This window comes from Vagococcus jeotgali (assembly GCF_035918315.1).
Classification (GTDB): Bacteria; Bacillota; Bacilli; order Lactobacillales; family Vagococcaceae; genus Vagococcus; species Vagococcus jeotgali.
This window is the reverse complement of the sequence record NZ_CP142146.1, coordinates 1,038,087-1,095,757: the sequence shown is the minus strand read 5'-3', so window position 1 is coordinate 1,095,757 and position 57,671 is coordinate 1,038,087. Positions and strand designations below refer to the sequence as shown.

Here is a 57,671-nt window from a genome sequence, read left to right as displayed (position 1 = left end):
TAACATTTTTACGAGGTGGGTCTTCTAGGCCAACTAATCCTACAAATTTAAGGTGGCAAGATTCAATATCAATAGGGATGTTCTCAATATTATCTACATCCATTGAACCTACAGCAATGACTCTTAAACCTTGTTTTGATAATAATTCAATATCTTTGAGAACTTTTGATTTTCCTTCTTTAGACAGATTTGAAATACCTAAAACACTCTCAGGAGACCCTTTGATAGATATAGTAATATTGTCTTGTTTTTTCCAAACATGTCCCATCATTTTTAATTCATCAGTAAAAGGATATTCAGTGATTAACTCCCCGCTAAACAGTTGTTTTTTAGTCATATTATGATGTTCACAATAATTTAGCATCGCGATTACCATAGGATCATATGGATCAGTTTCACAGGCTAATCCCATTAATTCGGTTAATTCACTATCATTGGTTGTTGAAGAAATTAGTTGGATGACAGTCATTTCATTTTTTGTAACTGTGCCTGTTTTATCAACGCAAAGAACAGAAACAGCTCCCATGGTTTCAACAGCAGTTAATTTTCCAATCAAAGATTTTTTCTTAGCTAATCGCCATGCCCCCATTGATAAAAATACAGTTAATACAACTGGAAATTCTTCTGGTATCATAGCCATAGCAAGGGAGACACCTGATAAAATACTTTGAATCATTCTATTCTTTAAGTTCTAAATGTGATTCGTTTAAGAAAGTAAAGACGCTGACCATAATGAATAATATCGTTGCAATAACAGCGCTGATTTTTACAATTTTGTTAGTTTGTATTTCAAGCGGGGTAGGAGTGTCTATAGCTTTAGCAAGGTGAGATCCAATTTTACCGTACTCTGTTTCAAGTACTATTTTATCTACTAAAATAGTCCCACTTCCAGTCGTTACAAGCGTACCTGTATAACAATAATCATTACGCCAGTAATCATCAGTATCTAGCTCATTATTAACTTGTTTAAAAACAGCTAGAGTTTCTCCGGTTAGTGAAGATTCATCAATTCGTAAGTCATTTGCTTTAATGATAAACCCATCAGCAGGAACTTTACAGCCCTCTTCAACATACATCATATCACCTGGAACTAACTCTTCACTTAATATAGTTTTGGATATGATTATCTCTTAGTACTTTTACTTTGGGGGTTGATAAATCTTTCAGTGCATTTAGAGTTTGATCTGTTTTCCATTCTTGAATGACCTCTATTGTGATGATAACTAAAACAAAAATTAGCATAATGCTACCATCAATTGGTTCACCTAAAATAAAATAGACTACTGAAGCAATAATAAGAAGTAGAAACATGGGTTCTATTAAAATTTGTATAATCTTCAGTATAAATGATTCCTTTTTTTCAGCTGTTAATCTGTTTTTTCCAAACTGCTCTTGTTTTTTTATGCTTCATCTATTGTTAAGCCTTTATGATTAGATTTTTTCTGATTGTTCATTTTTCTTCCTCCTAAATTAAATCAACGTAACTAATGGAAGATTTAATGAAGCAAGAAAATCTGTTTTCAATAAAACTGATTTTTCGTTCAGTGAGTGAGACACATGTCATTTTCATACTCCTTAACTTGACTTGGAGTATCTAATTTATCTTGTAAAATAAGTATTAGTCAAAAAAAATAAGTTTTTTATAGTATAAAAATTACTAGAAAACAGACCAAAAAATAAATTTAAGTACCTCTAATTTTTTGTAATCGGACTCATTACGTCATAAATAAGATATTATGTTTTATTTTATAATATGATGAGAAAAACCAATTTTATGGTAAAAAAATAAGCCCAAATGGACTTATTTTATATGAATTATCTAGCTCTACTTTTACGCATCGCTTTTTTACGATTGTCTTCTGCGATTAATTCTTTTTCTTCGATTGGGTCGATGACTGTTTTTTTAACACCTAGAACAGCACCAGCAAGAGCAGAAATTGTTACAGCTGTTCCTACTAAAAAACCTTTAGTAAATTTGTTCATCAGTTTCACTTCCTCATATTTAATTATAATCCCATTATGACTGATTTATTAATAAAAATCTAGTAATAACTAAGTTAAAAAGTGTTAAAATTTCTGAAAAGTGTTAGAATTAGCTGTATAAGGAAGTGGATAAATGACTGATATTATAGCTCATAGAGGAAGCAAAGGCACAAGACCTGAAAATACACTTTTGGCTTTTAAGGAAGCTAGTGAGTGTGGGGTTGATGGGATTGAACTTGATGTTCAGTTAACAAAAGACAAACAGGTAGTTGTCATTCATGATGAGAAGGTAGACCGAACGACTGATGGAGTTGGCTATGTTGAACAAATGATGTTACACGAAATAAAATCTCTTGATGCAGGAAGTTGGTTTTCTCCTGACTATAAAAATGAGAGAATACCTTTGTTTAAAGAGGTGTTGACATTACTAAAAGAGTTGGATTTTAATGGCTTTTTGAATATTGAGTTTAAGACAGATAAAATTCAATATGAAGGAATAGAAAAATTAGTTATAAAAGAGCTAGAAGATACTAAGTTTGAAAATAAAGTTATTTTTTCATCCTTTTCAAAAAAGACAATTGCTAACTTAGAAGCACTACATTTAAATGGTGCTAAAGCTTTTATTTCCCATGGTTGGCTTAGCGACCAGAGATATCTGTCTAGAGAAAAAGAAATAACAGGATATCATCCAAAGCTTAGCTGGATTAAACGACGTGAAAAATGGTTGTGTGAGTTAAATCAAGAAGTACGTCCTTGGACGGTTAATAAAGAAGAAGATATGAGATGGTGTTTGAATCACCATCTTTCTGGTTTTTTCACAGATTTTCCAAGAAAAGCAATCGAGGTAAAACGTATATGGAAAAGCAACAAGTTGTCGTCATTGTAGGTCCTACAGCTGTTGGGAAAACAGCACTAGGTGTAAAATTAGCTCAAGATTTTAATGGTGAAGTTATTAGTGGTGATTCTCTTCAAGTCTATAGAGGTCTAGATATAGGGACTGCTAAAGTTACCAAAGAAGAAACCATGGGTGTGACACATCATTTGATTGATATCATTGAGCCAACAGAAGATTATTCTGTTTACGAATTCAAACAAGAAGCAACTAAAATTATTGATAGATTAAGCAAAGAGGGAAAGTTACCCATTATCGTTGGTGGAACTGGCTTGTATATCCAAGCTCTTTTGTATGATTTTAATTTAGGTTCAAATACTATAACTGATGAAGAATTATTAGTTAGAAACAAATGGGAAATGATAGCTAAAAATTTGTCGAAACAAGAGTTATGGGAAAAATTAGATAAGGTGGACCCTGCAGCTAGCAAAGTGATTCATCCTAACAATCAAAGACGGGTACTAAGGGCGTTAGAAGTTATTGAATTAACTGGTGTCAGTATCACCAATCAGCAAAAAGTTGATTTTTTAGATCTTGATCAAAGTATTTATGATGTGATGTTGATTGGATTAAACACTGACCGAGATGTATTGTATCAACGAATTAATCAACGTGTAGATATGATGATTGAGGCAGGTTTGATAGAAGAGGCGAAGTTCGTTTACGATTTAGGAGAAACACAAAGTAGTAAAGGAATTGGCTATAAGGAATTTTTCCCTTATTTTAAAGGAAATATAAATCTGGAAGAAGCTAGTCAACAGGTTAAGCAAAATTCTAGGCGATATGCTAAAAGACAGTTAACATGGTTTAATAACCGGATGACTGTTAGCTGGTGGAATTTTGTTGAATATCCTAAGTCAATATCTAGGTTAGAAGAAAAATTAAAAGCATGGTATAAAGGATAAAGAGAGAGGTTTTTATATGGAAAAAGTGATTTTAGTTGGAGCAGAAACAGAGACGAACTATCAATTTTTTGATGAATCGATGAAAGAATTAGGTAATTTAACAGAAACTGCTAATGGTGAAGTGGTTGGCATGCTAACTCAAAAGCGCCAAACAGTTGATAGAAAAACAATTTTAGGGAAAGGGAAACTTGAAGAATTAAAAGCTCTTGTTGCTTCAAAAGAAGCCAATACTGTTATTTTTAACCATAAATTAACAGCACGTCAAACAACAGTTATTGAGGAAGTTATTGATGCCAAAGTGATAGATCGTGTTCAACTAATTTTAGATATCTTTGCTGCAAGAGCAACATCTAAAGAAGGACAACTACAAGTAGAACTGGCTCAATTAAGTTATATGTTACCACGCTTAAGTGGACAAGGTGTAGATTTATCACGTCTTGGCGCTGGTATTGGCTCTAAAGGTCCAGGGGAGACAAAACTTGAAACAGACCGTCGTCATATTAGATCTAAAATGACAGCAATCAAGCACGAATTAAAAGATTTAGAAAAACATAGAGAAGTTAGTCGCCAAAAACGTAAAGAAGCTGATATTTTACAAATTGGTTTAATTGGTTATACTAATGCTGGAAAATCGACCATTTTAAATTTACTAACAGATGCTAAAACTTATTCAGAAGATAAATTGTTTGCCACACTTGATCCATTGACTAAAAAATGGGAATTACCAACAGGAATGCAAACAACTTTGACAGATACAGTTGGGTTTATTCAAGATTTACCAACCCAGTTAATCGAAGCTTTTAAATCAACACTTGAAGAAAGTAAAAATATGGATATTTTATTACATGTGGTAGATGCTACTAGTGAAAATCGTGATCAACAAGAAAAAACCGTTATGAAATTAGTGAAAGACTTAGAGATGGAAGATATTCCAATGCTGACAGTCTATAATAAAGCTGATTTACTAACAGAACCTTTTGTCCCAACTCTATTTCCTAATTGCCTGATATCTGCCAATAAAGCTTCTGATAAGGAAGTACTAACCCGTGATATAGTGACATTTTTAGAGGAAACTTTAACAAAATATAATCTATACTATAGTCCAAGGGATATGCAGTATTTTAATCAATTGAAAGAACATACTTTACTTTTAAGTTATGATTATAATGAGGAGACAAATCAATATCATATGGTTGGTTATGCTAAAAATATTCAAAAATGGGATAAGGGAGAGCCAGAAGTCTTGGCTAATAAAGACTAGACCATTTTAAATAAAAATTAAATTTAATTAAAAGTTACAATCCATGTTAGATAATCTAACATGGATTGTTGACTTTTTTTTTTGACGTGATAAGCTAAATTCATCCTTTGAGAAGGGAGAGTATTATGAGAAACAGAGCATTAAAAAGAGAACAAGCAGTTTTTCCAATAGGCTCTGTCATGACGTTAACTGAATTGTCAGCAAGACAGATAAGATATTATGAGGAACAAAAATTAATACATCCTAAAAGAAATGATGGCAATAATCGGCTGTTTTCTTTACATGATATCGACCTACTTTTAGACATCAAAGAATTTTTAGATGACGGGTATACCATTAAAGAAATAAAATCATTTTTTGAAAAGCAAAAACGAGAAGAAGAGATGCTCTCAGAGGAGAAAATACGAATTGCCTTGTATGGTGATTTAATGAAACAAAGTGGCATGACAGATACTCAACAATTTCATTAATAATTAACAATATAAATTTAATATGTAAGGGACGGGAAAAGATGAAAAAGTATTCAACAAAGGAACAAATTAAGCAAGTTGCTGAGCAAGAAAATGTTAGGTTTTTAAGACTAATGTTTACAGATATTTTAGGACGTTTAAAAAATGTTGAGGTACCGATCAGTCAAATAGATAAAGTATTAGATAATAAAATGATGTTTGATGGTTCATCTATTGAAGGGTTTGTCCGTATTGAAGAAAGCGATATGTACCTATACCCAGATGTCTCAACTTGGATGGTATTCCCGTGGGAGAGTGAAAAAGGAAAAGTTGCAAGACTAATTTGTGATGTGTACGGAACTGATGGTAAACCTTTTAAGGGAGATCCTAGAAGTAATTTAAAACGCGTGATGAAAGAGATGGAAGAATTAGGTTTCACTGAATTTAACATTGGGCCAGAACCAGAATTTTTCCTATTTAAGTTAGATGAAGATGGACAACCAACGAATAAATTAAATGATCAAGGTGGTTATTTTGATTATGCACCGATTGACTTAGGAGAGAACTGTCGTCGTGATATCGTGCTAGAATTAGAGAGCTTAGGATTTGAAGTTGAAGCAAGTCATCATGAGTGCGCTCCTGGTCAGCATGAAATTGATTTTAAATATGCTGATGCGATTGAAGCTTGCGATAATATTCAAACCTTTGAATTAGTCGTTCGTACTATTGCTAGAAAACATGGGTTACACGCAACATTTATGCCAAAACCGTTGTATGGTATTGCTGGTAGTGGAATGCATATCAATATGTCTTTGTTTAATTCTGATGGTAATGCTTTTTATGATCCAAATGGTGAAGGAGAATTAAGTCAAACAGCTTATCATTTCCTAGGTGGGCTTTTAGAGCATGCTAGAGGGTATACTGCTGTTTGTAATCCAATTGTTAATTCATATAAACGTTTGGTTCCAGGATATGAGGCACCGGTCTATGTGGCATGGAGTGGGAAAAATAGATCACCTTTAGTTCGTGTTCCAAGTTCAAGAGGGATGTCTACTCGTTTAGAGTTACGTTCTGTTGACCCGACAGCTAATCCTTATCTTGCTATGGCGGTACTTCTTGAGTCAGGGCTTGATGGGGTAAAGCGTCAGTTAACGCCACCAAAAGCTGTGGATCGTAATATTTATGTGATGACAGAAGAAGAGCGCGCAGAGGCTCAAATCACAGATCTACCATCAACCCTACATAATGCAGTAAAAGCTATGAGAAAAGATAAAGTTGTAGAAGAAGCACTTGGTTCTCATATTTATAATAATTTTATTGAATCAAAACGTATGGAATGGGATGCTTACCGTCAGCAAGTATCTGAGTGGGAACGTCAGCAATATTTAGAGATGTATTAATTAAAAAAACACTTGCTATCATATCAATGTTTAGCAAGTGTTTTTTTAATTTATTAATGAGTAGTAGATATTTTGGAATAATGAAGAATATGAGATAAAAAGTTATTTAATATCCTATTTGACATCAAAGGTTAGAGAGCCAAATGTTTCTCCAGAGATATTCTGAGCTGTCAGTTCAACTGGAGTCTCTTCATTAATCAATTTATATGCAGTAGCTCCTTTAATGGTTTCACCAGGTTTAATGGTTTCTTTTTGAGTTTCATCAAAACTGTCATCATTCAAAGGTGCGATACTTAAATTTTTGTCTTTTCCTTGTGTTGCTATAAAACTAGACATCCAGGCCTTCATAGGTGTTAAATTATCACTTTCATCTTCATCTTTAGAAGCTGTTGTTTCATACCAAAAAGCAATAATCGCTTCTTTACCGTACTCATTACCTTCTTCTCCTGCTGGGATAACTTTATGATCTGTAATTTTTATGTTATAAGCATTTGTTTTTAACTCTTTAGAATCATTTGTATTGAAAGTGGTTTTTTTTATGTCTTTGACAGCCTTTTTATCGTCATTATTAGATTCTTTACTCGTTGTTTCTTGTTTTGTATTTGTATCTGTCCCTTCTTGATTTGAAGCTCCACAAGCTCCAAGTGTCAATAAAGTTAAACTCAGAATACTAACTAATTTGATATGTTTCATACATAATCCTCCAATTATCTCTTGCGAGAAAGTAATTTATATATAAAATAATATCATACAAACTTCCATTTTTACTAAATATCAGTTCGAAAATTAAGGAAATTTTATTGTCACCTATATTACTTATCTTTACTAGATTGATATTTTAAAGTTGAAAGTTTCCCTCTTTCTTATTTTATGATATTATGAAGTGTAGAAAAGATAAGGGAGATATGCCAAATGATATCAGTTGGAGATTTAAGAGCAGGAATGACATTTGAAAAAGATGGTAAACTAATTAAAGTTTTAGATGCTAGTCATCATAAGCCAGGTAAAGGTAATACAGTTATGCGTATGAAATTAAAAGATCTACGCTCAGGTGCAACTACTGAAACAACTATGAGACCTGATGAAAAAGTAAAAAAAGCACATATTGATACAAAAGATGTTCAATATCTATATATTCAAGATGATGTAGCTACTTTTATGGATTTAACGACGTATGAACAATATGAAATTCCAGTTGAAGTTATTAAAGAAGAATTAAAATTCTTATTGGATAATATGGAAGTATCAATTCAATTTTACGAATCAGAAGTTGTAGGTGTTTCTTTACCAACAACAGTTATTTTGACAGTTGCTGAAACTCAACCTTCAATTAAAGGAGCTACTGTGTCAGGCTCTGGTAAACCAGCAGTGATGGAGACAGGTTTAGTTGTAAGTGTTCCTGACTTTATTGAAACAGGAGAAAAACTAGAAATCAACACGTCAAATGGTGACTATGTTCGCCGTGCAAAATAATTATGAAAGCACTCTTAAAGAGTGCTTTTTTTATTGGTTTCCTATGGCTAAAATGTAGGTCGTGTTTGACATAGCTTGATTTTATAGCTATAATTTTAGCAATCATATAATCTTTGATAAAGACAGTTATTAAAGTAAATAGTAGTAGGCAAAGTAAGACTTGACAGGTCGTTAAAGGGTTAGTTAATTAAATATTACTTTGTGATAGAGTTTAAGTTTTTAACGACGATAGTGTGAGAGAAGTTTTTTCTCATAAATCGTCGTTTTTTTATGGAAAGGTGATAGGATAAATAAATGGAAACACAAAAAATAGGTGGTAGAACACAACTTTATGGTATTTTTGCTCATCCGATTAAGCATAGCTTGTCACCATTTTTACATAATCAATCATTTTTAGACAATGATATTGATGCTAGGTATTTAGCTTTTGATGTAGAGCCAAATGAGTTTGATGCTGCTATGAAGAGTATTCAAGCTTTAAATATAGGTGGTCTTAATCTTTCAATGCCGTATAAAGAAAAAGCCTTAAGTTATATGGATGAGTTATCGCCAGAAGCTGAGTTTATAGGAGCAATTAATACTATTTTGAACCGAGATGATGTGTTAATTGGATACAACACAGATGGTATTGGATTTGTTAGGAGTTTAGAAGCAGAGAATATACAGCTTGCTAATCAACGAGTGGTTTTACTAGGTGCAGGTGGTGCCTCTAAAGCAGTTGCTTACCAGCTGTGTCAAAATCATGTTAAAGAGATTATCATTTTTAAAAGAAAAAATAGAACTTTTCAAGAAGTATGTAACTATTTTAAAGGTATGTCAGAAAAATGTCATATTCCTATTCGTGTTTTTCCTTATGAAGATCATTTAAATCTGAATCATAAAATAAAAAACAGTGATATTATTGTGAATTGTACAAATATTGGAATGGGACATTTAGAAGAAGCGATGCCGATTAATGACTTGTCCATTTTAGAGAAAAACCAAGTAGTAGTTGATTTGATTTATCAACCACAAGAAACTCTTTTTCTAAAGGGAGCTAAAAAAAGAGGCTGTCACACAATAAACGGTTTAGGTATACTTTTGTATCAAGCAGCTGAGGCTTTTAACATATGGACTGGTAGTGATATGTCAGTAAGTAATATTGAAGAGACAGTGAAGAGAAAACTATACAAAGAGGGGTCAACATCATGATCATAATAATGGAAGAACAAGCAGAAAGCTCAGAAATAAAGGCAGTTCAGGACAGAATCAAATCAGAAGGTTTTCCTTATCATGTTATTAGAGGGGACGAGCAGATTATCATTAGTATAATTGGAGACACGCGTTTAATTAAAGATGTTCCTTTTGAAAGGTATGAATCAGTGTCTCACGTTGTGCATACTCAAAATTCTTATAAATTGACCAGTCGTGATTTTAAAGCTGACGATTCTATTGTCAATGTGTCTGGATTAAAAATTGGTGGTAATGAACCTTTTATTACTATGGCAGGTCCATGCTCTATTGAGAGTCAAGAACAAATTATGGAGTGTGCTAGAATTGCTAAAGAAGGTGGCGCTAAAGTGCTACGTGGCGGAGCCTTTAAGCCAAGAACCTCACCATATGCCTTTCAAGGTTTAGGAGAAGAGGGCTTAATTTATATTAGAAAAGCTGCAGATCACTACGGGTTAAAAGTTATTACTGAGGTAATGGATGAGGCTAATTTACCTCTGGTTGCAAGATATACAGATATTTTACAAATTGGGGCTAGAAATATGCAAAATTTCAAATTACTGCAAGCCGTTGGTAAAACAGGCATGCCTGTTGCCTTAAAGCGTGGTATTGCTGGAACGATTGATGAGTGGTTAAATGCGGCTGAGTATATTGTTGCTGAGGGTAATTTTAATATAATCTTCGTTGAGCGTGGTATACGCACCTATGAAACTGCGACTCGAAATACTTTTGATTTAAGTGCTGTTCCTGTCATTCAAAAATTAAGTCATTTTCCAATTATTGTTGACCCTTCTCATGGTGTTGGTGAGTGGGATTATGTGGCACCGATGGCTTTGGCAGGTGTGGCTTCAGGAGCTTCAGGGATGATTGTTGAAATTCATCCAGAACCTCAAAAAGCGTGGTCAGATGGTCAACAATCATTAAATGAAAAGCGTTATTTAAATATGATGGCTCAGGTCGACGTGTTAAGTGATACGATGAAAACTATTAAGCCCATTCAAAATGATATATAGGAGTTAAATTTATGAATATTTCAGTAGACTTATCTCATCATCAATATGATTTACTTATTGAAAAAGATTGTTTATCTTCAATTGGCGAAAGAGTGCTAAGTATCTGGGGAGATAGAAAAGTTGTCGTCATAACAGATGAATTAGTGGATTCCTTGTACGGTAGAGAAGTTAAAGAAAGTTTAGAGAAATCAGGATTTGATGTTTATATTTTTTCCGTTGTACCAGGAGAGAATAGCAAATCTTTAGATCAGGCAAGTGCCATATACGAATATTTAGCCCAAATTAATATGTCCAGGTCTGATGGTATCATCGCACTTGGTGGTGGTGTTGTAGGTGATTTAGCTGGCTTTGTAGCATCAACTTATATGCGGGGTATATCTTTTATTCAAATACCAACGACACTCCTAGCCCAGGTAGATAGTAGCATCGGTGGTAAAACAGCAGTAAACACGACTTTTGCTAAAAATTTAATAGGAACTTTTTACCAGCCAGATGCTGTATTTATTGATCCGTTGACTTTAAATACTTTAGATAGCAGGCGTATTCAAGAAGGCTTGGCTGAAATAATTAAAAGCGCTGCTATTAAAAGCAAAAGGCTTTGGGACAAGTTAGGCAAGCTAGAGAGTTTAGATGATTGTATTCTTGTTGCTGATGAGTTGATTTATGAGTGCTGTCAAATAAAAAAATCGGCTGTTATAGCAGATGAATTTGACCACGGAGAGCGTTTGCTGTTAAATTTTGGACATACAATTGCTCATGGGATTGAACAAATTAAAGGTTATGGTGTTGTGACACATGGTGAGGCTGTATCAATTGGTATGGTAACAATAACAAGACAAAATGAACTATTGCATAACATGGGTCATAAAACGAGTACGGCTTTGGCAGAACTACTTACAAAGTTTGGTTTACCAATACAATTACCAACCATTAATTCAAAGAGATTGTATGATGTTATTTTACATGATAAAAAAGTCACAGGTGATCGTATAAAAATAGTGTTATTACATGAAATTGGTATGGCTTATGTGAAGGAAATACCACTAAGCAAATTTAAAGATTATTTATAAAAAGGAGAATGCAACATGCGCTATATGACATCAGGTGAATCTCACGGGCCGCAACTCACAGCTATTATTGAAGGTTTACCAGCGGGGATGCCAATTTCTATTGAAGAGATAAATCACGAACTTAAAAGACGTCAGGGTGGATATGGCCGAGGCGGGCGTATGTTAATCGAAACAGATACTATAGAAATCACTTCAGGAATTAGGCATGGTCAAACACTTGGATCTCCAGTAACTTTAGTCGTTAATAATGATGATTTTAAAAATTGGGAGAGTGTCATGGGTGTTGAAGATGTTCCCGATAAAATGAAAAAAATGAGACGAGTGTCAAAACCAAGACCAGGTCATGCTGATTTAGTCGGTGGCATTAAATATGGACACCGAGATTTACGTAATGTTTTGGAACGTTCATCTGCTAGAGAAACAACTATGCGTGTGGCAATAGGTGCTATATGTAAACAACTTTTATCACACATAGACATAGATGTAGTAGGTCATGTTTTAGAAATAGGTGGAGTCAAAGGTTATGTCCCAGAAAATATGAGTATTCAAGAAATCAAAAGGTTAGCCGAATCCTCAGAAGTGAGGTGTGTTGATTTAACAACTGAAAAAGCTATGAAGGAAAAAATTGATGAGACTAAAAAAGCTGGTAACACAATCGGTGGGGTTGTAGAAGTTATTGTCGGTGGTGTTCCCATAGGTTTAGGAAGTTATAATCAGTGGGATAGCAAATTAGATGGTAAAATAGCCCAAGCTATCGTCAGTATTAATGCTTTTAAAGGTGTTGAGTTTGGTATGGGTTTTGAAGTTGCTAGACAACTTGGCAGTGAAGTTATGGATGAAATTATTTGGGACAAGTCAACAGGATATACAAGAAAAAGTAATCATCTAGGTGGATTTGAAGGTGGGATGACTAACGGTATGCCTCTTGTTATTCGCGGAGTGATGAAGCCTATCCCTACTTTATACAAACCCTTAGAATCAGTTGATATTGATACAAAGGAAATTTATAAAGCAAGCGTAGAGCGCTCAGACAGCTCAGCTGTACCAGCTGCTTGTGTTATCGCTGAAGCTATGGTTGCAATTGAAGTTGCTAAAGCTATTTTAGATAAATTTGACCATGATTCATTTGAAAGATTAGTTGTTGAGATAAAAAACTATCGTGAGTACACAAGACAATTCTAAAGAAGGAGGTAAGCATGGAATTATTAAAAGCAACAAATCCGCTAGTAGGAGTTATTGAGGTACCTGGGGATAAATCAATTTCTCATAGAAGTATTATGTTGGGTAGCCTGGCTCAAGGTGAAACTAGGATACATAACTTTCTAAGGGCTGATGATTGTCTAAGTACTCTGTCTATCTTCAAACAACTAGGCGTCAACATCTATGATGATGGTGATGTGGTTGTAGTTGAAGGTGTTGGGTTAAGGGGGTTAGTTTCTTCAGAGCTACCTCTTGATGTTGGAAATTCAGGAACGACAATTCGTCTAATTATGGGGATTCTTGTTGGACAAGGCTACAATTATATCTTAACTGGTGATAACTCGATTCAAAAAAGACCAATGCAAAGAGTCATGACTCCGCTTGAAGAAATGGGTGCAACTCTTTTTGGGTATGATAATTCTGAATTTGCCCCTATTATAATAAAAGGTGTAAATAATTTAACTCCAATAGACTACCATATGCCAGTAGCTAGTGCTCAAGTAAAGTCTGCTATAATTTTTGCTGCCCTTTTCACTAATGGTGTTACTACCATTAGTGAAAAAAAACCAACAAGAAATCATACTGAAGTGATGCTAACACAATTTGGTGGTAAAATTTCTTATTTAAACCACCAAATTTTAATACCAGGTAATCAGGCGTTAAAAGGTACAACAATCCATGTGCCAGGGGATTTTTCATCAGCAGCATTTTTCATCACAGCAGCACTTTTAGTTCCTGATAGTGATTTAATTATCAAACATGTAGGAGTGAATAAGACAAGAACAGGTTTGATTGATGTTATAAAAAAAATGGGTGGCAATATTGAAGTATTAGATTATCAAGCTGAGGATGAGTCAGCTACTATAAGAGTCAAATCTAGTACTTTAAAAGGTATCGAGGTTTCAGGGGATATTATTCCAAGTCTTATTGATGAGCTACCTTTAGTTGCTTTACTAGGAAGTTTAGCTACTGGTGAAACGGTGATTAAAGATGCTAAAGAATTACGTGTAAAAGAAACAGATAGAATAGATTGTGTAGCTAGAGAATTAAATTTACTTGGAGCAAATATAAAAACAAGAGAAGATGGTATGGTGATTCAAGGTGTTGAATCTTTGCATGGCGGGAATGTAACTAGTCATGGTGATCATCGTATAGGCATGATGCTACAAATAACAGCGTTGACTATGCCAATCAGTGAAACAGTGATATTAAAAGAAAGTCAAGCTGTTTCTGTGTCTTTTCCGAATTTTTTTAAAGATTTAAAAGAATTGATGGAGGGTTAAATGGAGAGAATTATTTTAGTGGGGTTTATGGGTGTTGGTAAGACGACTATTGGAAAAAAACTATCAAAACAATTAAAAATTCCTTTTATTGATTCAGATAAATATATTGAACAAGTACTCAATGATAGTGTAGTTCATATATTTGAAGAACATGGCGAAGATTTTTTTAGAAAAAAAGAGTATGAAGTACTACAAACACAAACTAAACATCCTATTATTATGTCAACTGGAGGTGGAATTGTGACTTATGAGGATTCCTTTCATTGGCTAAAAGAGCACGACACTGTGATTTATTTAAAAGGTTCTATTGATTTGTTATATCACCGTATTCAAAATAGTAGAGGAAGAAAACGTCCTTTAGCAGAAAAGAAAACAATTAACGAATTAAATGATTTATATATGAGTCGTCAGCATCTTTATAAAGAAGTTGCTGATATTACAATTTTTGTTGATAATAAACCGATGTTTGTTATTGTAAAAGATATTATAAGAGAATTAAATAAATTTAATAAAAAGAAAAATCGTCAGCAACATAAAAGATAAAAAAGGAAGCGATAATTTGTCTAGAATGTCAAGGATGGATCGGCATAAACAAGTGGTAGAACCACAAGTAAATCAAGAAAATAACTCTCAACCTAAACCCAAAAAACAACCTTCTTTTTTTAAAAAAAGAGATAAAAAAAGAAAGCAAGGAAGAGGTGGTTGCTTAAAGATTGTTGGGGTATTTGTTCTAGCTATTATTTTGTTAAGCGCTGTAGGGTATGGAATTGGTTTTTTTAAAGCTAAACAAGATAAAAATAATTTTTCCATAGAGGTCAATGAGTTCAATGGGCAAAAAGCACATGATGGTTCAACTAATATTTTACTCTTAGGAAGTGATTCAAGAGGTGAGGATCAGGGTAGATCTGACTCAATTATGATTGCTCATTATTCTAAACGTGATAAGCAACCAAAGATTGTCTCTATTATGCGTGATACTTTTGTTGGTATTCCGACTCAAGATGGTTTGGAGTATAATAAAATTAATGCAGCTTATTCTTATGGCGGTCCAGAATTAGTCAGAAAAACCATTCAACAAAATTTCGATATACCTATTCAATATTATGCCATTGTTAATTTTGATTCCTTTCCTAAAATAATTGACACGATATCACCAAGAGGTTTAAAAATTAATGCCGAAAAGGATTTAGAAGTTGAAGGATTAAACATAGCTAAAGGTCCTAACCGACTTAGTGGATTAGAAACACTACAATATGCCAGATTTAGAAAAGATGAAGAAGGGGACTTTGGGAGAGTTAGACGCCAGCAACAGGTGATGACAGCTTTAACAAAACAAGCTCTAAATCCACTTAATTCGTGGCGAATTCCTGAGACTCTTGGCGCAATTGATGGTTATATAGAATCAAACGTACCTTTTTCCTTTTATACAAAAACAGGTTTAAGTTATACTTTTAGTTTCCATAAGCCTTTAAGTATTTTAACTATTCCAGTTGAAGGATCATGGCAGGATGCTTATTATGATCATGCAGGAAGTGTGTTAGAGATTGATGAAGCCGCTAATAAACAAGCGATTCAACAGTTTTTTAGTAAATAATGTGTTAATCTTTCTTTACTTTATACTATGAGATATTTATAATATTATCTAGGGTGTTTGAGTGGAAGTTAACAGAATTGAGGACTTACAAAAATGAAGATTGCAATTGTAACAGATAGTACAGCTTTTTTAAGAGACGATTTTAAACAATATGAGAACTTATTTATAATACCTGTTCCTTTGATTATTGATGATAAGGTTTATCAAGAAGGAATTGATATTACAACAGATGGTTTTTATGACACATTAAAACAAGCTGAAGAATTTCCAAAAACAAGTCAACCAGTTATTGGAGAAGTTCTTGAGTTATATAATAAACTTGCTGAAGAAGGATATGATGCTGTTATAAGTATTCATTTATCTTCTGGTATATCAGGATTTGTTACTAACCTAAACTCTTTATCTAATCAAATAGACACCATCCAAATATTTCCCTTTGACTCGCTTATTACAAGTGGACCTATGGGGAAAATGGTAGAAGTTGCTTTGGAGATGAGTCAAAATCCTGATGTCACTCCTGAAGAAATTTTAGCTAGGTTAGATGTGATGCGTGAAAAGGTAGAAGGCTACATTGTTGTAGATGATTTAAATCATCTTGTTAGAGGTGGTCGTTTAAGGAATGGGCAAGCAATTATTGGTACTTTATTAAAAATTAAACCGATTCTTAAGTTTCAAGATGGTGATATTATTTTGAGTGAAAAAATCCGTTCACAAAAAAAGGCTTTATCTAGATTAGAAGATATTGTCTTAACAGAAATCCCTAGTCAACCTAAAGATAGTACGTTTTACGTGATTCACTGTAACAATGAAGAAACGGCTAAAAAGGTACGAGATGATTTATTAAAAAAAGATCCAACTATTGACGTTCACCTTTGTGAGTTTGGCCCAGTTATAGGGACGCATTTAGGAGACAAATCGATAGGTATCGGAGTTATCCCAAAAGGATTATAGATGACAATTATCGTGTGTTTAGATAGTAAGTGGGAGGGTGACATAAAAGAGTCACCCTCCTTATTTTTTTATATATAAACTAATAAAAGGATGTGTTGTTATGCCAAAAGTTTTAAATAGAGGTCAATTAGCTATTATTGGGATGATATGTATGATATTCCAGCATGTTTATTCCATGTGGTTATTCCAAGGTGCTCCGCAGTGGTTAAATATGGTTGGCCATTTAAGTTTACCGATTTTTTTATTTTTAGGATCAGAAGTGTACTTTCATAGTCAAAATCGTTTAGGTTTATTAAAAGGCGTGATAATTAGTTATTGGGTGATGTCAGTCATTAATTATGCTTTGCCTAAGTTACTTATTAATCCCACTGTTTTAATGTTTAATAACCTATTTGGGACATTTTTGTTATCTGGTTTATTGATGTTAATCTTTGATAGTTTTCAATCAGAAAATAAAAAAGCACCTATGAAAGGTTTTACTATTCTTGCTGGTTTAACTGTTTATTCATTTGTTTTGAATTTACTTATTATGAGCGAGTCTACAAGAAAGTTTGGTTTATTCTTGTATTATGCTTTTCCAAGTTTTCAAACTGTTGAAGGTGGCGTATATGCTGTTATTTTAGGTGTGTTATTTTATGTGTTTAGAAAAAATCTGCCAATGATAGCTATTGTCTTAGGTGTTATATCTTTAGTCACGATTCAGTTTGATTTGAGTCAACTAATTAATGGTAGTACAAGTTGGATGATGTTTTTGGCGATTATTCCAATTGGGTTATATAATGATGAACCAGGGAAAAACTTACTGTCATTCTTCTATATTTTTTATCCTGCCCATATTGTTATTCTCTATATTTTAGCTACCATTTTTTAATTAAATTTAGTCAAGTTCTAGAGCTAGTATTAAGTTAAAGAAAGAAGGAGTCAAAATGATTGAGAGTATTCATAGACCGAGTCGAATTATCGTTGATTTAGATGCTATAAGTTACAATTTAGCTCAAGAAGTTGCTCGTTTAGATAAGGATCAACATTTATTTGCAGTCGTAAAAGCTAATGCATATGGTCATGGAGCAATTGAAGTAGCTAAATTAGCAGAGTCTTCAAATATTGTAGATGGCTTGTGTGTGTCTAATCTAGATGAAGCTATTGAGTTGAGAGATGCAGGGATTTGTTTGCCTATTTTAGTACTGAGTTATGTTAATCCAAATTTCATTCCACTTGCTAACGAATATAATATTATGTTAACAGCATCCTCTCTAAGTTGGTTAGAAGAAGCAAGTGATGTGTTGTCTAAAGCAAAAACGAATAAGCCATGTGTGATTCATTTGAAAATTGATTCAGGTATGGGAAGAATCGGATTACGAGAAGAAACAGAGTGGCTAAAAGCAAAGTCACTATTAACAACCCAACCTTATTTTGAATTAAATGGTTTATTTACACACTTCGCTACAGCAGATAGTCAAGATGAGTCTTATGTGTTGTTACAACAATCTAGATTTGATAAAGCTCTGCAAGTATTTTCTGATATGAACATTCCATACATTCATACATCAAATTCGGCAACAGCCTTATGGCACGGTGCTTGGAAGAGTAATTTAATTCGTTTTGGTGATGCTATGTATGGTTTGAATCCATCAGGTAAGGAATTGGAATTACCTTATGAATTAAAACCAGCCTTATCGCTCGAATCTAAAATTATTCATGTGAAAAAGGTTAAAAAAGGAGAAAAAATTGGTTATGGTGCAACTTATGAAGCTAGAGGTGATGAGTGGATAGCAACGCTACCAATTGGGTATGCAGATGGTCTTTTGCGTCGTTTTCAAGGTTATGAAGTCATTGTTGATGGGCAATTAGCTGAAATTGTCGGCCGGGTATGTATGGATCAGTGTATGATTAGGTTACCACATAAATTACCGATAGGGACACCTGTTACCATTTTTGGGGAAAATCAAAAACGAAACAATAGCATCGAGGATGCTGCTGAATACGTTGGGACGATTAATTATGAAATTATTTGTGGGTTGTCTGATCGTTTACCAAGAATTTATAGACAAGTGGAAGGAAATTAATAAATGATTGCAGCTTATTTAAATATTTTAGTTGTTTTTGCTATTATTTTAGTTGGTTATGTACTGACCCAAGTAAAGTGGTTTGATAATAAAACAGCAGATCTGTTCTCTAAACTCGTTTTAAATGTGACGTTGCCGTTAAGTATGTTTTTAAATATGACTGAAAAATTTAATCGTCATGACTTCTTAGAACTTTTTTCAGGTATTTTGCTACCCTTTGTCTCTATCATCGTCACGTTTTTCATTAGTTTAGCTTATTCAAGAATCACTAAAGTAGAGCGAACAAGACGAGGCTCTTTTCAAACAATGTTTACAGCAGCCAATACTATTTTTATGGGATTACCTGTTAATATGGCAATATTTGGAGAAAAAGCGATACCTTTTGCCCTACTTTACTATATTTGTAACACAACTTTTTTCTTTACGATAGGAATTATGATGATTAGTAGTGATAACCCAGAAAATCATTTAAATCCAGCTTCTTTTAGTTTTAAAAAATTAGCTAAACAGTTATTATCACCAGCTATTATGGGGTTTATTGTAGGGATTATGTGGATGTTAACAGATATACCTGTACCAAAACCAATAAATGATTTTGCTTCATACATAGGTGGTATGACAACAGCACTGTCTTTATTTGTTATTGGGATTATTATTTATCAAACAGGTTTTAAAAAGCTACAAATGGATAAAGATGTCGCAGGTGTCTTAATTGGTCGCTATATTATTTCACCTCTTGTTGTTTTTGGTTTATCATTTATTATACCTGTGCCAAGTTTAATGTTAAAAGTATTTATCCTACAGTCAGCCATGCCAGTACAAAATGCGATGCCGATTTTAGCAAGAGGTTACGGAGCCGATAGTAAATTTGCAACGTCAGCGTTAACATACTCTATTTTAGGGTACTTTATCTTTATCTTCATTATTTTATCAATATTTTTTTAAATAAAACTATGCTATAATGCATGAGAATGCATAAGTTTGCAAAGGAAGGTGAGTAACATGACAAAATTTAGTCAATTTGGCTTAAAAGATTTTTTATTAGAAGCTCTAAATGAAAAAGGGTTTGTACAACCTACTGAAGTACAAGAAAAATTAATTCCTGTTATTATGAAGGGGAAAAGTGTGGTTGGTCAATCTCAAACAGGATCTGGTAAAACACATACATTCCTATTACCATTGATGAATAAAATTGATGCAAGTAAAGATGAGGTCCAAGTCATTATTACAGCACCAAGTCGTGAATTGGCAGAACAAATTTATAAAGCAGCAACTGAACTAGCTGAGGCGTCTCCTGTAGAATTACGTGTTGCTAATTATGTTGGTGGGACTGACAAAAAAAGACAAGTGGAAAAATTAAAAAACCAACAACCACATATGGTTATTGGGACACCTGGTCGCATACTTGATTTGATTGAAAGTCATTCATTAAAAACACATACAGCATTTGCTTTTGTTATTGATGAAGCAGATATGACTCTTGATATGGGATTTTTAGAAGATGTTGATAAAATTGCAGCAACACTACCAAGTCACCTACAAATGTTAGTTTTTAGTGCAACCATTCCAGAAAAATTAAAACCATTTTTGAAAAAATATATGGAAAATCCTGTTGTGGAACACATTCAACCAAAGTCAATTATCTCTGATACGATTGATAACTGGTTAATTTCAACAAAAGGTCAAGATGTTGATAATGTCGTTTATGAACTACTGACAATCGGGCATCCTTTTTTAGCCATGGTGTTTGCTAATACAAAACAACGTGTTGATGAAATTACTGACTACTTAAAATCTAAAGGATTAAAAGTTGCTAAAATTCACGGAGACATTCCACCTAGAGAACGTAAACGTGTGATGAAAAACATCCAAAATCTTGATTATCAATTTGTTGTCGCGACAGATTTAGCTGCTCGTGGTATTGATATTGAAGGAGTTTCACATGTCATTAATGCTGAGATTCCAAGTGATTTAGAATTCTTTATTCACCGAGTGGGAAGAACTGGACGTAATGGATTACCTGGTATTGCCATTACATTATATCAACCTCAAGATGAGGTTTTGATAAATGAGCTTGAAAAATTAGGCATTGAATTTGAATCAAAAGCCATTCGTAAAGGTGAAATTGTTGATCATTATGACCGTAAACGCCGTGAACAACGTACACGTACACAGAAAAAATTAGATCCAAGCATGATTGGTATGGTCAAAAAACAGAAGAAAAAAGTTAAGCCTGGATATAAGAAAAAAATACAATATGCCTTGGCTGATGATCAAAAACAAAAACGTAAATTAGAGCAAAGACAATCTAATAGAACAAAACGTAAAGCAAGAAAACAAGATTTCTAGTCTGATTTGATTGAATCTAAAATATTATAATAAGTTTGAGGTCGGCTAATGGAGTCGACCTCGATTTTTATATACTATCCTTTCTAGGTTATATAAAAATTAAAAGTGAGGGGACGAGAGTTTTTATGAATACAAAAATAATGTGGTTATATGTTTTACTAGTAGTAGCTCTAGTTGGATTTATTGTCTCTGATAATGAATTTCAATACGGATTATCTTTTATTTTCTTTGGTATTATTAATTTTTTAATCTCTTTATCTGATGATAAAACACGAAGTAAATCTGATGGTTTAACAAAAAAAGAAAAGAGATGGTCAAAATGGTTAAATCGTCTCAGTCAGGGCTTTTCCGTCATATGTGTTCTAGTTGGTATATTTTTTCTAATTGGTAGTTGGTAAGTTCTTTTTTTAACGTAAACCAAATATGTCCACTATCAATATACGGATGTCCAAATACCTGATAGTCCAGTTTTTCAAAAAAAGGAATGGTTTGTTTTTGACAGGAAATGATCGACGTGTGACAATTAGCAAGCTTTCCTCGTATCTCAAGTTCCATTAATAATTTGGAACCAAGTCCTTTATATCGCCAATTTTTATGAACACATAAGCAACCTGGGAAAAGAAGATGGTCTTTATGATAAAAACGAGCAGTCGCTATTGGATTTTGATTATAGTAGGCAACTAAATAATTGGTAGTATCTGTATCGAAGCTATCAAATTCTTTTGTTGGAGAGATTTTTTGCTCTTGAACAAAGATTAAAGTGCGCATATAACATGATGCTGCTCTTATCCAAGGAGTGTTTCCGTATTCTTTTTGTATCATGGTAGATCATCCTTTCCTTTGTATTTAATTAAAGTGTATCACAAATTAACAAGTAAAAAGGAGAGGTTTTTTGACAATCTTATTATATATCATCATTTTTTTCTTATTCTTAATAATAATTAGTACATTATTATTATTTAAAGTAGCTTTTATACCAGGGAAAAAAGTTTTTTTAAATAATATAGATAACTCAAAAGAGTTAGAAAAGGCTTGGGAGTTTAGTTATGGTAAAGAAGAAGAACTAAAGATAAAAAGCCATGATCAGTTAACTCTAGTAGGAAGGCTCATCAAACACAAAAAGGAAAACAAAGAACTGGCTATTGTTATTCACGGTTACATGGGAGAGGCCTTTGATATGGCTCGTTATGCTAAATTATTTTATGATAAAGGATTAGATGTTCTTCTACCAGATAATAGGGCACATGGTGAGAGTGAGGGCGATTATATTAGTTTTGGTTGGTCTGATCGTCTTGATTATTTATTATGGGTTGAACTGATGATTGAGTTATACGGAGAAGATATTAATATTGTTCTTTTTGGCGTTAGTATGGGAGCTGCGACTGCGATGATGCTCAGTGGAGAGGATTTACCTAAACAAGTGCGATGTATCATTGAAGATTGTGGGTATGATTCTGTTGAAAATCAGTTATCCTATCAACTAAAAAGAATGTTTAAGCTACCAAAGTACCCATTAATACCAGTTGCCTCTTGGTATACTAAGCATAAAATAGGATTTAAATTTTCAGAAGCAGATTGCGTGAGACAACTAAAAAAAAATCAATTACCGACTTTATTTATTCATGGTGATAAGGATCGGTTTGTTCCTTTTGATATGGTTTATAATGTTTATGAAGCTACTCAAGGAGACAAAGAACTTGTTGTATTTGAAGGAAGTCGCCATGCAACGTCTTTAAGTGATGCTCCCAAAAAATATGACAAAGCTATTTCAGTATTTTTAGACAAGTACTTTGTTATGAAGGATTGACATTAATCTTATAATTCTTTATAATTTTATATGCACTTAAGGACAAATTTTAACATAATCAATTGCCAGAGATTTCTTCATTAGCTGAGAGAGGAAAATATGTGAAAATGCTACCTTATTTTATTGATATCAAACTATCACGCTTTTTCGGCGTTACAGAAAATTTAAGAGGTAATGAGACTTTATAGGCATCATTGCAATCAAGGTGGTACCGCGTGTAGACGTCCTTGACTGCAAGGTGCCTTTTTATTTTTAGGAGGAAATTATAAATGAAAGAACTAAGTAGTAGCCAAGTTAGACAAATGTTTTTAGATTTTTATGAGTCAAAGGGACATTCAATTGAACCAAGTGCATCCCTAGTACCAATTGATGATCCAACTCTTTTGTGGATTAACTCAGGTGTAGCCACATTAAAAAAATATTTTGATGGATCTGTTGTGCCTGAAAATCCCAAAATAACAAACGCCCAAAAAAGTATCAGAACAAATGACATTGAAAATGTAGGGAAAACAGCCAGACATCATACTATGTTCGAAATGTTAGGTAACTTTTCAATTGGAGATTATTTTAAAAAAGATGCTATTCACTGGGCTTGGGAATTATTAACTTCCAAAGAATGGTTTGCCTTAGATAAAAATCGTTTATATGTCACAGTTCACCCAGATGATAGTGAAGCAAGACGTATTTGGCATGAAGAAATCGGATTACCTCAAGAATCAATTATTAGTCTAGAAGAAAATTTTTGGGATATAGGAGCTGGACCATGTGGACCAAACTCTGAAATTTTTTATGATAGAGGTCAAGAGTACAATGATGTCGCTGAAGATGATCCAGAAAATTTTCCAGGTGGAGAAAATGAGAGATATCTTGAGATTTGGAATTTAGTCTTTTCAGAGTTTAATCACACAGAAAACAATGAATACTTACCACTACCGCATAAAAATATTGATACAGGCATGGGACTTGAGCGTATGGTATCAATTTTTCAAGATGCGCCAACTAATTTTGAAACAGATCTTTTCATGCCGATTATTGAAGCAACTCAAAAAATGAGTGATGGGATTGTTTATGGTAAAGATGCTGATTTAGATACATCATTTAAAGTCATTGCAGATCACGTTCGTGCTGTGTCATTTGCTATTGGTGATGGGGCCTTACCTTCAAATGAGGGACGTGGCTATGTATTACGCCGCTTGATTCGCCGTGCTGTACGTCATGGTAAAAAATTAGGAATTGATAAAGCCTTTTTAGTTGATTTAGTACCAGTTGTAGGGCAAATTATGGAGAGTTATTATCCTGAGGTTGTTGAAAAACAAGATTTCATTCAAAAAATTATGAAATCAGAAGAAGAGCGTTTTCATGAAACAATCAATGATGGTTTAGCGATTATTTCTAATTTAATAGCTGATATAAAAACTAAAGGTGAGACGATTTTACCTGGTAAAGATATCTTTAAATTATATGACACATATGGGTTTCCAGTTGAATTAACAGAAGAATTAGCCATGGAAGAAGGGTTAAGTGTTGATCATAAAGGCTTTGAAACCGAAATGACAGCTCAAAGAGAGCGTGCTCGTGCGGCTCGTTCAAAAGAAGAATCTATGAGTGTTCAATCATCACTTCTAACAGATATCAAAGTTGTTAGTGAGTTTATAGGTTACACAGAAGAATCAGTTGATGCTAGATTAATGGTGATTATCCAAGAAGATGAACTAAGAGAACAAGTATCATCTGGGGAAGCTCAATTAATTTTTGGTCAAACACCATTTTATGCTGAGATGGGAGGGCAGTTATCTGATAAAGGTAACATCTTCAATACAGCTGGTGATCTAGTAGCAACAGTATTGAAAGTTAAAAAAGCACCTAATGGTCAATCACTACACCAAGTGGAAGTATACGGAGAACTTGTTGAGGGAGAATCTTATCAATTGGTTATTGATAGCAAAGTGAGAAATAAAATCATAAAAAACCATACCGCTACTCATTTGCTACATAAAGCTCTAAAAGAAGTTCTTGGTCAACATGCTAACCAAGCTGGATCTTTAGTAGCACCAGGCTACTTGCGTTTTGATTTTACTCATTTTGAACAAGCTACACCTGATGAGTTAAAAGAGATGGAAAAGAAAGTTAATGAAAAAATTTGGGCAAGTATTCCAGTAGTCACTGTTGAAACAGATATTGATTCTGCAAAAGATATGGGTGCTATGGCTTTATTTGGAGAAAAATATGGTGATGATGTTCGTGTTGTAAGTGTGGGAGATTATTCTATTGAATTATGTGGTGGTGTTCATGTAACGAATACTTCTGATATTGGTATTTTTAAAATTGTATCAGAATCAGGTATTGGCGCAGGTGTTAGACGTATTGAAGCTGTGACAAGTAAGGAAGCCTATGAATTACTTAATAAAGAAGAAGGTTACTTACGTGATATTAGTGCAATGGTTAAAGCACCGCAACTTAAAGATAGTGTGACTCGTGTGGAGCAGTTACAAGAACAACTAAAAGCTATGCAAAAAGAAAACGAGCAATTATCTGCTAAGTTAGCTAACGCTGAGGCAGATGATGTCTTTAAAAATATTCAAACAGTTGAAGGGATTACTTTTATTGCCTCACAAGTAGCTGTTAAAGATATGAATCAGTTACGTCAATTAGCTGATCAGTGGAAGCAAAAAGAATTATCAGACATTTTAGTATTAGGGCTTGTTCAAGGTGACAAGGTAAATCTTTTAGTGAGTATGACTAAACAGATGAATGACAAAGGATTAAAAGCAGGTGATTTAATTAAGTCAATTGCACCACTAGTTGGCGGCGGCGGTGGTGGTCGTCCTGATATGGCACAAGCAGGTGGTAAAAAACCTGAAGGCATGCAAGAAGCACTTGATGCTGTGAAGTTATGGATTGAGGAACAAAATAAATAAAAATCATAAAAAGCTTTATCTATCTTGTACGCACGAGGTAGATAAAGCTTTTGATGTTATTGTATTTAGTTATAATAGCTATGATCTTCTAAACCTAGCTCGGTTAAAATAATCGATGCTGTTTCTTCGATAGATAATTGGGCAACATTGACCACAAGACAACCTAATTTATCATATAAATCAGTTGCAAAGGCTAACTCTTTTTTAATCTTGTTAATATTTGAATAAGCAGTTTCTGGATTTAGACCATAAGCTTTCATTCTTTCTTGTCTAATAGAATTTAATATTTTGGGGTCATTAGTTAGACCAACGATTTTTCTAGAGTCAACTTCCCATAATTGTTGAGGAATGTGTGCTTCAGGAATTAAAGGTAGATTGGCAACCTTTAAATTTTTATTAGCTAGAAATAAACTAAGAGGTGTCTTAGAGGTACGTGACACACCTAGAAGCAAGATATCAGCTTCTAAAAAACCATTAGGGTCTTTACCATCATCATATTTTACAGCAAACTCCATAGCGCTAATTCTCTCAAAATAATTTTTGTTTAAAAAGTGCATAGCACCAGGTAAACGTTTTGGTTCAAGATCAGTTCTATTTGTTATTTCGTTTAGTAAACTAGATAACAAATCTATTGTATAAACATGGTTCAATAAACCAAATTCATTAGTAATATCAACGAGTTCCTTCGATACTAATGTATTAATGACAATGGCATTACGTTCTTTTGCTTCCTCTAGAGCAAGTAGTAGTTCCTCTTCGCTTGAAATAAAGGTATGTTTTACAATTTGTACTTTTACTTGTTCTCCTTCATACTGGGCGATAGCTGCTTGAGCTAGCTTGGAAGCTGTTTCACCAGCAGAGTCAGAGATCACAAAAATACATAAACGATTTTGGGTCATATTATCCATCCTTAACTTTTTTTTACTTTGGCTTTATTATATCATATAATAGTCTTCAATTAGTGAGCTTAACAAGGCGGTGAATAACTTGAGTGAAAAATTAAATCAAGCTATGGCTATTTTAAAGGAAAATGGTCTAAAGTTAACGAAGCGAAGAAAAGAAATTTTATCATTTTTGATTGAAGAGAATAGGTATTTATCTGCTCTTGATGTGTTTGAATTTATGAGTGAGCGTTATCAAGGTATGAGCTATGACACTGTTTACCGAAATTTAAGAGATTTTTCAGATTTAAACTTATTGGAAGAAACAGAATTTCATGGCGAGAAAAAATACAGATTTTCTTGTAATGTGAACCAAGATCACCATCATCATTTTATTTGTACAGTTTGCGGGGCAACAAAAGAAATTAATATGTGTCCGATGGATATGTTTAAAGAACAACTACCAGGGTGTGTTATTGAAGGTCATCGGTTTGAAATTTTCGGTAAATGCGAAAATTGTTAAAAAAAACTCCAGAATAGTTGACTGTAAAATGTCAATTAGATATAATGTATGGTGAACAGTTTTTTGTTTTATATATTTGATGAAAAACGGTTACCAAAGTTTGGAGGGAGGGATTCAAATGTCAAAAACTGTTGTTCGTAAAAACGAATCATTAGATGACGCTCTACGTCGCTTCAAACGTTCCGTTTCAAAAACTGGTACTTTACAAGAGTACCGCAAGCGCGAATTCTACGAAAAGCCAAGTGTTAAGCGTAAGAAAAAATCTGAAGCTGCAAGAAAACGTAAAAAATTCTAGTTTGAATGAATGGATCTGATATTATGACACTATTAAACCGGTTAAATGATGATATCAAAATAGCGATGAAAGCAAAGGATAAAGAAACTTTGTCAGTTCTTAGAATGATGAAAGCCTCTATCCAAAATGAAGAAATCAAAAAAGGCGATTCTTTATCAGCTGATGAAGAATTAACAGTGCTCTCTAGAGAGATGAAACAGCGTAAGGATTCTTTAAATGAATTTGATCAAGCAGGTCGAGTAGATTTGGTTGAAAAGTTAAATGGTGAAATTGTGATTGTATCTAAATACATGCCACAACAATTATCAGAAGAAGAATTACGTGACATCATTCAAAAGGCCATTGATGAGTCCAATGCTACTTCTATGAAAGACTTCGGTAAGGTCATGGGAATAGTTATGCCTCAAACAAAAGGTAAAGCAGATGGCCAACAGGTTAATGCTTTAGTCAAAGAGTTAATATCTTAATTCATGTAAGCAGTGATTATAATCACTGCTTATTTTTTTTATTTTAAATATGTGTTATTATTTAATCATGTTATATAATGAAGGAGCTGTACATATTTGACAAACGAAACAGAAGATACATTAGTATTTACTTTAGATAAAGAAGTAGAGAGTAGTTTACTCTTTGGGGCACAAGACAAACATTTGGCTCTATTAGAAGATTATTTAGGTGTATCCATTGCGACTCGTGGTGAGGTAGTCCATTTAACTGGAGATAAAGAAAAGACAAGACAAGTGAAAGCTATTATCGAATATTTGCAACAATTACAACTAAGAGGACATCAATTAACAAGTAGTGATGTCGTTACAGCCATTCAACTTGCTAAAAAAAATCAATTAGATTCATTTTTTAGTTTGTATGAAAATGCGATTATCAAAGATTCAAAAGGTAATGCGATTAGACCTAAAAATGCCGGGCAAAAAGATTATGTGTCAGCTATAAAGAGAAATGATATTGTGTTTGGTATTGGACCAGCTGGGACTGGAAAAACATTTTTAGCAGTGGTCATGGCTGTTAGTGCGCTCAAAAAAGGTGAGGTTGAAAAAATTATTTTAACTAGGCCAGCAGTCGAAGCAGGGGAGAATCTTGGGTTTTTACCTGGGGACTTACAAGAAAAAGTTAATCCTTATTTAAGACCAGTCTATGACGCTTTGTACCAAGTATTAGGTATGGAGCATACATCAAGATTAATGGATAGAGGGGTTATTGAAATTGCACCGCTTGCTTATATGCGTGGTAGAACTTTAGAAAATGCCTTTGTTATTTTAGATGAAGCACAAAATACAACAAATGCTCAAATGAAAATGTTCTTAACACGTTTAGGAAGTCAATCTAAGATGATTGTTAACGGGGATAAAACACAAATTGATTTACCAAAAGGTGTTCAAAGTGGGTTAATTCAAGCTGAGCAAATTTTAAAGAGTATTAAAAAAATATCTTTTGTTGAGTTTTCAGCAGATGATGTAGTAAGACATCCAGTAGTAGCAGATATTATCAAAGCATATGCGGCTCAGTAGCATGTCAGATAGAGGTGAGTCATAACATGAATAAAAAAATAAAACAAATCCCTCAATAATTTGGGAAATATTATATTCCTACGATTGTCATTGTCATGTCAATTTTATTATTTGTTATTATGTTTAGTAGTGTCAGACAAAAACAGGTGACGTTTAAGGTTGGGCAATTAGCAGAAGAGACAATTAGAGCTAATAAAACGATTGAAAATAAGACTGAAACAAAAGAAAAGCAAAAATTAGCTATGGAAAGTGTAACACCAGAGTACACTTTTAATCGTGATATTGAGAAAAAACAAGTCAGTTTAGTCGAAACTATTTTTTCATTAGTAAAAGAAGTCAATGATGAGGCTGCCAATATTAGTAAAGAAGCTAAAAGTACTAATAAAGACAAAGATAAGGATAAAACACCTGTTGAATTAACAGTGGAAGAAAAATTACCAATGTTAAAATCAAAGTTTGAAAAATTTAATGAAACAGACATTAGCTTTTTTCAATCTTTTCCTGATACATTTTATGAACAATTATTAGGTATTTCAAATAATAATCTGAATCTTATGGAAAAAGTAGCCCTACCTAAATTACAGAGTGTCTTATCAAAACACATTAGAAATTCCAATTTACAAATGGAGAAGCAATCTCTAAAGGACTCGCTTCAATATGATGATCTTGATCCAAAAGAGCAACAACTTGTAAATATGATTTTTGATCGTGCTATCGTGGTAAATGAAGTAGCTAATGAAAAAGCGACAGAAGCAATGCGTGAGAGTGCTAAAAATAATGTGTTACCTGTCATGATTTATCAAGGTGAAATCATTGTTCGTGAAGGTGAACAAATTGATACGAAGTCTATGGAAAAGATTAAACTACTTGGTTTAACTAATCAAGCGACATCCAAGTCACCAATGATTTCAATGATTTTAGCAATACTTTTACAACTTGTGATTATGTATTTTATTTTAAAACGAACAGATCCAACTACTCATGGAAGAAGTGTTTTATTATATGCTGTATTCTTGTTAATTAGTATTTTATTTATGAAGTTTTTATATTTCTTCCAAAAAGATAGTTTTAGTAATGTGTTATTTTTATTTCCAGCAGCATTTTCACCACTTGTATTGTATATGTTTTCTGATAAACGTTGGGGACAGTTAATGACGATGTTCCAAGCAGTTTTTTCAATTTTTATCTATTACAATTTAGCTGGAACGACTTCTTTACTAGTGATTTCACTATTTTATACTTTCTCAGCCTTTCTAGCTATGTTCTTGTCTAAAAATAGAATAGGTGAGCAGTTAAAATCAGCGTTCTTTTTACTTATTGTGCTACCAGTTTTATTTATGTCAATATTAGTAATCTATCAAGGGTTTACTATTGGAGATAGTAAGGCACTAACAACAATTTTTATTGCAACAGGGAGCGGTATTTTTTCTTTCATCCTCTCCATTGGTTTGTATCCATATATTGAATTGATTTTAAGTGATGAGAGTGTGATTGTTTTAAATGAGCTGAGTAATCCAAACCAGCCATTACTAAAACAGTTGTTAGAAGAAGCACCAGGTACTTATCATCATAGTATGATGGTTGCAAGTCTTAGTGCTAATGCTGTCGCTGAAATTGGTGGGAATTCTCTGTTGACACGTGTAGCAAGTTATTACCATGATATTGGGAAAATCAAACATGCTAATTTCTTTGTAGAGAACTTACCAGAAGGGGCTGAAAACCCTCACAACTTTTTATTGCCGTCTGATAGTAAAGAAATAATTTTTAGTCACGTCACAGAAGGTGTTAAAATACTAGAAGAGGCAGATATGCCTCAATTTGTCATTGATGTTTGTAAACAACACCATGGTACAACTTTAATGAAATACTTTTTCATTAAAGAGCAAGAAAGAAATCCAGATACTGACGAAGAAGCTTTTAGATACCCTGGTCCAAAGCCTCAATCAAGAGAAGCTGGTGTTATTAATTTAGCCGATAGTGCTGAGGCAGCAGTTAGGGCAATGGATCACCCGACCAATGATAAGATTAAGGCTTTCGTTCATAATCTAATTCAAACAAGATTAGAAGATGGGCAACTAAATCAAAGTGGGTTAACACTTGATGAGATTGCCATTATCGAAAAATCACTGATTAATGGGTTATGTTCGACTTTCCACTCAAGGATTAAATATCCCAAAATGAAATCTGAAGCGGAAAAAATGAAACAAGAACAGGAAGGAAGAAGGGTTTAGCGATGGATTTATTAGTAACAGATGAAACAAATCAATTAACTGAGTCTCAAAAAGAGCTGATCGTCAGTGTGATTGAATTTGCTGCTCAAGATGTTAACATCAATTTACCTGAAGATACTGAGATGTCAGTAACAGTTGTTGATGATAACGAAATTCGTGTGATTAACAGAGAACATCGTGATAAAGACAGGGCAACAGATGTTATCAGTTTTGCTCTTGAAGAAGATTCAGTAGATGGTTTTGATTTTGATTTAGAAGAACTTGGAATGCCTAGAAATATTGGAGATATATTTATTTCAATTGATAAAGTAACATCACAGGCAAAGGAGTATAATCACTCCTTTGACAGAGAATTAGCTTTCTTAACGTTACATGGTTTTCTACATCTAAATGGTTATGATCATATGACTGAAACTGATGAAATTGAGATGTTTGATTTACAAAGAAAGATATTAAGTGATTATGGACTTAAAAGATAAACAAACATTTAAAAATAAACACTTTCATCAAGCGCTTATTCATGCCTTGATAGGTATCAAGGTTAGCTTTAAAGAAGAGCGTAATTTACGAATTCAACTGCTTATGACAGTTTTGGTTGTGATACTAGGCTTTTTAATGGGACTAAAAGTAACGGAGTGGCTATGGTTATGTCTATCAATCTTTTTAGTGGTGATTGTAGAAATGATAAACACAGCGATTGAAAATACCGTAGATTTAATTACTGGCAATCAATATCATGTTTTAGCAAAAAAAGCTAAAGATATTGCGGCAGGTTCGGTTTTACTTAGTACATGCTTTGCTGTTATTGTTGGTTTAATTATATTTTTACCAAAGTTTTTACAACTACTAGGAAGTTTTTAATGGAGGATATTTAATATGACAAATGAAAATCATAAATCAGGGTTTGTAGCAATTGTAGGACGTCCAAATGTTGGAAAATCGACGTTATTAAATCGTATTGTGAGGCAAAAAATTGCTATTATGAGTGACAAAGCTCAAACAACACGTAATAAAATTCAAGGGATTTATACAACTGAGGATGCTCAAATTGTATTTATTGATACACCAGGTATTCATAAACCTAAAACAAAATTAGGTGATTTCATGGTGGAAACAGCTTATAGTGCTTTACGCGAAGTTGATTCTATTTTATTTATGGTTAGTGCTGATCAACCAAGAGGTAAGGGCGATGACTTTATTATTGAACATTTAAAAGAGGCAAAAGCACCTGTGTCACTTGTGATTAATAAAATTGATACAGTTAGAAAAGATGATTTATTACCAATCATTGATGATTATAAAGAGCAGTTTGATTTTAAAGAAATTTTTCCAATTTCTGCAACAGAAGGTAGTAATGTTGAGCGCTTTTTAGAAACATTAACAGAAGATATGCCAGAAGGGCCTCAATTCTTCCCAGCCGATCAAGTCACAGATCACCCAGAATATTTCATTGTGGCTGAATTAATTCGTGAAAAAGTATTAGAGTTAACTGAACAAGAAGTTCCTCACTCTGTAGCTGTTGTGACTGAGAGTATGAAACGTGAAGATGGTGATAAAATCCATATTCAAGCAACGATTATTGTAGAGCGCGATAGTCAAAAAGGCATCATCATCGGTAAAGGCGGTAAAATGTTGAAAAATATCGGAACAAAGGCACGTAAAGATATTGAAAACATGTTAGGTGATAAAGTATTCTTAGAATTATGGGTCAAAGTTCAAAAAAATTGGCGAGATAAACGAACTGATTTATTAAACTATGGTTATAAGAAATCAGATTATTAAATTATTAGTATAGTTCAAAAGAGGCTGACCTAGATTAGGTTTTGCCTCTTTTGTTCTAGAGAGGAGTTTGTATGAGAGAACCCCAAGAATTTGAAGGGCTTGTTTTATTTTCTAAAAATTTTAAAGAAAAAGATAAACTAGTTAAAATATTTACAGAACAATACGGTAAAAAAATGTTTTTTGTTAGGCACGCAAATAAAAAAAACAGTCAGATCATATCAAGTATTCAGCCCTTCACTCAATCTATTTATATTGGTCAGATAAAAGAAGATGGCTTATCTTTTTTAACAGCAAGTAAAGATGTGACCCCTTTTTTTAATATTCAAAAAGATATTTTCTTATCTGCTTATGCGACATATATTTTAAATTTGACTGATGCTTCGGTTGAAGATGGGATATATGACCCTTTATTGTATGGATTCACTAAACAGATGTTAGCTTATATAAATGAGGGGTATGATGCAGAAATTATGACTAATATTTTTGAAGTTCAAATTCTAAAACGATTTGGTTTATCATATAATTGGCTACGCTGTCCTATTTGCCAGGAATCAAAAGGAGCATTTGATTTTTCAGAAGTCTATAATGGGGTGTTGTGTGAAAAACATTGGTACAAAGATGAAAATAGATGTCATTTCCACCCAAGAGCAGTTCACTTTTTACGATTGTTTAGTCAAATTAAAACAGAAAAGATTCAGAGTATTGACCTGACTCCTGAAACCAAACAACAAATTCGTGAGGCTCTAGATTATATCTTTGATAATTATGTAGGTATCAATTTAAAAAGTAAAAAGTTCATTGATGATATGACCAAGTGGCAGCATGTCTTAAAAGATAGTGAAAACAAAAATTGACAAATGAAACGTTAAGATTTAAAATGAAGTCAATAAACATACGTTGAAGGAACTAAGTAAGTTGTCAGTTTATTTTAAAGCGAGTTTGGGAGAGTGTGAGCCAAATAAATAAAGATAATTGAAGGCATTCTGGAGTATATCTAATGAAGCTGCCGTAATTTACGGAAGTAGGGTGGAACCGCGAAACTATTCGTCCCTATGTTTGATTTTGTCAAGCATAGGGATTTTTCTATGCAAAAAAGGAGGAAATAGAATGAGTCACAAATTAACCATTCAAGAAATGATTGTCGCATTACAAAAATACTGGTCAGAACAAGGTTGTATGTTAATGCAGTCATATGATACAGAAAAAGGTGCTGGAACGATGAGCCCTTATACTTTTTTAAGAGCCATTGGACCTGAGCCGTGGAATGCAGCTTACGTGGAACCATCAAGACGTCCTGCTGATGGTCGCTACGGGGATAATCCAAATAGATTATATCAACATCACCAATTTCAAGTTGTCATGAAACCATCTCCAGAAAACATTCAAGAACTATATCTAGATAGTTTAAAAGTCTTAGGAATTGATCCTTTAAAGCATGATATTAGATTTGTTGAAGACAACTGGGAAAACCCATCAATGGGTTGTGCTGGTCTTGGCTGGGAAGTTTGGCTAAACGGCATGGAAATCACACAGTTTACTTATTTCCAACAAGTAGGTGGATTGGAGTGTAAACCAGTAACTTCTGAAATTACTTATGGTTTAGAGCGTTTAGCTTCATATATTCAAGAAGTAGAGAGTGTCTATGATTTAGAGTGGACTAATGGGGTTAAATACGGAGAAATTTTTGTTCAACCTGAGTATGAACACTCAGTCTACTCTTTTGAGCAAAGTGATCAAGACTTATTATTGTCATTATTTGATAGTTATGAAAAAGAAGCCAAACGTGCTATTGATTTAGGCTTAATTCATCCAGCTTATGATTATGTATTAAAATGTAGTCATATGTTCAACCTACTTGATGCAAGAGGTGCTGTTTCCGTGACAGAGAGGGCTGGTTATTTAGCAAGAATTAGAAATATGGCGAGAAGTTTAGCTAAAGGTTTTGTGGAAGAACGTGAAAAATTAGGCTTCCCATTACTAAAGTCTCATAGTGTGGAGGATGATAGTCATGAGTAAACAATTTTTAATTGAAGTAGGTTTAGAAGAAATACCAGCAAAATTAGTGACACCAACATCTAATCAATTTGCTGAAAAAGTAGCTGTTTATTTAACAGAAAATAGAATAAGCTTTGATGATATTGAGGTATTTTCAACGCCAAGAAGACTAGCTCTTAGAATTAATGGATTAGCAGATAAACAAGATGATATTGAGGAAAAAGCTAAAGGCCCAGCTAAAAAAATTGCTCAAGATGCAGATGGTAACTGGTCAAAAGCAGCTATTGGTTTTGCTCGTGGGCAAGGGGCTAATGTTGAAGATATATTTTTTGAAGAAGTCAAAGGTGTGGAGTACATTTTTGTTAATAAATTTATCGAAGGTAAAGAAGTTGAAACTATTCTTCCAGGTATTGCTGATATTGTTACTCAGTTAACTTTTCCAATTAGTATGACTTGGGGTGAGGGAGAGTATCGTTTTATTCGTCCAGTACATTGGCTAGTGGCTATTCTTGATAGCACTGTCTTACCAATGACTTTATTTGGTATTGAAAGTGGACGAAATTCAAGAGGCCACAGATTCTTAGGCTCTGATCTGACGATTAGTTCCTCAGCTACTTATGAAGCAGAATTAGCAGAACAATTTGTAATAGTTGAACCTACAAAGCGTAAAGAAATAATTAAAGAACAGATTGAAGAAATTGAAAAAATAAATAATTGGGTGATTCCAATTGATGAGGATCTATTAGAAGAGGTTAATAATTTAGTAGAGTATCCAACAGCTTTTGTGGGCGATTTTAAAGAAAATTATTTAACACTACCTTCTGAAGTTCTTATTACATCAATGAAAGAGCATCAGCGTTATTTTGAGGTGTTAGATTCAAATAATCAATTAATTAACTACTTTATTGGGGTTCGTAATGGGAATGCTGATTATATTGAAAATGTTATTAAAGGTAATGAAAAAGTTCTTCAAGCCCGTTTAGAAGATGCAGAATTTTTCTACGGAGAAGATTTAAAACTATCTATTGCTGATTATGTAGAGAAATTAAAACATGTCACTTTCCATGAAAAAATTGGCACAATGTATGAAAAAATGCAACGCGTTCATCTAATTGCTCAAGCAATCGGAAAACAAGTTGGTCTAACTCCAGAAGAATTAATTCAATTAGAGCGAGCTAGTCAAATTTACAAGTTTGATTTAGTGACATTAATGGTTGATGAATTTCCTGAATTACAAGGTATTATTGGAGAGAAATATGCTATTGAAAAGGATGAAAACCCGGTAGTTGCTCAGGCTATTCGAGAACATTATTTACCAATTTCAAGTGACGGGGTACTACCTGAGAGTAAAGTTGGGGCAGTTTTAGCTATTGCTGACAAATCTGATACATTATTATCCTTCTTCTCAGCAGGATTAGCACCAAAAGGATCAAATGACCCATATGCTTTAAGACGTCAAGCTTATGGTATTATACGAATTGTTGAAGATAAGGGTTGGGATTTTAAAATCAAGCAGCTTCAAAATGATATTCAGGATATGATTAATGCTGATATTGAGCGTTTTGGTTTATCAATGGATGATGAGCCAACATTGTTAGCTGAATTTATTAAAGGCCGTATGAAACAATGGTTCTCTGGTAAAAATTTACGTCATGATATTATCGAGGCTGTTCTTGAGAGTGACCAAGAAAACTTAAGTGAGATGTTTGAGGTTGCAAATATTTTAGAAAAACAAGCAGAAGAAAAAGATTTCAAATCAACAATTGAATCATTGACACGCGTTATTAATTTATCTGCTAAATTGTTAGATACAAATATGACTGAAGTTAATCCAGATTTATTTGAAAATGATTCAGAAAGACGCTTATATGATGCTATGAATTTAATCTATAAACGTGCTGGTGATTTAACATTGAACCAAACATTTGATGAACTTAAAGCTCTTAATCCATTAATTGAAGATTACTTTGATAACACAATGGTTATGGTAGATGATGAAGCTATAAGAATGAATCGCTTGAATTTATTAAAACAAATATCAGATATGGCATTATCATTTGCTAGTTTAGATCGTTTAATCGTTAAGTAAAAAGATAAAGATGACTGATTAAGTTCAGTTATCTTTTTTTATTTGTCAAAACACTTTATTAAGATAAACAGTGATATTTTCATTAAAAAGTATCATTCGAAAGTGATAATGTCCTAAGTAGGTCGAAAGACAAAATGTCCCAAAATGATAAAATAACTTTATGAAAAGGATAAATCTAACAATGAATGAAACCAAAAAGTATCAAGTTATTAAAGCTGTCGCTGAAAATAAAAAACAAAAAAAGAGAGCTAGTGTTGAACTTAATTTATCTATACGACAAATTAACCGTTTAGTGAAATCATACAGGGAAAATGGTAAATCAGCATTTGTCCATAAAAATCGAGGGAGAAAAAATAAGCACTCTGTGCCTGAAAAAGTAAAACAACAAATAATCACTAGTTATCAATCGTTTAGTATTAAACCAAATATTAGGCATTTTACTGAAATACTGAAAAACGACCATCATATCTGTTATACAGATACTACAATTAGAAGCATCCTGTACAAAGCAAAAATACTTTCACCAAAGGCTCAAAAAAAGACAAAAAGAAGACTCAAACAATTAATAAAGCAAGAAGGTCAACAAACCAAACAATCAGAGAACCTATTGGTTCCAAGAGCTGAAGACTACCTAGAACTCCCTGAAAAGACCCATCCTAGTCGACCTAGAAAAAAATACAAAGGAGAATTAATTCAATTAGATGCTAGTTCATATAATTGGTTTGGAAATCAAATAACTCATCTTCATTTAGCTATTGACGACGCATCAGGTAATATTGTTGGCGCTTATTTTGACCAACAGGAAACGCTCAATGGTTATTACCATGTTCTTCATCAAATTCTGACAAAACAAGGGATTCCTGCCACTTTTCTAACAGATAAACGAACCGTCTTTGAGTACAACAGAAAATCAACAAAAGCTGTAGAAGAAGATACGTTCACGCAGTTTGGGTTTGCTTGTCATCAATTAGGTATTGACATAAAAACATCCTCTATTCCTCAAGCGAAAGGTCGTGTAGAACGTTTAAATGGGACAGTGCAATCAAGATTGCCTGTTGATCTTGAGATAGCAAATATACATTCTATAGAGGAGGCTAATCAATTTCTATCTGTATGGATTCGAAAGTTTAATCGACAATTTGGTCACAAAACTGCAGAAAGTGTTTATGAAACTTCTCCTACAACAGCTGAAATTAATTTATTACTAGCTACTGTCTCTCATCGTATAGTCGATAATGGCCATCATATTAAGTATCAAAATAAATTTTATCTTCCAATGGAAGGTAGTAGCGACAAATATTTTACAAGAAAAACAAAAGCATTAATTATAAAAGCTTTTAACGGGGAGATTTATGTTAATATAGCAGAAAAAATTTATCCTACTAGACGATTAAAAACCCACGAGACCTATTCAAAAGAGTTTGATGGGGTTTCTTCAGATATAAAAAAAGAAAGACGCAAGTACATTCCACCACAGTCACATCCGTGGAAACTTGAGTCTTTCAAAAGGTATCTTCAAAGTATTGACCGTACTATCGAAGAATATGAGGCTGAAAAAACAGCCTGAAACAAAAAGTACCTTATTTTACCAATAATGGTCACATTAGTGCAAGTTTTACGCAGTAAAGATTGCGCTAATGTGAGCCCTCATTTTGGGACATTTTTATGTTCGATTGACAATAAACAGTGATATTTTCATTAAAAAGTGATAAAATTACAGTTAATAACACCATAATTTTAAAAGGGGTGAGTCGTATGAATTTTTTTAAAAGGGCATTACTTAGTATCAAGCGACGTAAAGGAAAATCAATTATTTTATTTTTAATTGTTTTTATTTTAGGTAATTTAATGGCAGGAGCAATTGCGATTGAGCAAGGTACTAAAGGTGTTGAAAAAACAATCAAAAATCAACTTGGAGCGACAGCAACAGTTGGCTATGATGATGAAAAATTAGAAGAGGCAATCAATAGTGGCGTAGAGTTTACTATGGAGGAGCCTAGCGTAGAAGTTTACCAAAAAATTGGGGAGCTTCCTCAAGTAAAAATTTCAGACTACTCTATTAATGATTTTGCTCAAACGATAAAAATAAAAAATGTCAATGTACCTGATGGCTCTTATATGCGTGGTGATGGTAGCTCTAATTATTTTGATTTAAGAGGAGCAAGTAGAGTTGACACCTTAGATGAGCAATTGAAAAAAATAACTATTAGTGATGGCAGAACCTTTAGTGAGGAAGAAATCAAAAAAGGATCAGCGGTTGGCTTGATTTCTGATCAAGTAGCTAAAGAAAATAATCTTCATGTCGGGGATAAAATGGTTTTGGATAGGGTTGTTGAAGATTATAGTAGCGTAAGTGATGACATTAAAAAAGAATCTAAAGATTATCCAATTGAGATTATTGGTGTTTATAAAGTTAATGAAGTAGGTAAAAAATCAGAGAAACAAAATGATGAACAACAAATGAATAATACCATTGATTTATACGACAGGTTAAATGTGATTTATTTGCCAAATAATTATATTGAAAAGACAAATGTTGAAATGCTAGAATTTAGTTATGATACATTTCCTGGTATGTATATGGATGAGGAAGGTAAACAATTAGAAAAAGATGAGGTTATGAAGGACTTTTCTTATAAAAATATCATGGCTACTTATATTTTAAATGATCCAAAAGATGTAGAAGATTTTAAACTTTTAGGAGATCAAATCTTAAAGGAAAATAAATTAGACTACTCCAAAATCGTTGCTAGCTCAGATCAATTTGATTCAGTTGCAGGTCCCATTCAAGGTATGTCAAAAATTGCTAAGGTTGTTTTGATTGTATCTATTATTGTTTCCATCTTCATCATTAGTTTAGTGACCATTCTATTCTTACGTGATAGAAAACATGAGTTGGGGATCTATTTAGCATTAGGAGAAAAACGAGAAAAAATAATTGGACAAATTGTCATAGAGGTCTTAATTGTCTCGCTTGTAGCTATGACTTTATCTGTTTTTAGTGGTAATTATCTTGCTAAAGGATTTTCTGATTCATTGATTAGAACACAGCAAACTGTTGATGACGGTATGATGATGGATAGCGTGATATCTATGGGTGGCATGCTAAATGAGGAAAATGTGACAGAAGAAGACGTGATCGAGGCTTATGAAATTCATTTAACACCATCATACATTGCTATTTTTTATTTAGTTGGTTTGATTGTTATTTTATTATCAACAATTGTACCGCTGATTTATATTATGCGACTCAATCCGAAGACAATAATGATGTAGGGAGGTTATCACATGGCAATTTTAAAAGCAGAACATTTAGATTATTTTTATCAAGATGGTGATAGAAGGCGATATATTCTAAAAAAAGCATCAGTAAAATTTGAAAAAGGAAAATTTTATAGTATTGTTGGTCAATCTGGATCAGGAAAAACAACTTTTCTTTCTCTTTTAGGAGGCTTAGATGCTCCTAAAGAAGGGTCAGTTCTATTTGAAGGAACAAATATTAAACAGATTGGTTATGACGCTTATAGACGTAATGATATCAGTATTATTTTTCAACATTATAATTTAATTCCTTATTTAACAGCAGTAGAAAATGTGATGGTACCTATGTCTATTACAAATAATGAGATACCAAGTGATCAAGAAGATGTTGCACTGAATTTATTAGATTATATAGGTATTACAAATGATAAAGCAAATAGATTAGTTAACCAACTCTCAGGTGGTGAGCAGCAGCGGATTGCGATTGCTAGAGCTTTGGCTACTAATGTGGATGTTATTTTAGCCGACGAACCTACTGGTAATTTAGATGAAGATATGGAACAAGAGATTATTGATATTTTCAAATTATTAGCTCACGAACATAATAAATGTGTTATTGTAGTGACTCATTCTCAGGAAATCGCAGAGCAATCTGATATCTCTTTTCTATTGAAAAAAGGAGTTTTAAGTCATTATGAGTGATTTTTTATCTAATTTTGATAAAAAAAATTATCAAAAAACGTTAGAAGAAAAAAAAGAGTTGAAAAATAAAATAGAACCTGAACCAAAAAATCATCTAGAAACGAGTGAGGTAGTGACTGATGATTTAAAGACATCAAACGAAAAAAACACAGCTGTGGCTCCTACTATGATTCGTAAGCGTAGAAAAAGAAAAAAGTCTTCTCCTAAGCTTGAAGAAGAAATCACTGAATACACTCACTCTAAAGAGGCAGATACTATCATTTCAACTAAGATCTATCAAAATCCTCCTACTCAAGTGGAAGAAGAAACTACTGATGATGACGTAGTGATTGATTCAACTTATAAGAATAAACAATTGAAGAAAAGATTGCTTTATGGAGGTATTGTCTTTATTATTTTGATTATCTTCTATCTTGTTTATTTTCAAATGACTAGAGTTGTTGTACCAAACTTTACGAATGAAAGCATTGTGGAGGTTAAAAGCTGGTCTTCAGAAAATAAAATGAAGACAGAGAGTAAATCTGAATTTTCTTTAGAAGTTGATCCTAATAATGTCATTAGTCAATCAGTACCTGCAGGTAAAAAACTTAAAAAAGGGTCAGTTATCTCTTTTATTGTCAGTGAAGGTGCTGATCCTACCCAAGTACTTCCATTACCCGATTTTAAAAAGATGAGTGAGGAAGAGGCTAGGCAGTGGATTGAAAAAGAACAAGCCGATAATGCTAGCATTATCACTGAATATAATGACAAGATTGAAAAGGGTCAATATATAAAAACAGAATTTACCAATAAAGAAGTGACTGCCGATAACTATAAGCGCCAGGACATTATGAATGTTTATTACTCAAAAGGTAAAGAAGTATTTGAGAAAAACATTAGTGTTCCTGATTTTATAAAAAAACCAAAATCAGATGTAGAAGAATGGGCGAAACAAAATGACATGAAAATAACGTACAAAGACATTGATTCTGATAAAATCGAAATAGGCTCAGTTGTTTCTCAGTCAATTAAAAAAGGTGAGAAGGTTAGTAAGCAAACAAAGATGGAAGTTGGCATCTCCATTGGAAAAGCTAGTATTGTTCCAAATTTTGCTAATTACTCTCCAAGTGAGGCCCCAAATGTAGATAGTAATCTTCAGGTCACTGTTAAAGAGGTTTTTTCAAATGATGTCAGTTATGGTAACTTAATTAGTCAAAGTGTTTCAGCAGATACTAAGTTAGTTGGGGAGACAAAAGAGATGATTACGGTGACGTATTCTATTGGAAAACCATATATTAAGTCTTACTTTGGTCAACAAGAAGGTGACTTGCCAAAATTGATTTATGATGATTTTAATTCAAAGAGTGCTTGTATTACTTATGAAGTGTATTATGTTACCTCAGATAGCGAAAAAGGTGAGGTAGTTGATATGAACGTTTATAATCAATATATCCCAATAGATACTCATCTAATTTTTAGTATTAGTGATGGGAGTAAAGCACCAAAACCAGGTCCAAGCCCAGAGGCACCTGATGAGGATACAGATATATCTAACTAGAAAAAACATTGATTTTTTATATGTTATTTATATAAAAAGTTAATGTTTTTTTATAATGGTTTTCAAATCACGGTTGCGTCAAGAATTATGTGTAAATGGAAAATCCATTCCATTTTTTTAAGTTAAAACATTGATTCTAATGTATCTTGTATTTCCTTAAATCCTTTATGTACTCTGCCTAAAAATTTTTGGTTATATTCATTGAACTGAGAAACAAGGAATCTCTCCAGAGATTCTTCATTAGGAAATTGTTCTTTTCTCTTTGTATATTTTTTTAACTGTTTATTAAATCCCTCAATCAAGTTAGTTGAGTAGATAGTTCTTCTGATTGATGGTGGGAAGTTATAGAAAGTTAATATAGCAGGATTCAAGAGTAATTTAACTACTCGTGGATACTGCTTTTTCCATTTATCTATCATAAAACTTATTTGATTCATAGCTTCTTCTTTTGAAGCTGCTTGATAAACCAATTTGAAATCATTACAGACTTCTTGTCGATCACTAACACGAACCTTATGAGCAATATTTCTAGAGATATGGACACAACATTGTTGAAATTGAGCATTTGGATAGACACTATGGATACTATCGTGAATACCACTTAAACCATCAGTTACAACTAATAAAACCTCTTCTAAACCACGATCTTTTAAATCTTGAAGTATCTCTTTCCAAACATAAGCAGATTCGGTTGGAGCAATAGTAAATCCTAGAACCTCTTTGGTTCCATCCAATCGAATGCCTATCACAATATAAACGGCTTCTTTTGATACGGTTTGTCTCTTTAAAGGAATATGAGTAGCATCCATAAAAATGACTGAGTATTTAGCTTCTAAAGTTCTTTCTTTAAAAGCCAAAACATCTTCAGATACGATTTTACTCATGTTTGAAATAGTTTGTGGTGTGTAATAATGACCATACATTTTTTCAATTAGATCAGAGATTTCAGACATAGTGATCCCTTTTTTAAATAGCTGAATAATAGTAGTTTCTAAGGAATCATTGGTTCTTTTATAGGCTGGTAATGTTTGTTGGGAAAATTCTCCATTTCTATCTCTAGGAATCACCAAATTTAATTCTCCATATTCTGTTTTAAATGAACGTGAGTAATTCCCATTGCGGGAATTACCTGAATTAAATCCAGCTCTATCATACTTTTCGTAGTCAAGAAACGCTGTTAATTCAGCCTGTAATAATGAGTTGATAGCGAGTTCTAAATGACGACGAAATAAATCATCTAAATCACCTTTATTAATTAGTGTTTCCATTATTTCTGTAGTAAAATGAGTCATGAGAAAGTCCTCCTATAAAATTTCTGTGTCGTAACTTTAATTTTACAGAATGGACTTTCTCTTTTTCTACCCTAAATTTCTATTTACACAAAATATTTTACCCTATCCAAATCACTAATTAATCAGTATAATGTTTCTATTACATAAGAAAAGAGAGAATAAGCGTGAGCAAAAAGAAAACTGGTTTAACTCAAGAAGAAATACAAGCAAGAATTGATGCACAGCAAGTTAATGACTACGTATCAGATAGTTCTAAAAGCACAAAAGATATTATTAAAGATAATGTATTTACATTATTTAATTTACTAAATGTCATTATTGCTATTTGTTTAGCCTTGGTTGGTGCGTATTCTAACATGTTTTTTATGGCAATCATCATATTAAATGTCAGTATTGGAACATTTCAAGAAATTAGAGCTAAGAATTTAGTAGCGAAACTATCTATTATGAATGAAGAAGAAGTTCATGTTTATAGAGAGAGTGCACTTGTCCTAGTACCTACTAACCAATTAGTTTTAGGTGATATTGTCAAACTCTCAGCTGGAGAGCAAGTTCCATCGGATATGATAGTATTAGAAGGCCATGTTGAGGTCAATGAATCTTTACTAACAGGTGAGTCTGATTTGATAAAAAAATCTGAAGATAGCGACTTGATGTCAGGTAGTTATGTCACAAGTGGACAATGTATAGCTGAAGTTGTTCATGTTGGTAAAGATAATTATGCTATGAAAATTGCTGAAGAAGCCAAAATTCACAAACCAATCATGTCAGAACTTGTGACGTCAATTAGAAAAGTTGCTAAATTTACTAGTTACATCATTGTACCAATTGGTTTAATTTTATTTTTAGAAGCCTTTTTTTTAAGAGAAGCAGGACTTAAAACATCTGTTGTTTCTTCTGCTGGTGCCTTACTTGGTATGCTACCCAAAGGAATGGTTTTGCTCATTAGTATCGCACTTGCCACTGCTGTAGCTAAATTAGCTAGTAAGAAAGTACTAGTTCAAGATATGTATTCTGTTGAAACGCTTGCCCATGTTGATGTGCTATGTTTAGACAAAACAGGGACTATCACCCAAGGAAATATGGTTATCACTGATGTTATTGAACTTGATTCGAGCTCAGGAGTCTCTGTCTTACCACTAATGGAAACATATGTCTATCATTCAACAGATAATAATTTAACTATGCAAGCTATCAGGCATCACTACGGAGCAAAAAAACATTATGAAATGACTGAAGTTTTATCATTTTCTTCAGATAGAAAATGGGGAGCTATGCGACTTGAAGGTGTAGGTACTGTAGTAATTGGGGCACCAGAAAGATTAGTTTCAGAAGAAGACATACCAACTTCTGTACTAGCTGCTCAAGAAGAAGGTAGCCGTGTTTTACTAATTGGTTTAAACCGAGACTATTGTGATATGGAAGAAGCAGCAACACAGATAACACCGATTGCTATATTAGTGATTGAGGATGCGATTAGAGAAAATGCCAATGAAACATTAGCTTATTTAGATCAAGAAGGTGTAGAGTTAAAAGTGATTTCTGGTGATAATCCAGTCACTGTATCAAATGTAGCTAGAAGAGCTGGGCTTAAGCATTATGAGCGTTTTATTGATTTATCGACTATCCATACTGAAGAAGGTACTAAAAAAGTGGTAGATGATTATTCTGTATTTGGCCGAGTTAGTCCTCAGCAAAAAAAATGGTTAGTTCAAGCCTTACGTGAGAAGAAACACGTTGTTGCTATGACAGGAGACGGGGTAAATGATATTCCTGCAATGAAAGAAGCTGATTGTAGTATTGCTATGGCTGAAGGCGATAACGCCACAAGACAGATGGCTAATCTTGTTTTACTTAATTCAGACTTTACCACACTTCCTGATGTCTTATTTGAAGGTCGACGTGTCGTCAATAATGTAACCAAAGTTGCAAGTATCTTCTTTATTAAAACAATTTATTCCCTAGTACTATCACTCATTTGTATTATCACGGCTTTTGGTTTTCCATTTATTCCGATTCAAATAACTTTGCTAGATTTGGCTATTGAAGGTTACCCAACGTTCTTTTTATCTTTTGAATCAGATAAAAGAAAAGTTACGACGAAATTTTTACCAACAGCTTTAAGACGAGCCTTACCAAATGCTATTTTAGTCATTTTAAATGTGGTGACAGTCCATATTATCTCTCAAAAAATAGGCTTAAATGCTGTGGATACAACAACTTTAATGTATTATATGTTAATAGCGGTAAGTAGTATGGCAGTCATAAAGACATGTTTGCCTTTTAATCCAATGAGAGTCTTTTTAGCTGTGACCACAACAGTTGGTACTTTTGTAGCAGCTATGTTATTTAAGTCTTTATTAGAAATTAGTTGGTTAACAAGCACAACACTGCCTATTTTTGTTGTTTTAGTCTTAATTAGTATTGTATTAAAACTTGTTTTAGATAAATTAATTACAGGGAGAATAGGTTCATTTAATTAATTCAATTATTTGCAAAAATCATAGGTTATGCTATAATTTATAGTGAGTAGTTATGTAGTCGCACTGTTTTCAGTGCGACTTTTCTGACTAATGAAAGAAGTAGGGAGCTAGTTAAATGTCACAATTAATTCCTCAACATGTCATCGATCAAGTTAGACAGGAGACTAATATTGTTGATGTGATTAGTGAGTACGTTCAGTTAAAAAAATCTGGGAAAAATTATCTAGGACTATGCCCTTTTCACAATGAAAAGACCCCCTCATTTACTGTAGCAGAAGAAAAACAGATTTTTCATTGTTTTGGTTGCGGTAAGGGAGGAAACGTGTTTACCTTTATTCAAGAAATTGATGGGTTATCTTTTCCAGAGGCCGTAGATAAATTGGCACGTCCCTTAAATCTCAATTTAGAGCTAAATAGTCAGCAAATGTTCGGGCAAAGAAAAACTGAAAATAGTGAAGATCAACAACTAATCAATATTCATGAAAAGACAAAAGAATTCTATCAGCATTTACTATTGAACACACAAATTGGTGAAAAAGCTTTAGCTTATTTAGAATCTAGAGGTTTAAGTATTGATATCATCGAAGAATTTGAACTAGGTTTCGCTCCTCAAAATAGAGAAATCTTGAAGCAAGTTATGACTAAGGAAAATATTGATTCGAATCTTTTGAAAGAAACAGGCCTTTTTGTAGAAACTGATTCTGGTAGTATGTTAGATAGATTTTATCAAAGGATTATGTTTCCTATAAAAAATAGAAAAGGCCAAACGATTGGTTTCTCCGGGAGATGGTTAGATTTAGAAGGTTTTGATAATGATAAACAGCCTAAATATTTGAATTCTCCTGAGACAGCCCTCTTTAATAAACGTGATGTCATATATAATTATCATAGAGCAAGACCCTTTGTACGCAAAACGAAAGAGGTATATCTATTTGAAGGTTTTATGGATGTTATTGCTTCAGCCATTAGCGGAATAAGTAATGGGGTTGCGACCATGGGAACTAGTTTAACGACTGATCAAGTTAGTCGTCTTGAGAGAATTAGTGATACTATTATTGTGGCCTATGATGGTGATAACGCTGGTGTGGAGGCAACAGATAGAGCTGTGACATTACTAGCAGAGCATAGCAGTCTAGAAGTGGAAGTTATTTCTTTTCCTCAACAACTAGATCCAGATGATTACCGGATGATGTATGGGCCAGAGAAATTAAAACAACTACTAGAAAATACTAAACAAACAGTTTTTCAATTTAAAAAAGAGCATTTAAAGCGAAGTTATAATTTAGCTAATGAGTTAGACAAAGTGACTTATTTAGAGGTACTTTTAAAAGAGCTAGCTAATATTCCTTCTATTATCGAAAAAGATATGGCCTTAACTCATCTATCAGAAGAATTTGATATTTCAAAAGATTCGTTGCAACAGCAACTAACTGGGATGAGAAAAGCTAGAAGGCAAGAAAATTTTTCTAATCATTCTTTAGAGCATATGGAGCCAGTAGTGCCTCAGTATCAAGAGATTAAAAAAATATCTCAAGCTGAGCAAGCTGAAAAGTTACTCATTTATCGCTTGTTAAATGAAAGGTCTACTTACTTATTTTTATCTAAATTAGAAGATTTTTCATTTATTCATGATGAATACCAAGAAATGTATCAGCATATGTCAGATTATTATGAAAATTATGGTAATATCGTATTGGCAGACTTTATTAATTACCTTAAAGAAGACTATTTAAAGTCATTATTAATATCATTAACAGTTCAATCATTTAGTCAGGAAAGTTCCGAGCAAGAATTAAATGATTGTCTGATAATTATAAACAAGGAACGTGTTTTACAACAAATCAACACGTTAAAAAGGCAACAAAAAGAAGCCCAAACTCGTGGTGATAGTTCAACAGAACTAACCATTACGATGAACATTATTAAATTGCAGCAGCAATTTAATAATGTGTAATACTAAGGAGGAATTTATATGACAGAAAAAGTTAAGAATGATGCATATGAAAAAGAGGTCAAAATATTCATAAAAGAAAATAAGAATAATGGATCTGTTTTTTATGATGATTTAACGAATAAATTAGCTACTCCTTATGAGTTAGATGCTGATGCTATGGATGAATTAATCGAGCGTGTAGAAGATGCTGGGATTAGTGTGGTAGATGAAAAAGGTGAGCCTAGCGAACATAGTTTACGAGTTGCTAAGAAAAACCAAGATAAAAAATCAAAAAAGAATGAAAAAGAAGAAGAAGATTTAATTGCACCACCTGGGGTTAAGATTAATGATCCTGTTAGAATGTATCTAAAAGAAATTGGTCGAGTATCACTATTGACGGCTGATGAAGAAGTTGCTCTAGCACTTAGAATTAAAGAAGGTGATCCTGAAGCTAAGCAAGAACTTGCTGAAGCTAACCTGCGTTTAGTAGTGAGTATTGCCAAACGTTACGTTGGTCGTGGGATGCAGTTTTTAGATTTAATTCAAGAAGGTAATATGGGATTAATGAAAGCTGTTGAGAAATTTGATCATGAAAAAGGTTTTAAGTTTTCAACGTATGCTACATGGTGGATTCGTCAAGCAATCACTCGAGCTATTGCTGATCAAGCTAGAACAATTCGTATTCCAGTACATATGGTTGAAACAATCAATAAATTAATCCGTATCCAACGTCAATTACTACAAGATTTAGGAAGAGAACCAACACCTGAAGAAATTGGTGCTGAGATGGATCTTCCACCAGAAAAAGTACGTGAAATTTTAAAAATTGCTCAAGAGCCAGTTTCTCTAGAAACACCAATCGGGGAAGAGGATGATTCGCACCTTGGTGATTTTATTGAAGATCAAGATGCTACAAGTCCTGCTGAACATGCAGCTTATGAGTTATTAAAAGAGCAATTAGAGAGTGTTCTAGACACATTGACTGATCGTGAGGAAAATGTCTTAAGACTGCGCTTTGGTCTTGATGATGGTCGTACTAGAACTTTAGAAGAGGTTGGTAAAGTATTTGGTGTTACTCGTGAGAGAATTCGTCAAATTGAAGCAAAAGCTTTAAGAAAATTACGCCATCCATCTCGCTCTAAACAATTAAAAGACTTTTTAGAATAAACATTTAATATAGGAATGATCTTTGGAGTGTAGATGGCTCTGAAGATCATTTTTATTTTACTTAGAAAGCCCAATAAAAAAATGGTATAATGAATTACTTAGTTTAAAAGTGAGGTAGAAATATGGATCATCAACAATTATCAATGCGTTTAAAAAAAGTAGCTGATTTTGTTCCAAAAGGTGCAAAATTAGCTGATATCGGATCAGATCATGCTTATTTACCAGCATATTTAGTGATAAATCAACAAATTCTATCAGGGATTGCAGGTGAAGTAGTTAAGGGACCATTTGAATCAGCAAAATCTTTAGTCAATGAACTAGATTTATCATCTGTGATTGATGTAAGGCTAGGTGATGGTCTAGATGTTTTAGAAGCTAGTGATTGCGTTTCTGTGATTACAATCTGTGGTATGGGTGGTACATTGATTCGTGATATCTTAGAGCGCGGAAAACAAAATAATAAATTAACAGGTCATGAGCGATTAATTTTACAACCCAATATTGGGTCACAAGTCTTAAGGTCATGGTTATCTAAGGAATCATATGTGATTATAGATGAGTTGATTATTAAGGAAAATGGTAAAATTTATGAAATTATAGTGGCTGATAAATCTAGTGAATCTAGTGAATTATCTAAAAAAGAGCAGATGTTTGGACCAGTGTTACTTCAAGATCCAACTGATATTTTTAAAGAAAAATGGTTACAAGAAAAAGATCAATTTTCCAATATTTTAAAACAATTAGAACAATCTAGAGAAACACAAGATAAAAAAATCAAAGAAGTGACAGATAAAATCACATTAATTGAGGAGGTATTATCATAATGCTGACAGGAGAGGAATTCATTCAATATTTTGAAAGTGTTGTTCCAAAAGAATTGGCTGAAGATGGTGATCCCGTTGGTCTTCATATTGGCACACTAAATAAGCCTATAAAACGTGTCATGATGACTTTAGATGTTAGACCAGCTGTTGTTAGGGAAGCTATTGAAAAAAATGTAGACCTTATTATTGCCAAACATCCACCAATTTTTAGACCTATAAAACGTCTGACGACAGATGATTTTCAAACTCAAATGTTTGCTGATTTACTGTCACATAATATAGCAGTTTATGCGGCACATACAAATATGGATATTGTGAATCCAGGTTTAAATGATTGGTTTTGTGATCTGTTAGGTCTTCACGATACTGAGTTTTTAAGTTTAACACATCGTTTTCCTTATAAAAAACTAGTCTTGTTTACACCGACAAGTCATGCTGGTATTATGCGTGAGATGTTGGGCAAAGCTGGGGTTGGTGAATATGGTGGGTATGATTTTGCTAGCTTTAGCTCTAGTGGAGTAGGTAGATTTAGACCAAGTGATATGTCAGCCCCCTTCACTGGAGAAAAAGAGAAGATAGCTCAAGTTGAAGAGCAAAGACAAGAATTTATATTTCCAGAACGACAATTAAATATTGTTAAAGATATTATTCAGAAATATCATCCTTATGAAGTGCCTGCTTATGATATTTTTAACTTAGAAAATATGACAGATGATTACGGTCTAGGAAGAATCGGCAAGCTTGCTCAACCAATGTCTTTAGATGATACGGTGACTCACGTGAAACAAGTTTTTGGTTTAAACGCTGTGACACTTGTAACAGATACTCATGAAAAAATGATTGAAACGATTGCCATTTGTGGTGGAAGTGGCGAAAAATTTTATAAAGATGCCTTGAAAAAAGGAGCAGATCTTTATATAACAGGAGACGTGTATTTTCACACTGCTCATGATATGATAGAGGAAGGATTATCAGTGATTGATCCTGGCCACTATATTGAATCAATCTGTAAAGAAAAATATGTGGAAATGTTTAATGAATGGAAAGACTCACAAGGCTGGGATGTTGATTTTATTGTCAGTCAAGTAAGTACCAACCCATTTGAAATTATTTAAGGAGAGTGTCGTAATATGTATCCAAATTTAGTAGAGAGATTTATTAAGTATGTTAAAACTGAAACAAGGTCAGATGCAACAAGTAAAACTACACCAACTACACAAACTCAAGTGGATTTTGCTCACGAATTAAAAAAAGAGCTTGAAACAATTGGGATGTCAGATGTCTTTTATAATGATGAAAATGGATTTGTGATTGCCACATTACCAAGCAATACTGATAAAAATGTGAGAAGCATGGGCTTTATCGCTCATATGGATACAGCAGATTTCAATGCTGAAAATGTTAATCCTCAATTTGTAGAAAACTATGATGGTGTATCAGACATTGCCTTAGACAAAGAAGGTAAATTTAAATTAACAGTGACAGACTTCCCTAATCTAGCTAATTATAAAGGTCAAACACTAATTACAACAGATGGCTCAACTCTTTTAGGAGCAGATGATAAATCTGGTATTGCTGAAATTATGACAGCTATGGAATATTTAATTAAACATCCAGAAATCAAACATGGTAAAGTCATGGTAGCATTTGGGCCAGACGAAGAAATTGGAATTGGTGCTGATAAATTTAAAGTCGAAGATTTTCCAGTTGATTTTGCCTACACAATGGATGGTGGGCCTGTAGGTGAATTACAATTTGAAACATTCAGTGCAGCTCAAGCTGATATTTCAATTGAAGGGAAAAATGTTCACCCAGGAACTGCAAAAAATACAATGGTCAATGCTCTGCAAGTTGCCATTGATTTACATGATAAATTACCAAAAGATGAAGTGCCTGAAAAAACGGATGGTTATGAAGGATTCTTCCACCTATTACAACTAGATGGTGTACCGGATGAAGCAACTATGACATATATTATTAGAGATCACAGCCGTGAGAAGTTTGAAGCTAAAAAAGCATATATTCAATCTATTGTAGATGAGATGAATAAAGACTTTGGTCAAGAGAGAATCTCTATTAATATCTTTGATCAATACTACAACATGCGTGAAGTGATTGAAAAAGATATGAGTATTATTGATTTAGTAGATGAAGCCATGAGAAAATTAGATATTGAACCGAATAAAGCACCTGTTCGTGGTGGGACAGATGGATCGAAAATTTCTTATATGGGATTACCAACGCCTAATATTTTTGCTGGTGGAGAAAACATGCATGGTCGTTTTGAATTTGTAGCAGTTGAAAGCATGGAAAAAGCGACATCATTAATTGTTGAAATAGTTAAATTAAACGAAACAAAATAAGTTAGTTAGAAAAGAAGTTGACATATGTTAACTTCTTTTTTGTTTGTTCAATTTTTTTTATCGGATGAAGGTAATAAAACAGATTATATTTAATTGTTATTTCTTTTTATAATAAAAATAGAAAGATCAAGTATATTATTTGACCTTTTTTGACCAATGTTGTAAAATTATGATATTAGCAAAAGGGAGGACGAAAGATGAATATAGAAAAAATGACAACAACCTTACAACAAGCTATTGCTGAAGCGCAACAAGTTGCTGTAACTAGAAAAAATCAAGATATTGATATTGTTCATTTGTGGAAGATTTTCTTGCAACCTAATCATTTTGCCAGAAATCTATACTCAGGGATTGGCCTTGATGTAGATGCTTTTGAGCATGAGATTGATCTAGAATTAGATAAAGTTCCTGTTATTAGTGGAAACGTTCAATATGGACAAAATCTTAGCCAAAATTTATATCACTTACTACAAGAGGCTGATAAAATCAGAGAAAGTTTTAATGATGATTTTTTATCAACAGAAGTTGTTGTATTAGCTTTAATGAAATTAAAAAATTATGCACTAACTAGATATTTACTTGCCCAAAAAGTAACAGAGGCAGAGTTATTAGAAAAAATCAAAGACTTAAGAGGAGGAGAACGTGTGACTAGTCAAAATCAAGAAGAACAATACGAAGCATTAGAAAAATATGGAACGAATTTGATTGAAGCGGTGAAATCTGGTAAACAAGACCCGATTATTGGTCGTGATGAAGAAATTCGTGATGTGATTCGTATATTATCTCGTAAAACAAAAAACAATCCGGTTTTAATTGGAGAACCTGGTGTTGGTAAGACAGCTATTATCGAAGGGTTAGCACAACGAATCGTTAAAAGAGATGTGCCAGAAAACTTAAAAGATAAAGTCATTATCTCACTTGATATGGGGGCTTTAATTGCTGGAGCTAAATTTAGAGGAGAGTTTGAAGAGCGTCTAAAAGCTGTCTTGAATGAAGTTAAAAATTCAGATGGTCAAATTATTCTATTTATTGATGAGATTCATACAATTGTGGGGGCTGGTAAAACAGAAGGTAGCATGGATGCTGGAAATCTGTTGAAACCAATGCTTGCTCGTGGTGAATTACATTGTATAGGGGCAACAACCTTAGATGAGTACCGTGAATATATGGAAACAGATAAAGCCCTAGAGCGTCGTTTCCAAAAAGTATTAGTTAAAGAACCTACAGTAGAAGACTCTGTTAGTATTTTACGTGGTCTTAAAGAGCGTTTTGAAATTCACCATGGTGTGAATATTCATGATAATGCTTTAGTTGCTGCTAGTGTGTTATCAAACCGTTATATTACTGATCGCTATTTACCAGATAAGGCCATTGATTTAGTGGATGAGGCATGTGCGACTATTCGTGTTGAAATGAATTCTATGCCAACAGAGTTAGACCAAGTAACAAGACGTTTGATGCAACTTGAAATTGAAGAGGCAGCTCTAAAAAAAGAAGATGATGATGCCAGCAAAAAACGTTTAGAATTACTTCAAGGTGAGCTCGCTGAACTTAGAGAAGAAGCTAACAATCTAAAAATGAAGTGGGAAACTGAAAAAGAAGAATTAAACAAAGTTAACGAAAAACGTGCTGAATTAGATAGAGTAAAAACAGAACTTGAAAACGCTGAGAGTAACTATGATTTAGAAGAAGCAGCTGTCTTGCGTCACGGCACGCTTCCAAAACTTAAAGAAGAATTAAAAGAGTTAGAAAAGAAAAATGCTAAATTAAATGAAGACCGCTTAGTCCAAGAAGTGGTGACAGAAAAAGAAATTGCTACTGTTGTGGGACGTTTAACAGGTATTCCAGTGAGTCGTCTGGAAGAAGGAGAACGTGAGAAAATTTTACGTTTAAATGAAACACTTCATGAGCGTGTTATTGGGCAATCTGAAGCAGTAGATGCAGTAAGTGATGCGGTTATTAGGTCACGTGCAGGTCTTCAAAATCCTGACAAACCTCTTGGATCATTCTTATTCTTAGGACCAACTGGTGTTGGTAAAACAGAACTTGCTAAAGCTTTAGCTGAGAGTTTATTCGATTCAGAAGAACACATGGTTAGACTAGATATGAGTGAATATATGGAAAAACATAGTGTCTCTCGTTTAGTCGGGGCACCTCCTGGATATGTTGGATATGAAGAAGGTGGACAGTTAACAGAAGCAGTTCGAAGAAGTCCTTATACAATCATCTTGCTAGATGAAATTGAAAAAGCTCATCCTGATGTCTTTAACATTTTATTACAAGTACTTGATGATGGACGCCTAACAGATTCTAAGGGGCGTATTGTTGATTTTAAAAACACAGTATTAATTATGACAAGTAATATCGGGTCACAATTATTACTTGAAGGTGTTGATGATAACGGTGAGATCAGTGAACCAGTTAGAGAAAGTGTCTTAGACATGCTTCGTGGTCACTTCAAACCTGAGTTCCTAAACCGTATTGATGATACAATTTTATTTAGTCCACTAAGTCTAGATGATGTGAAAGAAATCATTGTAAAAATGACAAATAGCTTGACTAAACGCTTAGCACATCAAGATATTGAGCTATCTATTTCTGATGAGGCTAAAACATGGATTGCTGAAAAATCGTATGACCCAATTTATGGGGCTAGACCTATTAAACGCTTTATTACTAAAGAAGTAGAAACACCTCTTGCAAAAGAAATTGTAGCAGGGTATGTAGGACCTAAGAGTCAAGTAATCATTAATTTAGAAGATGATCATTTAGCATTTGAATCTATTAAAATTGAAGAGTAGTATATTAAGGGTAAGAATTTTTATCTTACCCTTATTTTATTTTGGAGGGAAAATAAATGAAAACAAAACATAAAAAGTTATTAGCAAGCATTAGTTTAATTGGATTATTATTCGTTATGACAGGATGTCAAGATATTTTAAACTCGTTTAAACAATTTGAACAGAGTTTTAAAGGACTTGATATGACAATTAGAACTTATGATGAATCGAGTCAAGTTATCGATGAAGTGAGTGGTAAATCAGTGAAGATTCAACGAGATGAGAGTTTTGATACAGATGAAGATAGTCATGATTCTAATGTGATTCAAATTACAGTTGGAAAAAATGAATTACATCATGTTGGATCATCTATGATTATTGAGGAAAAAGGATTAGAAAATATTTTTTCGGAATACACTGATCGTGTTAATATTGATAATACAAAACGTAGTGTACCTATGATTAATTCAATGGTAAATGATTTTAGAAACTCATTTAAAGGGAAAAGTAAAGTTATTTTAATTCGTAGCCAAAACGGAACACCTCTTGCCACTTATGCTGGTGATAAAGTATCTATGTATAATACTGATGTACCAAAGAGTACAGGTATTATTATTGATGGAAAATATTTATTCATCTACCGTTGTGATTTTACAATCTATGATACTGATTTGTTAGAAAGTTAAATATATCGTCAAATTAATTGCTTTGATTGTAAGAGTTTTATCATATAAAGCCTTTTTATTGTGAAAAATGATACAATGAATATATAACGTTTAGGAGGTTTTATTATGGCAATTGAAAAGTTTAAAACTGTGGTTAAAAGTGTTGAGGGCCTGCAAGTATCATGTAAGTCTAGAGGCTTTGAATTTATTCTAGATGAACCAAAAAATTTAGGTGGAACAGATACCGGAATGAACCCTGTTGAGGCTCTACTGGGTACTTTAGGTGCTTGTAAAGTTATTGTGGCAAAGAGTTTTGCCAGATTACACCATATTAAATTAAATGATATTCGAATTGAACTAGAAGGCGATTTAGATGTCGATGGTTTTATGGGGAAAAATCCAGATGCTAAAATTGGATTTTCGAGAATATCTTCACAAATATATATCGATGCAGATAATACGGTTGAAGAGATTGAAAAATTTGTTGAATTCATTAATCGTACTTGTCCTGTTGCAGATACAATCGAGAATGCACCAGTTATGGAAACGGTTATTATTAAAGAACCTTAAAACTAGCTTTTTAGCTAGTTTTTTTATGTTATTCTACATTTTTCATTAACAAAACTGACATAGTTTGTTATAATGCCATTGGATTACTTAAGTGGGAAGGAGGAATAAAATTATGGTTGATAACCAAGGAAATAAGAAGAAATACGGCACGATTAGTAAGGCTATCATTGTTATTTACCTTATTGAACTAATCTGGTTCTTTTACTCTCAAATCTTCAAACCATGGCAAATGGGTGTTCCTTTAGATGTGGCTTCTGTAGATTTGGCAGTTATTTTAGTGATTGGATTAATTGTTTTAATTGCATTCTTTATGTTTAAAAAGTCAAAGAAAGTCAGTGCGACAATTTTTGGTATTTTACTGGCGAGTGTCATTATTTTTGGAGTGATTGCACCGATTTTTGATGTTTATATTCCTTTTTTCTGGCATTTATTTCATCCTGGTAAGTAGTCAAACTATCCAGGTAACAGTCAGATATGGCATGACGAAAAGATAGATCTTACACACAAGAAACGCTAACAAGTTATGTGTATAAGATCTATCTTTTCTTTTTTCTTATTCTATTAATTTAAGGTATTGAAGTACTTTCCGGGCATAATATTTATAATAGTTTTTTTATCTAAAAAGTTATGTTAAAATGGATGCAGTGAATTTAAAGGGATGATAATGATGATGAATACTTCTGATAAGCGTAAGCATTTCAGATTTCCAGCTTACGATGACGAGGCTGGAGTTAAGCTAAATAGACATAATACACGCAATCAATTTTTACATGATATAAAAGATGGTTATAGCCATCATCAAGGAAATGATGGTAATCATTCTATTGTTCTTGACCGAGTTGACATGGTAGGTGCTCCTGATTATTTTGGCCAGGATGGTTTGCCTAATATGACCACTGAAAAAGCTTCTCCTAAAAATAGGCAGCCGGTTATACCTATAAAAAAAGCTGCT

Annotated in this window: 55 protein-coding genes (2 of these 55 cut by a window edge); 47 read left to right on the top strand and 8 right to left on the bottom strand. The window is 33.2% G+C overall.

Annotated elements, in window-relative coordinates; translation table 11 throughout:
* The 4 genes from VSF34_RS05640 to VSF34_RS05625 all read right to left on the bottom strand — a co-directional run.
* Window positions 1-676, bottom strand: partial view of a cation-translocating P-type ATPase gene (locus VSF34_RS05640; RefSeq protein ID WP_326716387.1) — the 5' portion only. It extends 65 nt beyond the left edge of the window; 676 of the gene's 741 nt are visible here — the first part of the coding sequence; the start codon lies at window positions 674-676; its stop codon lies off the left edge, out of view.
* 1 nt (window position 677) lies between these two features.
* Window positions 678-1,076: a P-type ATPase actuator domain-containing protein gene (locus VSF34_RS05635; protein ID WP_326716386.1), complete on the bottom strand. Its 399-nt coding sequence runs from the start codon at window positions 1,074-1,076 to the stop codon at window positions 678-680.
* A gap of 22 nt (window positions 1,077-1,098) precedes the next feature.
* Window positions 1,099-1,311 (bottom strand): hypothetical protein, encoded by a 213-nt coding sequence (locus VSF34_RS05630; RefSeq protein WP_326716385.1) that lies wholly within the window; start codon window positions 1,309-1,311, stop codon window positions 1,099-1,101.
* A 504-nt stretch (window positions 1,312-1,815) separates the two neighbouring features.
* Window positions 1,816-1,983: a DUF3042 family protein gene (locus VSF34_RS05625; RefSeq protein ID WP_326716384.1), complete on the bottom strand. Its 168-nt coding sequence runs from the start codon at window positions 1,981-1,983 to the stop codon at window positions 1,816-1,818.
* Window positions 1,984-2,116: 133 nt separating this feature from the next.
* On the opposite strand from VSF34_RS05625, the gene VSF34_RS05620 reads away from it, so the two are divergent.
* The 5 genes from VSF34_RS05620 to glnA all read left to right on the top strand — a co-directional run bounded on the left by VSF34_RS05620 (window position 2,117) and on the right by glnA (window position 6,890).
* The gene (locus VSF34_RS05620) at window positions 2,117-2,869 is read left to right on the top strand and encodes a glycerophosphodiester phosphodiesterase (protein ID WP_326716383.1); all 753 of its coding nucleotides are present in this window, start codon (window positions 2,117-2,119) and stop codon (window positions 2,867-2,869) included.
* The gene (gene miaA / locus VSF34_RS05615; protein WP_326716382.1) at window positions 2,839-3,780 is read left to right on the top strand and encodes a tRNA (adenosine(37)-N6)-dimethylallyltransferase MiaA; all 942 of its coding nucleotides are present in this window, start codon (window positions 2,839-2,841) and stop codon (window positions 3,778-3,780) included. Before VSF34_RS05620 ends, miaA begins: the two co-directional genes overlap by 31 nt.
* A gap of 16 nt (window positions 3,781-3,796) precedes the next feature.
* Window positions 3,797-5,041: a GTPase HflX gene (gene hflX / locus VSF34_RS05610; RefSeq protein WP_326716381.1), complete on the top strand. Its 1,245-nt coding sequence runs from the start codon at window positions 3,797-3,799 to the stop codon at window positions 5,039-5,041.
* Between the two features lie 125 nt (window positions 5,042-5,166).
* Complete coding sequence (locus VSF34_RS05605; RefSeq protein WP_326716380.1) at window positions 5,167-5,511, top strand: MerR family transcriptional regulator; 345 nt, start codon at window positions 5,167-5,169, stop codon at window positions 5,509-5,511.
* 41 nt (window positions 5,512-5,552) lie between these two features.
* Window positions 5,553-6,890, top strand: a complete 1,338-nt coding sequence (gene glnA, locus VSF34_RS05600) for a type I glutamate--ammonia ligase (protein WP_326716379.1) — start codon at window positions 5,553-5,555, stop codon at window positions 6,888-6,890.
* A gap of 114 nt (window positions 6,891-7,004) precedes the next feature.
* On the opposite strand, the gene VSF34_RS05595 is transcribed toward glnA, so the two are convergent.
* On the bottom strand, window positions 7,005-7,583 hold the full coding sequence (locus tag VSF34_RS05595) for a DUF5067 domain-containing protein (RefSeq protein WP_326716378.1): 579 nt from the start codon (window positions 7,581-7,583) through the stop codon (window positions 7,005-7,007).
* Between the two features lie 219 nt (window positions 7,584-7,802).
* Between VSF34_RS05595 and efp the strand changes: the two genes are divergently transcribed.
* From efp to VSF34_RS05525, 14 genes are all read left to right on the top strand, one after another.
* On the top strand, window positions 7,803-8,363 hold the full coding sequence (gene efp, locus VSF34_RS05590; protein WP_326716377.1) for an elongation factor P: 561 nt from the start codon (window positions 7,803-7,805) through the stop codon (window positions 8,361-8,363).
* 294 nt (window positions 8,364-8,657) lie between these two features.
* Window positions 8,658-9,554, top strand: coding sequence for a shikimate dehydrogenase (gene aroE, locus VSF34_RS05585; protein WP_326716376.1), 897 nt, complete (start codon window positions 8,658-8,660; stop codon window positions 9,552-9,554).
* Window positions 9,551-10,585, top strand: coding sequence for a 3-deoxy-7-phosphoheptulonate synthase (aroF, locus tag VSF34_RS05580; protein WP_326716375.1), 1,035 nt, complete (start codon window positions 9,551-9,553; stop codon window positions 10,583-10,585). The genes aroE and aroF overlap by 4 nt, the downstream gene beginning before the upstream one ends.
* Before the next feature lie 11 nt (window positions 10,586-10,596).
* Window positions 10,597-11,655 (top strand): 3-dehydroquinate synthase, encoded by a 1,059-nt coding sequence (gene aroB, locus VSF34_RS05575; protein ID WP_326716374.1) that lies wholly within the window; start codon window positions 10,597-10,599, stop codon window positions 11,653-11,655.
* Window positions 11,656-11,670: 15 nt separating this feature from the next.
* Entirely contained in the window at window positions 11,671-12,837 is a 1,167-nt protein-coding gene (gene aroC, locus VSF34_RS05570; RefSeq protein WP_326716373.1) for a chorismate synthase, read from the top strand.
* A gap of 14 nt (window positions 12,838-12,851) precedes the next feature.
* Complete coding sequence (gene aroA / locus VSF34_RS05565) at window positions 12,852-14,138, top strand: 3-phosphoshikimate 1-carboxyvinyltransferase (RefSeq protein WP_326716372.1); 1,287 nt, start codon at window positions 12,852-12,854, stop codon at window positions 14,136-14,138.
* Window positions 14,139-14,681: a shikimate kinase gene (locus tag VSF34_RS05560; protein WP_326716371.1), complete on the top strand. Its 543-nt coding sequence runs from the start codon at window positions 14,139-14,141 to the stop codon at window positions 14,679-14,681.
* Between the two features lie 34 nt (window positions 14,682-14,715).
* A complete protein-coding gene (locus VSF34_RS05555; RefSeq protein ID WP_326716370.1) occupies window positions 14,716-15,732 on the top strand; it encodes an LCP family protein in 1,017 nt (338 codons plus the stop codon).
* Window positions 15,733-15,825: 93 nt separating this feature from the next.
* The gene (locus VSF34_RS05550; protein WP_326716369.1) at window positions 15,826-16,683 is read left to right on the top strand and encodes a DegV family protein; all 858 of its coding nucleotides are present in this window, start codon (window positions 15,826-15,828) and stop codon (window positions 16,681-16,683) included.
* 100 nt (window positions 16,684-16,783) lie between these two features.
* A complete protein-coding gene (locus tag VSF34_RS05545) occupies window positions 16,784-17,554 on the top strand; it encodes a TraX family protein (protein ID WP_326716368.1) in 771 nt (256 codons plus the stop codon).
* A 55-nt stretch (window positions 17,555-17,609) separates the two neighbouring features.
* Window positions 17,610-18,749 (top strand): alanine racemase, encoded by a 1,140-nt coding sequence (gene alr, locus VSF34_RS05540; protein WP_326716367.1) that lies wholly within the window; start codon window positions 17,610-17,612, stop codon window positions 18,747-18,749.
* 3 nt (window positions 18,750-18,752) lie between these two features.
* Window positions 18,753-19,694, top strand: a complete 942-nt coding sequence (locus tag VSF34_RS05535; RefSeq protein ID WP_326716366.1) for an AEC family transporter — start codon at window positions 18,753-18,755, stop codon at window positions 19,692-19,694.
* A gap of 57 nt (window positions 19,695-19,751) precedes the next feature.
* Window positions 19,752-21,098: a DEAD/DEAH box helicase gene (locus VSF34_RS05530; protein WP_326716365.1), complete on the top strand. Its 1,347-nt coding sequence runs from the start codon at window positions 19,752-19,754 to the stop codon at window positions 21,096-21,098.
* Between the two features lie 125 nt (window positions 21,099-21,223).
* Window positions 21,224-21,496 carry a hypothetical protein gene (locus tag VSF34_RS05525; protein WP_326716364.1) on the top strand — a complete coding sequence of 91 codons (273 nt, stop codon included), beginning with the start codon at window positions 21,224-21,226 and terminating at the stop codon, window positions 21,494-21,496.
* Here VSF34_RS05525 and VSF34_RS05520 read toward each other — a convergent pair.
* The gene (locus VSF34_RS05520) at window positions 21,450-21,920 is read right to left on the bottom strand and encodes a GNAT family N-acetyltransferase (RefSeq protein WP_326716363.1); all 471 of its coding nucleotides are present in this window, start codon (window positions 21,918-21,920) and stop codon (window positions 21,450-21,452) included. The genes VSF34_RS05525 and VSF34_RS05520 overlap by 47 nt on opposite strands.
* Before the next feature lie 70 nt (window positions 21,921-21,990).
* Between VSF34_RS05520 and VSF34_RS05515 the strand changes: the two genes are divergently transcribed.
* Together VSF34_RS05515 and alaS are read left to right on the top strand one after the other, a co-directional pair.
* Complete coding sequence (locus VSF34_RS05515; protein ID WP_326716362.1) at window positions 21,991-22,905, top strand: alpha/beta hydrolase; 915 nt, start codon at window positions 21,991-21,993, stop codon at window positions 22,903-22,905.
* 269 nt (window positions 22,906-23,174) lie between these two features.
* Entirely contained in the window at window positions 23,175-25,823 is a 2,649-nt protein-coding gene (alaS, locus tag VSF34_RS05510; RefSeq protein WP_326716361.1) for an alanine--tRNA ligase, read from the top strand.
* A gap of 65 nt (window positions 25,824-25,888) precedes the next feature.
* On the opposite strand, the gene VSF34_RS05505 is transcribed toward alaS, so the two are convergent.
* Window positions 25,889-26,731, bottom strand: coding sequence for a pyruvate, water dikinase regulatory protein (locus VSF34_RS05505; RefSeq protein ID WP_370659247.1), 843 nt, complete (start codon window positions 26,729-26,731; stop codon window positions 25,889-25,891).
* A gap of 103 nt (window positions 26,732-26,834) precedes the next feature.
* On the opposite strand from VSF34_RS05505, the gene VSF34_RS05500 reads away from it, so the two are divergent.
* The 15 genes from VSF34_RS05500 (at window position 26,835) to VSF34_RS05430 (ending at window position 42,642) form a co-directional block, all read left to right on the top strand.
* Window positions 26,835-27,227, top strand: coding sequence for a Fur family transcriptional regulator (locus VSF34_RS05500; RefSeq protein WP_326718033.1), 393 nt, complete (start codon window positions 26,835-26,837; stop codon window positions 27,225-27,227).
* A 118-nt stretch (window positions 27,228-27,345) separates the two neighbouring features.
* Window positions 27,346-27,522 (top strand): 30S ribosomal protein S21, encoded by a 177-nt coding sequence (gene rpsU / locus VSF34_RS05495; protein ID WP_086951372.1) that lies wholly within the window; start codon window positions 27,346-27,348, stop codon window positions 27,520-27,522.
* Window positions 27,523-27,545: 23 nt separating this feature from the next.
* Window positions 27,546-27,989, top strand: coding sequence for a GatB/YqeY domain-containing protein (locus VSF34_RS05490; RefSeq protein WP_326718032.1), 444 nt, complete (start codon window positions 27,546-27,548; stop codon window positions 27,987-27,989).
* Window positions 27,990-28,085: 96 nt separating this feature from the next.
* The gene (locus tag VSF34_RS05485; protein WP_326716359.1) at window positions 28,086-29,045 is read left to right on the top strand and encodes a PhoH family protein; all 960 of its coding nucleotides are present in this window, start codon (window positions 28,086-28,088) and stop codon (window positions 29,043-29,045) included.
* A 95-nt stretch (window positions 29,046-29,140) separates the two neighbouring features.
* Window positions 29,141-31,276 carry an HD family phosphohydrolase gene (locus VSF34_RS05480; protein WP_370659246.1) on the top strand — a complete coding sequence of 712 codons (2,136 nt, stop codon included), beginning with the start codon at window positions 29,141-29,143 and terminating at the stop codon, window positions 31,274-31,276.
* A gap of 2 nt (window positions 31,277-31,278) precedes the next feature.
* Complete coding sequence (gene ybeY, locus VSF34_RS05475; RefSeq protein WP_326716358.1) at window positions 31,279-31,755, top strand: rRNA maturation RNase YbeY; 477 nt, start codon at window positions 31,279-31,281, stop codon at window positions 31,753-31,755.
* Window positions 31,739-32,137: a diacylglycerol kinase family protein gene (locus VSF34_RS05470; RefSeq protein WP_326718030.1), complete on the top strand. Its 399-nt coding sequence runs from the start codon at window positions 31,739-31,741 to the stop codon at window positions 32,135-32,137. Before ybeY ends, VSF34_RS05470 begins: the two co-directional genes overlap by 17 nt.
* A 15-nt stretch (window positions 32,138-32,152) precedes the next feature.
* Window positions 32,153-33,058, top strand: coding sequence for a GTPase Era (era, locus tag VSF34_RS05465; protein WP_326716357.1), 906 nt, complete (start codon window positions 32,153-32,155; stop codon window positions 33,056-33,058).
* 71 nt (window positions 33,059-33,129) lie between these two features.
* Window positions 33,130-33,912 carry a DNA repair protein RecO gene (gene recO / locus VSF34_RS05460; RefSeq protein WP_326716356.1) on the top strand — a complete coding sequence of 261 codons (783 nt, stop codon included), beginning with the start codon at window positions 33,130-33,132 and terminating at the stop codon, window positions 33,910-33,912.
* Between the two features lie 253 nt (window positions 33,913-34,165).
* Complete coding sequence (gene glyQ / locus VSF34_RS05455) at window positions 34,166-35,074, top strand: glycine--tRNA ligase subunit alpha (protein ID WP_326716355.1); 909 nt, start codon at window positions 34,166-34,168, stop codon at window positions 35,072-35,074.
* A complete protein-coding gene (gene glyS, locus VSF34_RS05450; RefSeq protein ID WP_326716354.1) occupies window positions 35,067-37,142 on the top strand; it encodes a glycine--tRNA ligase subunit beta in 2,076 nt (691 codons plus the stop codon). Before glyQ ends, glyS begins: the two co-directional genes overlap by 8 nt.
* A 181-nt stretch (window positions 37,143-37,323) precedes the next feature.
* Window positions 37,324-38,709: an ISNCY family transposase gene (locus tag VSF34_RS05445; RefSeq protein ID WP_326716316.1), complete on the top strand. Its 1,386-nt coding sequence runs from the start codon at window positions 37,324-37,326 to the stop codon at window positions 38,707-38,709.
* 188 nt (window positions 38,710-38,897) lie between these two features.
* Window positions 38,898-40,418 (top strand): FtsX-like permease family protein, encoded by a 1,521-nt coding sequence (locus tag VSF34_RS05440; RefSeq protein ID WP_326716353.1) that lies wholly within the window; start codon window positions 38,898-38,900, stop codon window positions 40,416-40,418.
* 12 nt (window positions 40,419-40,430) lie between these two features.
* Window positions 40,431-41,105, top strand: a complete 675-nt coding sequence (locus VSF34_RS05435; RefSeq protein ID WP_326716352.1) for an ABC transporter ATP-binding protein — start codon at window positions 40,431-40,433, stop codon at window positions 41,103-41,105.
* Complete coding sequence (locus tag VSF34_RS05430) at window positions 41,098-42,642, top strand: PASTA domain-containing protein (RefSeq protein WP_326716351.1); 1,545 nt, start codon at window positions 41,098-41,100, stop codon at window positions 42,640-42,642. Before VSF34_RS05435 ends, VSF34_RS05430 begins: the two co-directional genes overlap by 8 nt.
* 122 nt (window positions 42,643-42,764) lie before the next feature.
* Here the strand turns inward: VSF34_RS05430 and VSF34_RS05425 are convergent, their stop codons facing one another.
* Entirely contained in the window at window positions 42,765-43,934 is a 1,170-nt protein-coding gene (locus tag VSF34_RS05425; protein ID WP_326716335.1) for an IS256 family transposase, read from the bottom strand.
* Between the two features lie 158 nt (window positions 43,935-44,092).
* Here VSF34_RS05425 and VSF34_RS05420 point away from each other — a divergent pair, with 158 nt between their 5' ends.
* From VSF34_RS05420 to VSF34_RS05370, 11 genes are all read left to right on the top strand, one after another.
* Complete coding sequence (locus VSF34_RS05420) at window positions 44,093-46,417, top strand: cation-translocating P-type ATPase (protein ID WP_326718029.1); 2,325 nt, start codon at window positions 44,093-44,095, stop codon at window positions 46,415-46,417.
* Window positions 46,418-46,532: 115 nt separating this feature from the next.
* Window positions 46,533-48,371 carry a DNA primase gene (dnaG, locus tag VSF34_RS05415; RefSeq protein ID WP_326716350.1) on the top strand — a complete coding sequence of 613 codons (1,839 nt, stop codon included), beginning with the start codon at window positions 46,533-46,535 and terminating at the stop codon, window positions 48,369-48,371.
* A gap of 18 nt (window positions 48,372-48,389) precedes the next feature.
* Window positions 48,390-49,517: an RNA polymerase sigma factor RpoD gene (gene rpoD, locus VSF34_RS05410; RefSeq protein WP_326716349.1), complete on the top strand. Its 1,128-nt coding sequence runs from the start codon at window positions 48,390-48,392 to the stop codon at window positions 49,515-49,517.
* 122 nt (window positions 49,518-49,639) lie between these two features.
* Complete coding sequence (locus tag VSF34_RS05405; protein ID WP_326716348.1) at window positions 49,640-50,341, top strand: tRNA (adenine(22)-N(1))-methyltransferase; 702 nt, start codon at window positions 49,640-49,642, stop codon at window positions 50,339-50,341.
* Window positions 50,338-51,456 (top strand): Nif3-like dinuclear metal center hexameric protein, encoded by a 1,119-nt coding sequence (locus VSF34_RS05400; protein ID WP_370659280.1) that lies wholly within the window; start codon window positions 50,338-50,340, stop codon window positions 51,454-51,456. Before VSF34_RS05405 ends, VSF34_RS05400 begins: the two co-directional genes overlap by 4 nt.
* A 15-nt stretch (window positions 51,457-51,471) precedes the next feature.
* Entirely contained in the window at window positions 51,472-52,704 is a 1,233-nt protein-coding gene (pepT, locus tag VSF34_RS05395) for a peptidase T (RefSeq protein WP_326716346.1), read from the top strand.
* 197 nt (window positions 52,705-52,901) lie between these two features.
* On the top strand, window positions 52,902-55,505 hold the full coding sequence (clpB, locus tag VSF34_RS05390) for an ATP-dependent chaperone ClpB (RefSeq protein WP_326716345.1): 2,604 nt from the start codon (window positions 52,902-52,904) through the stop codon (window positions 55,503-55,505).
* 56 nt (window positions 55,506-55,561) lie between these two features.
* On the top strand, window positions 55,562-56,170 hold the full coding sequence (locus VSF34_RS05385) for a DUF5052 family protein (RefSeq protein ID WP_326716344.1): 609 nt from the start codon (window positions 55,562-55,564) through the stop codon (window positions 56,168-56,170).
* Window positions 56,171-56,275: 105 nt separating this feature from the next.
* Window positions 56,276-56,719 carry an OsmC family protein gene (locus tag VSF34_RS05380; RefSeq protein WP_326716343.1) on the top strand — a complete coding sequence of 148 codons (444 nt, stop codon included), beginning with the start codon at window positions 56,276-56,278 and terminating at the stop codon, window positions 56,717-56,719.
* Window positions 56,720-56,831: 112 nt separating this feature from the next.
* Window positions 56,832-57,167, top strand: a complete 336-nt coding sequence (locus tag VSF34_RS05375; protein WP_326716342.1) for a hypothetical protein — start codon at window positions 56,832-56,834, stop codon at window positions 57,165-57,167.
* Window positions 57,168-57,383: 216 nt separating this feature from the next.
* Window positions 57,384-57,671, top strand: partial view of a hypothetical protein gene (locus tag VSF34_RS05370; RefSeq protein ID WP_326716341.1) — the 5' portion only. It continues 528 nt past the right edge of the window; only the first 288 of its 816 coding nucleotides appear in the window; it begins with the start codon at window positions 57,384-57,386; its stop codon lies off the right edge, out of view.

What these genes read in the sequence shown, in the direction of transcription:
- VSF34_RS05525 (WP_326716364.1), top strand. Translation starts at nt 21,224, where the DNA reads ATGAATACAAAAATAATGTGGTTATATGTTTTACTAGTAGTAGCTCTA.
- VSF34_RS05530 (WP_326716365.1), top strand. Translation starts at nt 19,752, where the DNA reads ATGACAAAATTTAGTCAATTTGGCTTAAAAGATTTTTTATTAGAAGCT.
- VSF34_RS05375 (WP_326716342.1), top strand. Translation starts at nt 56,832, where the DNA reads ATGGTTGATAACCAAGGAAATAAGAAGAAATACGGCACGATTAGTAAG.
- alaS (WP_326716361.1), top strand. Translation starts at nt 23,175, where the DNA reads ATGAAAGAACTAAGTAGTAGCCAAGTTAGACAAATGTTTTTAGATTTT.
- rpoD (WP_326716349.1), top strand. Translation starts at nt 48,390, where the DNA reads ATGACAGAAAAAGTTAAGAATGATGCATATGAAAAAGAGGTCAAAATA.
- VSF34_RS05505 (WP_370659247.1), bottom strand. Translation starts at nt 26,731, where the DNA reads ATGGATAATATGACCCAAAATCGTTTATGTATTTTTGTGATCTCTGAC.
- dnaG (WP_326716350.1), top strand. Translation starts at nt 46,533, where the DNA reads ATGTCACAATTAATTCCTCAACATGTCATCGATCAAGTTAGACAGGAG.
- VSF34_RS05405 (WP_326716348.1), top strand. Translation starts at nt 49,640, where the DNA reads ATGGATCATCAACAATTATCAATGCGTTTAAAAAAAGTAGCTGATTTT.
- VSF34_RS05430 (WP_326716351.1), top strand. Translation starts at nt 41,098, where the DNA reads ATGAGTGATTTTTTATCTAATTTTGATAAAAAAAATTATCAAAAAACG.
- VSF34_RS05620 (WP_326716383.1), top strand. Translation starts at nt 2,117, where the DNA reads ATGACTGATATTATAGCTCATAGAGGAAGCAAAGGCACAAGACCTGAA.
- clpB (WP_326716345.1), top strand. Translation starts at nt 52,902, where the DNA reads ATGAATATAGAAAAAATGACAACAACCTTACAACAAGCTATTGCTGAA.
- VSF34_RS05550 (WP_326716369.1), top strand. Translation starts at nt 15,826, where the DNA reads ATGAAGATTGCAATTGTAACAGATAGTACAGCTTTTTTAAGAGACGAT.
- era (WP_326716357.1), top strand. Translation starts at nt 32,153, where the DNA reads ATGACAAATGAAAATCATAAATCAGGGTTTGTAGCAATTGTAGGACGT.
- VSF34_RS05490 (WP_326718032.1), top strand. Translation starts at nt 27,546, where the DNA reads ATGACACTATTAAACCGGTTAAATGATGATATCAAAATAGCGATGAAA.
- VSF34_RS05385 (WP_326716344.1), top strand. Translation starts at nt 55,562, where the DNA reads ATGAAAACAAAACATAAAAAGTTATTAGCAAGCATTAGTTTAATTGGA.
- VSF34_RS05520 (WP_326716363.1), bottom strand. Translation starts at nt 21,920, where the DNA reads ATGATACAAAAAGAATACGGAAACACTCCTTGGATAAGAGCAGCATCA.
- VSF34_RS05535 (WP_326716366.1), top strand. Translation starts at nt 18,753, where the DNA reads ATGATTGCAGCTTATTTAAATATTTTAGTTGTTTTTGCTATTATTTTA.
- ybeY (WP_326716358.1), top strand. Translation starts at nt 31,279, where the DNA reads ATGGATTTATTAGTAACAGATGAAACAAATCAATTAACTGAGTCTCAA.
- glyQ (WP_326716355.1), top strand. Translation starts at nt 34,166, where the DNA reads ATGAGTCACAAATTAACCATTCAAGAAATGATTGTCGCATTACAAAAA.
- rpsU (WP_086951372.1), top strand. Translation starts at nt 27,346, where the DNA reads ATGTCAAAAACTGTTGTTCGTAAAAACGAATCATTAGATGACGCTCTA.
- VSF34_RS05555 (WP_326716370.1), top strand. Translation starts at nt 14,716, where the DNA reads ATGGATCGGCATAAACAAGTGGTAGAACCACAAGTAAATCAAGAAAAT.
- VSF34_RS05635 (WP_326716386.1), bottom strand. Translation starts at nt 1,076, where the DNA reads ATGTATGTTGAAGAGGGCTGTAAAGTTCCTGCTGATGGGTTTATCATT.
- VSF34_RS05470 (WP_326718030.1), top strand. Translation starts at nt 31,739, where the DNA reads ATGGACTTAAAAGATAAACAAACATTTAAAAATAAACACTTTCATCAA.
- VSF34_RS05630 (WP_326716385.1), bottom strand. Translation starts at nt 1,311, where the DNA reads ATGTTTCTACTTCTTATTATTGCTTCAGTAGTCTATTTTATTTTAGGT.
- VSF34_RS05625 (WP_326716384.1), bottom strand. Translation starts at nt 1,983, where the DNA reads ATGAACAAATTTACTAAAGGTTTTTTAGTAGGAACAGCTGTAACAATT.
- VSF34_RS05545 (WP_326716368.1), top strand. Translation starts at nt 16,784, where the DNA reads ATGCCAAAAGTTTTAAATAGAGGTCAATTAGCTATTATTGGGATGATA.
- VSF34_RS05425 (WP_326716335.1), bottom strand. Translation starts at nt 43,934, where the DNA reads ATGACTCATTTTACTACAGAAATAATGGAAACACTAATTAATAAAGGT.
- VSF34_RS05440 (WP_326716353.1), top strand. Translation starts at nt 38,898, where the DNA reads ATGAATTTTTTTAAAAGGGCATTACTTAGTATCAAGCGACGTAAAGGA.
- VSF34_RS05605 (WP_326716380.1), top strand. Translation starts at nt 5,167, where the DNA reads ATGAGAAACAGAGCATTAAAAAGAGAACAAGCAGTTTTTCCAATAGGC.
- glnA (WP_326716379.1), top strand. Translation starts at nt 5,553, where the DNA reads ATGAAAAAGTATTCAACAAAGGAACAAATTAAGCAAGTTGCTGAGCAA.
- VSF34_RS05500 (WP_326718033.1), top strand. Translation starts at nt 26,835, where the DNA reads ATGGCTATTTTAAAGGAAAATGGTCTAAAGTTAACGAAGCGAAGAAAA.
- alr (WP_326716367.1), top strand. Translation starts at nt 17,610, where the DNA reads ATGATTGAGAGTATTCATAGACCGAGTCGAATTATCGTTGATTTAGAT.
- efp (WP_326716377.1), top strand. Translation starts at nt 7,803, where the DNA reads ATGATATCAGTTGGAGATTTAAGAGCAGGAATGACATTTGAAAAAGAT.
- VSF34_RS05595 (WP_326716378.1), bottom strand. Translation starts at nt 7,583, where the DNA reads ATGAAACATATCAAATTAGTTAGTATTCTGAGTTTAACTTTATTGACA.
- VSF34_RS05380 (WP_326716343.1), top strand. Translation starts at nt 56,276, where the DNA reads ATGGCAATTGAAAAGTTTAAAACTGTGGTTAAAAGTGTTGAGGGCCTG.
- aroC (WP_326716373.1), top strand. Translation starts at nt 11,671, where the DNA reads ATGCGCTATATGACATCAGGTGAATCTCACGGGCCGCAACTCACAGCT.
- aroF (WP_326716375.1), top strand. Translation starts at nt 9,551, where the DNA reads ATGATCATAATAATGGAAGAACAAGCAGAAAGCTCAGAAATAAAGGCA.
- aroA (WP_326716372.1), top strand. Translation starts at nt 12,852, where the DNA reads ATGGAATTATTAAAAGCAACAAATCCGCTAGTAGGAGTTATTGAGGTA.
- miaA (WP_326716382.1), top strand. Translation starts at nt 2,839, where the DNA reads ATGGAAAAGCAACAAGTTGTCGTCATTGTAGGTCCTACAGCTGTTGGG.
- aroB (WP_326716374.1), top strand. Translation starts at nt 10,597, where the DNA reads ATGAATATTTCAGTAGACTTATCTCATCATCAATATGATTTACTTATT.
- VSF34_RS05435 (WP_326716352.1), top strand. Translation starts at nt 40,431, where the DNA reads ATGGCAATTTTAAAAGCAGAACATTTAGATTATTTTTATCAAGATGGT.
- VSF34_RS05560 (WP_326716371.1), top strand. Translation starts at nt 14,139, where the DNA reads ATGGAGAGAATTATTTTAGTGGGGTTTATGGGTGTTGGTAAGACGACT.
- hflX (WP_326716381.1), top strand. Translation starts at nt 3,797, where the DNA reads ATGGAAAAAGTGATTTTAGTTGGAGCAGAAACAGAGACGAACTATCAA.
- recO (WP_326716356.1), top strand. Translation starts at nt 33,130, where the DNA reads ATGAGAGAACCCCAAGAATTTGAAGGGCTTGTTTTATTTTCTAAAAAT.
- pepT (WP_326716346.1), top strand. Translation starts at nt 51,472, where the DNA reads ATGTATCCAAATTTAGTAGAGAGATTTATTAAGTATGTTAAAACTGAA.
- aroE (WP_326716376.1), top strand. Translation starts at nt 8,658, where the DNA reads ATGGAAACACAAAAAATAGGTGGTAGAACACAACTTTATGGTATTTTT.
- VSF34_RS05445 (WP_326716316.1), top strand. Translation starts at nt 37,324, where the DNA reads ATGAATGAAACCAAAAAGTATCAAGTTATTAAAGCTGTCGCTGAAAAT.
- glyS (WP_326716354.1), top strand. Translation starts at nt 35,067, where the DNA reads ATGAGTAAACAATTTTTAATTGAAGTAGGTTTAGAAGAAATACCAGCA.
- VSF34_RS05480 (WP_370659246.1), top strand. Translation starts at nt 29,141, where the DNA reads ATGTCAATTTTATTATTTGTTATTATGTTTAGTAGTGTCAGACAAAAA.